Origin of the sequence: Novosphingobium album (ex Liu et al. 2023) (assembly GCF_029076845.1) — a bacterium.
In the GTDB taxonomy this organism is placed as follows: domain Bacteria; phylum Pseudomonadota; class Alphaproteobacteria; order Sphingomonadales; family Sphingomonadaceae; genus Novosphingobium.
On sequence record NZ_JARESE010000010.1, the window covers coordinates 166,060 to 222,492 of the forward strand.

General features: G+C 69.2%; 52 protein-coding genes, 2 tRNA genes and 1 pseudogene (2 of these 55 cut by a window edge). 31 read left to right on the top strand and 24 right to left on the bottom strand.

Features of this window, described 5'->3' with window-relative positions; all coding sequences use genetic code 11:
* From PYV00_RS03955 to PYV00_RS03965, 3 genes are all read left to right on the top strand, one after another.
* Positions 1-60 carry the 3' end of a TonB-dependent receptor gene (locus PYV00_RS03955; RefSeq protein ID WP_275226953.1) on the top strand. It extends 2,580 nt beyond the left edge of the window, so only the last 60 of its 2,640 coding nucleotides appear in the window; its start codon lies beyond the left edge, outside the window; it ends in the stop codon at positions 58-60.
* A 179-nt stretch (positions 61-239) separates the two neighbouring features.
* Positions 240-632 carry a DUF805 domain-containing protein gene (locus PYV00_RS03960; RefSeq protein ID WP_275226954.1) on the top strand — a complete coding sequence of 131 codons (393 nt, stop codon included), beginning with the start codon at positions 240-242 and terminating at the stop codon, positions 630-632.
* A gap of 125 nt (positions 633-757) precedes the next feature.
* Positions 758-1,228, top strand: a complete 471-nt coding sequence (locus tag PYV00_RS03965; RefSeq protein ID WP_275226955.1) for a DUF805 domain-containing protein — start codon at positions 758-760, stop codon at positions 1,226-1,228.
* Between the two features lie 49 nt (positions 1,229-1,277).
* On the opposite strand, the gene PYV00_RS03970 is transcribed toward PYV00_RS03965, so the two are convergent.
* Complete coding sequence (locus PYV00_RS03970) at positions 1,278-3,824, bottom strand: ABC transporter permease (protein WP_275226956.1); 2,547 nt, start codon at positions 3,822-3,824, stop codon at positions 1,278-1,280.
* Complete coding sequence (locus PYV00_RS03975) at positions 3,793-4,515, bottom strand: ABC transporter ATP-binding protein (protein ID WP_428981607.1); 723 nt, start codon at positions 4,513-4,515, stop codon at positions 3,793-3,795. The genes PYV00_RS03970 and PYV00_RS03975 overlap by 32 nt, the downstream gene beginning before the upstream one ends.
* A gap of 37 nt (positions 4,516-4,552) precedes the next feature.
* Between PYV00_RS03975 and PYV00_RS03980 the strand changes: the two genes are divergently transcribed.
* Positions 4,553-5,281 carry an arylesterase gene (locus tag PYV00_RS03980; RefSeq protein ID WP_275226958.1) on the top strand — a complete coding sequence of 243 codons (729 nt, stop codon included), beginning with the start codon at positions 4,553-4,555 and terminating at the stop codon, positions 5,279-5,281.
* A gap of 6 nt (positions 5,282-5,287) precedes the next feature.
* On the opposite strand, the gene recF is transcribed toward PYV00_RS03980, so the two are convergent.
* Entirely contained in the window at positions 5,288-6,391 is a 1,104-nt protein-coding gene (gene recF, locus PYV00_RS03985) for a DNA replication/repair protein RecF (protein WP_275226959.1), read from the bottom strand.
* A gap of 31 nt (positions 6,392-6,422) precedes the next feature.
* Positions 6,423-7,217 carry a queuosine precursor transporter gene (locus PYV00_RS03990; RefSeq protein ID WP_275226960.1) on the bottom strand — a complete coding sequence of 265 codons (795 nt, stop codon included), beginning with the start codon at positions 7,215-7,217 and terminating at the stop codon, positions 6,423-6,425.
* A 132-nt stretch (positions 7,218-7,349) separates the two neighbouring features.
* Here PYV00_RS03990 and PYV00_RS03995 point away from each other — a divergent pair.
* Positions 7,350-7,426: transfer RNA gene (locus tag PYV00_RS03995), tRNA-Arg, on the top strand.
* A gap of 289 nt (positions 7,427-7,715) precedes the next feature.
* Positions 7,716-7,802, top strand: a pseudogene (locus PYV00_RS04000) (hypothetical protein); the annotation flags it as partial.
* Between the two features lie 113 nt (positions 7,803-7,915).
* Here PYV00_RS04000 and PYV00_RS04005 read toward each other — a convergent pair.
* Complete coding sequence (locus tag PYV00_RS04005) at positions 7,916-8,659, bottom strand: SDR family oxidoreductase (RefSeq protein WP_275226961.1); 744 nt, start codon at positions 8,657-8,659, stop codon at positions 7,916-7,918.
* A gap of 9 nt (positions 8,660-8,668) precedes the next feature.
* The gene (locus PYV00_RS04010; protein ID WP_275226962.1) at positions 8,669-10,060 is read right to left on the bottom strand and encodes a hypothetical protein; all 1,392 of its coding nucleotides are present in this window, start codon (positions 10,058-10,060) and stop codon (positions 8,669-8,671) included.
* A gap of 301 nt (positions 10,061-10,361) precedes the next feature.
* Between PYV00_RS04010 and PYV00_RS04015 the strand changes: the two genes are divergently transcribed.
* From PYV00_RS04015 to PYV00_RS04035, 5 genes are all read left to right on the top strand, one after another.
* Entirely contained in the window at positions 10,362-11,192 is an 831-nt protein-coding gene (locus PYV00_RS04015) for a TetR/AcrR family transcriptional regulator (RefSeq protein ID WP_275226963.1), read from the top strand.
* 282 nt (positions 11,193-11,474) lie between these two features.
* On the top strand, positions 11,475-13,802 hold the full coding sequence (locus tag PYV00_RS04020) for a TonB-dependent receptor (protein WP_275226964.1): 2,328 nt from the start codon (positions 11,475-11,477) through the stop codon (positions 13,800-13,802).
* 348 nt (positions 13,803-14,150) lie between these two features.
* Complete coding sequence (locus PYV00_RS04025; RefSeq protein WP_275226965.1) at positions 14,151-14,957, top strand: SDR family NAD(P)-dependent oxidoreductase; 807 nt, start codon at positions 14,151-14,153, stop codon at positions 14,955-14,957.
* A gap of 89 nt (positions 14,958-15,046) precedes the next feature.
* Positions 15,047-16,108, top strand: a complete 1,062-nt coding sequence (locus PYV00_RS04030) for an NAD(P)H-dependent amine dehydrogenase family protein (protein WP_275226966.1) — start codon at positions 15,047-15,049, stop codon at positions 16,106-16,108.
* 111 nt (positions 16,109-16,219) lie between these two features.
* On the top strand, positions 16,220-16,672 hold the full coding sequence (locus tag PYV00_RS04035) for a tRNA (cytidine(34)-2'-O)-methyltransferase (RefSeq protein WP_275226967.1): 453 nt from the start codon (positions 16,220-16,222) through the stop codon (positions 16,670-16,672).
* Positions 16,673-16,694: 22 nt separating this feature from the next.
* On the opposite strand, the gene PYV00_RS04040 is transcribed toward PYV00_RS04035, so the two are convergent.
* Positions 16,695-16,770 (bottom strand) — tRNA-Val (locus tag PYV00_RS04040).
* Positions 16,771-16,916: 146 nt separating this feature from the next.
* On the opposite strand from PYV00_RS04040, the gene PYV00_RS04045 reads away from it, so the two are divergent.
* The 7 genes from PYV00_RS04045 to PYV00_RS04075 all read left to right on the top strand — a co-directional run bounded on the left by PYV00_RS04045 (position 16,917) and on the right by PYV00_RS04075 (position 25,186).
* Entirely contained in the window at positions 16,917-18,590 is a 1,674-nt protein-coding gene (locus tag PYV00_RS04045; protein WP_275226968.1) for an MFS transporter, read from the top strand.
* Positions 18,587-19,759, top strand: coding sequence for an HlyD family secretion protein (locus tag PYV00_RS04050; protein WP_275226969.1), 1,173 nt, complete (start codon positions 18,587-18,589; stop codon positions 19,757-19,759). Before PYV00_RS04045 ends, PYV00_RS04050 begins: the two co-directional genes overlap by 4 nt.
* Complete coding sequence (locus PYV00_RS04055; RefSeq protein ID WP_275226971.1) at positions 19,756-21,156, top strand: efflux transporter outer membrane subunit; 1,401 nt, start codon at positions 19,756-19,758, stop codon at positions 21,154-21,156. The genes PYV00_RS04050 and PYV00_RS04055 overlap by 4 nt, the downstream gene beginning before the upstream one ends.
* Positions 21,157-21,351: 195 nt before the next feature.
* A complete protein-coding gene (locus PYV00_RS04060) occupies positions 21,352-22,557 on the top strand; it encodes a glycosyltransferase (protein WP_275226972.1) in 1,206 nt (401 codons plus the stop codon).
* 30 nt (positions 22,558-22,587) lie between these two features.
* Positions 22,588-23,514 (top strand): hypothetical protein, encoded by a 927-nt coding sequence (locus PYV00_RS04065; RefSeq protein ID WP_275226973.1) that lies wholly within the window; start codon positions 22,588-22,590, stop codon positions 23,512-23,514.
* Positions 23,511-24,041 (top strand): DUF2141 domain-containing protein, encoded by a 531-nt coding sequence (locus tag PYV00_RS04070; protein ID WP_275226974.1) that lies wholly within the window; start codon positions 23,511-23,513, stop codon positions 24,039-24,041. The genes PYV00_RS04065 and PYV00_RS04070 overlap by 4 nt, the downstream gene beginning before the upstream one ends.
* Positions 24,038-25,186 (top strand): glycosyltransferase, encoded by a 1,149-nt coding sequence (locus PYV00_RS04075; RefSeq protein ID WP_275226975.1) that lies wholly within the window; start codon positions 24,038-24,040, stop codon positions 25,184-25,186. The genes PYV00_RS04070 and PYV00_RS04075 overlap by 4 nt, the downstream gene beginning before the upstream one ends.
* Before the next feature lie 80 nt (positions 25,187-25,266).
* Here PYV00_RS04075 and PYV00_RS04080 read toward each other — a convergent pair whose 3' ends face one another.
* Positions 25,267-26,508: a lipopolysaccharide biosynthesis protein gene (locus tag PYV00_RS04080; RefSeq protein ID WP_275226976.1), complete on the bottom strand. Its 1,242-nt coding sequence runs from the start codon at positions 26,506-26,508 to the stop codon at positions 25,267-25,269.
* A 21-nt stretch (positions 26,509-26,529) separates the two neighbouring features.
* Entirely contained in the window at positions 26,530-27,957 is a 1,428-nt protein-coding gene (locus PYV00_RS04085) for a hypothetical protein (RefSeq protein ID WP_275226977.1), read from the bottom strand.
* Between the two features lie 108 nt (positions 27,958-28,065).
* Here PYV00_RS04085 and PYV00_RS04090 point away from each other — a divergent pair, with 108 nt between their 5' ends.
* Positions 28,066-29,109, top strand: a complete 1,044-nt coding sequence (locus tag PYV00_RS04090) for a phosphoribosylglycinamide synthetase (protein WP_275226978.1) — start codon at positions 28,066-28,068, stop codon at positions 29,107-29,109.
* A 7-nt stretch (positions 29,110-29,116) separates the two neighbouring features.
* Positions 29,117-29,971, top strand: a complete 855-nt coding sequence (locus tag PYV00_RS04095) for an NTP transferase domain-containing protein (RefSeq protein ID WP_275226979.1) — start codon at positions 29,117-29,119, stop codon at positions 29,969-29,971.
* A gap of 78 nt (positions 29,972-30,049) precedes the next feature.
* Here PYV00_RS04095 and PYV00_RS04100 read toward each other — a convergent pair whose 3' ends face one another.
* The 6 genes from PYV00_RS04100 to PYV00_RS04125 form a co-directional block, all read right to left on the bottom strand.
* Entirely contained in the window at positions 30,050-31,081 is a 1,032-nt protein-coding gene (locus PYV00_RS04100) for an endonuclease/exonuclease/phosphatase family protein (protein ID WP_275226980.1), read from the bottom strand.
* A gap of 6 nt (positions 31,082-31,087) precedes the next feature.
* Positions 31,088-31,951, bottom strand: a complete 864-nt coding sequence (locus tag PYV00_RS04105; protein ID WP_275226981.1) for a hypothetical protein — start codon at positions 31,949-31,951, stop codon at positions 31,088-31,090.
* Between the two features lie 114 nt (positions 31,952-32,065).
* Positions 32,066-33,076, bottom strand: coding sequence for a MarR family transcriptional regulator (locus PYV00_RS04110; RefSeq protein ID WP_275226982.1), 1,011 nt, complete (start codon positions 33,074-33,076; stop codon positions 32,066-32,068).
* 70 nt (positions 33,077-33,146) lie between these two features.
* Positions 33,147-34,163: a ferrochelatase gene (hemH, locus tag PYV00_RS04115; RefSeq protein WP_275226983.1), complete on the bottom strand. Its 1,017-nt coding sequence runs from the start codon at positions 34,161-34,163 to the stop codon at positions 33,147-33,149.
* Positions 34,160-36,415 (bottom strand): molybdopterin cofactor-binding domain-containing protein, encoded by a 2,256-nt coding sequence (locus tag PYV00_RS04120; protein WP_275226984.1) that lies wholly within the window; start codon positions 36,413-36,415, stop codon positions 34,160-34,162. The genes hemH and PYV00_RS04120 overlap by 4 nt, the downstream gene beginning before the upstream one ends.
* Positions 36,415-37,398 carry an Mrp/NBP35 family ATP-binding protein gene (locus PYV00_RS04125; protein WP_275226985.1) on the bottom strand — a complete coding sequence of 328 codons (984 nt, stop codon included), beginning with the start codon at positions 37,396-37,398 and terminating at the stop codon, positions 36,415-36,417. The genes PYV00_RS04120 and PYV00_RS04125 overlap by 1 nt, the downstream gene beginning before the upstream one ends.
* 102 nt (positions 37,399-37,500) lie before the next feature.
* Here PYV00_RS04125 and hflK point away from each other — a divergent pair, with 102 nt between their 5' ends.
* The 3 genes from hflK (at position 37,501) to PYV00_RS04140 (ending at position 41,186) form a co-directional block, all read left to right on the top strand.
* Positions 37,501-38,643, top strand: coding sequence for a protease modulator HflK (hflK, locus tag PYV00_RS04130; RefSeq protein WP_275226986.1), 1,143 nt, complete (start codon positions 37,501-37,503; stop codon positions 38,641-38,643).
* Positions 38,643-39,494 carry a protease modulator HflC gene (hflC, locus tag PYV00_RS04135; protein ID WP_275226987.1) on the top strand — a complete coding sequence of 284 codons (852 nt, stop codon included), beginning with the start codon at positions 38,643-38,645 and terminating at the stop codon, positions 39,492-39,494. Before hflK ends, hflC begins: the two co-directional genes overlap by 1 nt.
* A gap of 144 nt (positions 39,495-39,638) precedes the next feature.
* On the top strand, positions 39,639-41,186 hold the full coding sequence (locus PYV00_RS04140; protein ID WP_275226988.1) for a Do family serine endopeptidase: 1,548 nt from the start codon (positions 39,639-39,641) through the stop codon (positions 41,184-41,186).
* 95 nt (positions 41,187-41,281) lie between these two features.
* On the opposite strand, the gene PYV00_RS04145 is transcribed toward PYV00_RS04140, so the two are convergent.
* The 3 genes from PYV00_RS04145 to glpK all read right to left on the bottom strand — a co-directional run bounded on the left by PYV00_RS04145 (position 41,282) and on the right by glpK (position 44,812).
* Positions 41,282-42,355: an LLM class flavin-dependent oxidoreductase gene (locus PYV00_RS04145; RefSeq protein WP_275226989.1), complete on the bottom strand. Its 1,074-nt coding sequence runs from the start codon at positions 42,353-42,355 to the stop codon at positions 41,282-41,284.
* 59 nt (positions 42,356-42,414) lie between these two features.
* Complete coding sequence (locus tag PYV00_RS04150) at positions 42,415-43,212, bottom strand: esterase/lipase family protein (protein ID WP_275226990.1); 798 nt, start codon at positions 43,210-43,212, stop codon at positions 42,415-42,417.
* Between the two features lie 106 nt (positions 43,213-43,318).
* Positions 43,319-44,812: a glycerol kinase GlpK gene (glpK, locus tag PYV00_RS04155; protein WP_275227024.1), complete on the bottom strand. Its 1,494-nt coding sequence runs from the start codon at positions 44,810-44,812 to the stop codon at positions 43,319-43,321.
* Between the two features lie 106 nt (positions 44,813-44,918).
* Between glpK and PYV00_RS04160 the strand changes: the two genes are divergently transcribed.
* The 4 genes from PYV00_RS04160 to nadA all read left to right on the top strand — a co-directional run bounded on the left by PYV00_RS04160 (position 44,919) and on the right by nadA (position 48,428).
* Complete coding sequence (locus tag PYV00_RS04160) at positions 44,919-45,794, top strand: MBL fold metallo-hydrolase (protein ID WP_275226991.1); 876 nt, start codon at positions 44,919-44,921, stop codon at positions 45,792-45,794.
* The gene (locus PYV00_RS04165) at positions 45,776-46,516 is read left to right on the top strand and encodes a DUF4230 domain-containing protein (protein ID WP_275226992.1); all 741 of its coding nucleotides are present in this window, start codon (positions 45,776-45,778) and stop codon (positions 46,514-46,516) included. The genes PYV00_RS04160 and PYV00_RS04165 overlap by 19 nt, the downstream gene beginning before the upstream one ends.
* A gap of 64 nt (positions 46,517-46,580) precedes the next feature.
* Positions 46,581-47,354 carry a hypothetical protein gene (locus PYV00_RS04170; protein WP_342803795.1) on the top strand — a complete coding sequence of 258 codons (774 nt, stop codon included), beginning with the start codon at positions 46,581-46,583 and terminating at the stop codon, positions 47,352-47,354.
* Between the two features lie 84 nt (positions 47,355-47,438).
* A complete protein-coding gene (nadA, locus tag PYV00_RS04175) occupies positions 47,439-48,428 on the top strand; it encodes a quinolinate synthase NadA (protein ID WP_275226993.1) in 990 nt (329 codons plus the stop codon).
* 27 nt (positions 48,429-48,455) lie between these two features.
* Here the strand turns inward: nadA and PYV00_RS04180 are convergent, their stop codons facing one another.
* On the bottom strand, positions 48,456-48,881 hold the full coding sequence (locus tag PYV00_RS04180) for a type II toxin-antitoxin system VapC family toxin (RefSeq protein WP_275226994.1): 426 nt from the start codon (positions 48,879-48,881) through the stop codon (positions 48,456-48,458).
* A complete protein-coding gene (locus tag PYV00_RS04185) occupies positions 48,878-49,129 on the bottom strand; it encodes a type II toxin-antitoxin system Phd/YefM family antitoxin (RefSeq protein ID WP_275226995.1) in 252 nt (83 codons plus the stop codon). Before PYV00_RS04185 ends, PYV00_RS04180 begins: the two co-directional genes overlap by 4 nt.
* Before the next feature lie 125 nt (positions 49,130-49,254).
* Here PYV00_RS04185 and PYV00_RS04190 point away from each other — a divergent pair, with 125 nt between their 5' ends.
* Entirely contained in the window at positions 49,255-51,381 is a 2,127-nt protein-coding gene (locus tag PYV00_RS04190) for a prolyl oligopeptidase family serine peptidase (protein ID WP_275226996.1), read from the top strand.
* A gap of 39 nt (positions 51,382-51,420) precedes the next feature.
* On the opposite strand, the gene PYV00_RS04195 is transcribed toward PYV00_RS04190, so the two are convergent.
* From PYV00_RS04195 to PYV00_RS04205, 3 genes are all read right to left on the bottom strand, one after another.
* Positions 51,421-52,314 carry a DMT family transporter gene (locus PYV00_RS04195; protein WP_275226997.1) on the bottom strand — a complete coding sequence of 298 codons (894 nt, stop codon included), beginning with the start codon at positions 52,312-52,314 and terminating at the stop codon, positions 51,421-51,423.
* Positions 52,315-52,369: 55 nt separating this feature from the next.
* Positions 52,370-53,353 carry a TerC family protein gene (locus PYV00_RS04200; protein WP_275227027.1) on the bottom strand — a complete coding sequence of 328 codons (984 nt, stop codon included), beginning with the start codon at positions 53,351-53,353 and terminating at the stop codon, positions 52,370-52,372.
* Between the two features lie 66 nt (positions 53,354-53,419).
* Complete coding sequence (locus tag PYV00_RS04205) at positions 53,420-53,605, bottom strand: DUF465 domain-containing protein (protein ID WP_275226998.1); 186 nt, start codon at positions 53,603-53,605, stop codon at positions 53,420-53,422.
* 424 nt (positions 53,606-54,029) lie between these two features.
* Between PYV00_RS04205 and PYV00_RS04210 the strand changes: the two genes are divergently transcribed.
* The 3 genes from PYV00_RS04210 to PYV00_RS04220 all read left to right on the top strand — a co-directional run bounded on the left by PYV00_RS04210 (position 54,030) and on the right by PYV00_RS04220 (position 55,789).
* Positions 54,030-54,986, top strand: coding sequence for a right-handed parallel beta-helix repeat-containing protein (locus tag PYV00_RS04210; protein ID WP_275226999.1), 957 nt, complete (start codon positions 54,030-54,032; stop codon positions 54,984-54,986).
* A gap of 85 nt (positions 54,987-55,071) precedes the next feature.
* Positions 55,072-55,428 carry a hypothetical protein gene (locus PYV00_RS04215; RefSeq protein WP_275227000.1) on the top strand — a complete coding sequence of 119 codons (357 nt, stop codon included), beginning with the start codon at positions 55,072-55,074 and terminating at the stop codon, positions 55,426-55,428.
* Between the two features lie 61 nt (positions 55,429-55,489).
* Positions 55,490-55,789, top strand: a complete 300-nt coding sequence (locus tag PYV00_RS04220) for a hypothetical protein (protein ID WP_275227001.1) — start codon at positions 55,490-55,492, stop codon at positions 55,787-55,789.
* Positions 55,790-55,832: 43 nt separating this feature from the next.
* Here PYV00_RS04220 and ribA read toward each other — a convergent pair whose 3' ends face one another.
* On the bottom strand, positions 55,833-56,433 hold the 3' portion of the coding sequence (gene ribA, locus PYV00_RS04225) for a GTP cyclohydrolase II (protein ID WP_275227028.1). 482 nt of this gene lie beyond the right edge of the window; 601 of the gene's 1,083 nt are visible here — the last part of the coding sequence; its start codon lies off the right edge, out of view; the stop codon is at positions 55,833-55,835.

Genomic DNA, 56,433 nt, shown 5'->3' on the forward strand with positions numbered 1-56,433 from the left:
ATCTCGGGCTATCCCAACCAGGCCCGCACGTACGGGGTTTCGGCGCGCTTCCGGTTTTGAGGGAGCGGGAGTCCGTTGGGAAATGCGCGGAAGGGCGCATTTCCTCGCGGCACCGGCCCGCTCCCATCAGACGCTCGCGTGACTGTGGCATAAATCACAGCATTTCCGTTTCCCATAAAATCGGTGCCGCGATATTCTCGCCGCGTTCTTATCGAGGACGGAAAAAAAGGGGGAAGCAGATGATCGAATGGATGCTGTTGCCGCTCAAGCGGTATGCGGATTTCAATGGCCGCTCGCGGCGCAAGGAATACTGGTTCTTTTTGCTGGGCGCCTTCATCGCCGCGATCCTGCTGGGCATCGTCGAAGGCATCCTGGGCCTCAACGGCATGGTTTTCGGCGTCTATGGCCCGCTGACCCTGCTGCTGATCGTTGCCATCATCGTACCGAGCATCGCCGTGCAGGTCCGTCGGTTCCACGATCAGGACAAGTCGGGCTGGTTCGTCCTGCTCAGCTTCATTCCTTTCGTCGGCGGGCTGATCGTGCTGGTGTTCATGTGCCTGGAAGGCACGCGCGGGCCGAATCGCTTCGGGCCTGACCCGAAGGATGCCACCAGCACGAGCGTATTCGCGTAGACCAGGGAAGCGCGCGGCCTGAAATTTCACGCGGATTTGGCCGGAGGCCCGGGGCTGAACGCCAACGGGCCTTCGGCTTTTCGGCGTCCCGGCCCCGGATGGAGGTGCCGGAAGGAGGTGAACGAATGATCGAATGGATGCTGATGCCGCTCAGGCGCTATGCCGATTTTGACGGCCGCTCGCGCCGGCTGGAATACTGGAGCTTCACGCTGCTGAACTTCGTTATCGCCATCCTGCTGCTGGTGGCGATGTTCGCCATGGGCACCTCGCTCGGCGTGTTCGCGGATATCGAGGCGGGCAATATGTCAGCGCTGTTCGGCTGGTTCCTCGGCGGGTTCGGGCTGGTCTTCGTGATCTGGTGGCTGGCCTTCCTGATCCCCAACATCGCCGTCTCGGTACGCCGGCTGCATGACCGGAACATGAGCGGGTGGTGGTATCTCGGCTTCATCGCGATCAACCTGATCCCCATCGTCAATCTGCTCTCGCCGATCGCCGGGATCGCATTCCTGGTGCTGATGCTGCTGCCCGGAACGCCCGGTCCCAACCAGTATGGCCCCGATCCCAAAGACCCAACGGGCGCCGACGTTTTCCTGTAAGGGTTTGTTTGGCCATGTGCCCGGCGGCGCGGCGCGGGCCCCGCTCCCCCTACAACTCCCGCAGCGCCTGTGCCGGTTTCGCCCGCAGCAGCGGCAGCGAGCCGGCCAGCGCGAAGGCGATGATCAGCACGAGCCCGGCGCCCAGCACCGCGATCACGCGCGGCCAGTCGGGCAGCCAGTCGAACTCGAAGAGCTGGACGATCACCGCCCAGCCGATCACGCTGCCGATCGCCAGCGAGACGAGCGCCAGGATCGCGGCGATCAGGCCGTATTCGGCCAGTTGCAACGCAAGCAGCTGACCCCGGCTGGCGCCCAGCACGCGCAGGATCACATTGTCGTAAGTCCGGCTGGCGCGCGCGGCGGCGATCGCGCCGAACAGCACCGCCAGCCCGGCCAGCACCGCGACCGAGGCGGCGGCCAGGATCGCGGTGGACATCTGGCCGAGCAGGTCGCGCGCATCGCGCAGCAGGCCGCCGGTCTCGATCACCGAGCTTGAGGGGAAGGCGCGCACCAGCTTCTGCAGCAGGCCGGCATTGGCCGTGCCCGGCGGCAAGTCGATGGTGGCGGCCAGGTTATGCGGCGCATCGGCCAGCGCGTTGGGCGAGAACACCAGCACGAAGTTGAACCCCATGCTGTCCCAGTCGATTCGCCGCAGCGAGGCGATCCGGGCGGCGCGTTCCACCCCCAGCAGGCCGATGGTCAGCTCGTCGCCGACCTTGAGATGGATGGCACGGGCGAATTCCTCGTCCACCGAGACGAGCGGCGGGCCCTTGTAGTCGCGCGGCCACCAGGCACCGTCGGTCAGCACGTTGCCTTCGGGCAAGGCCGCGGCATAGGTCAGGCCGCGCTCGCCGCGCAGCGGCCAGGCGTCGTCGGGGATTTCCGCCAGGTCGGACACGCGCGTCATGTGTGCCGCCGGGCCATAGGCCAGGATGCGGCCGCGCAAGTTGGGCACCATGCGCACGTCGGCGCGCGGCACCGTCGCGGTCACGGCCCGGCGGAATTCGTCTGCCCGTTCACGCGGCACGTCGAGCACGAAATAGTCGGGCGCGCGCTGCGGCACGCGGGCGCGGATATTGGCATCAAGGCTGGTCTGCACCGCCGCGATCAGCACGAAGGCCGAAAGCCCGAAGCCCAGCGCGGTGACGAGCGCCCCGGTCTGCGCGCCCGGCCGGTAGAGATTGGCCAGCCCCGCGCGCAGCATCGGGCCTTTGGGGCGGGGCAGCCGCGCCACGCCCGCGCGGATCGCCCAGCCGACGCCGGCCAGCACCAGCAGCATCGCCGCCGCGCCGCCCAGGAACATCAGCGTCACTCTGGGCTGGGCGGCGTTGGCCAGCGCCAGCGCGACGATCGCCACGAGCCCCAGCCCCACCGGCAGCAGCCAGGCCCCGCGTCCCAGCCGCAGCGGCGAGACGCGCGCGCGCATCAGCGCCATCGCGGGAAAGGCGCGCGCGCGGGCCAGCGGCGGGGCGGCGAAGATCAGTGCGACCAGCAGGCCATAGCCGGCGGCGGTGAACAGCGCGACGGGCGAGACGGTGAACCCCGCGCTCACCGGCAGCAGCGTGCCGAGCGCGCGGGCCAGCAGCGGCGTCACCAGCACGCCCGCCGCCAGCCCGGCAAGGCTGCCGGCCAGCGCGGCGGCGGCGATCTGCAGCAGATAGATCCGCGCGATGTCGCCACTCGTCGCGCCCAGCACCTTGAGCGTCGCGATGCTGGCGCGCCGCGCTTCGAGGTAGGAGGAAACACCGCCGCCGATGCCGATCCCGGCGATCACCAGCGCGGCGAGGCCGACGAGGACGAGGAACTCGCCCATGCGGCTGACGAAGCGTTCGGTATTGGGCGCGGCCTTGTCGCGCGTGCGAAATTCGAAGCCGGCGTCGGGGAACTGGCGCTCGATGCTTTCGGCCAGCGCTTGCGGATCGCGCGAGGCGGGCAGCGCGACGCGCACCTTGGTGCGATACATCGCGCCCGGCGCGGTGAGCCCGGCGCGCGCGGGCATGTCCGCCGTGACGATGGCGACATCGCCGAGCGAGAAGCCTTCGCCCAGCAGTTCCGGCTCGGTCTGGATGATCCCGCCGACGGTAAGCGGCTGGCCGCTGACGCTGACGCGGCTGCCGGGCGCGACTTGCAGCCGCGCGGCGGTGCCTTCGGACAGCCAGATCGTGCCTTCGGGCGGGGCGCGCACCTTGCGTCCGTCCTTGAGCAGCAAGGTGCCGTAAAGCGGCCATTTCGCATCGACCGCCTTCAGCGCGACGGGCGCGGTGAGATCGCCGTTCTGGGCGATGGCCTGCATCCTCAGCCCCATGGAGACAGTGCCCAGCCTTTCCAGCGCGCCCATCTCGGCCGGGCTGAGCCCGCGCTGCCAGACGCGCACTTCCAGATCGCCGCCCAGGATCTGGCGCCCGCGCGTCGCCAGTTCGCGCTCGATCGACCCGGTCAGCGTGCCGATCGCCGCGATCGCGCCGACGCCCAGGAACAGGCAGACGAGCAGCAGGCGCAAGCCGCGGAAACGCGCCGACAGGTCGCGCCGCGCGATCATCCACGCGGTGCGCCAGGAAAGCGCGCTATCCACGCGTGTCGTTCGCGATGTGGCCATCGGCCAGCGTCACCACGCGCTGGCACTTTTCGGCAAGGCTGGCATCGTGGGTGATGATCAGCAGCGTCGCCCCGGTTTCGGCGCGGCGGGCGAACAGCAGCTCGACGATGGCCTCGCCGGTCGCGGCGTCAAGATTGCCGGTCGGCTCGTCGGCGAAGATCAGCACGGGGCGCGGCGCAGTGGCGCGGGCAATGGCGACGCGCTGCTGCTCGCCACCCGAAAGCTGCGCCGGGTAATGCGTCAGGCGATGGCCCAGCCCCACGGCGGCCAGCTCCGCCTCGGCCCGATCGCGCGCGCCGTCCATCCCGGCCAGCTCCAGCGGCGTCGCCACGTTTTCCAGCGCGGTCATCGTCGGCAGCAGGTGGAAGGCCTGCAGGACGATACCGATGCGGCCGCGCCGGGCGCGGGCCAGCGCATCCTCGTCCAGCGCCGCAAAGTCCTGCCCGGCAACCTCCAGCGTGCCCGAACTGGCGCGCTCCAGGCCCGAGAGCACCGCCATCAGCGAGCTTTTGCCCGATCCCGAAGGGCCGAGCAGCGCCAGCGTCTGGCCTTGCGGCACGGTCAGGTCGATCCCGCGCAGGATCTCGACCGCGCTGGCGCCGCTGCCAAGCGTCAGGCGCAAGTCCCGAGCGACGATGGAACTGGGGGGGGTATCGGCCGGGCCGGTGGAAAGGCTTGTCACGTGCCCCATATTGGTTAGCTAGAGCCGGGCCTACAAGGAGCTTGCTGTGCAATCTGTCCGATTTGCCGCGCTGGCCGCGCTGGCGCTCCTCTCCGCCTGCGATCGCGCCGCGCCGCCCGCGCCCGCCGAAACGCAAAGCGCGGTCGATGCCCCGCCGGCGATCCCGGTGATGGGGCCGGAACGCCCGATCCTGGCCTTCGGGGATTCGCTGCTCGCCGGCTATGGCCTGAAGGATGGCGAAAGCTATCCGGCGCGGCTGGAAGCGGCGCTGCGCGCGCGCGGGATCAACGCCCGGATCGCCAATGCCGGCGTCTCGGGCGATACCACGGCGGCCGGATTGCAGCGGCTGGATTTCACGCTGAACAGCCAGACGGCAAGGCCCGAGCTGGTCATCATCAGCCTTGGCGGCAACGATATGCTGCGCGGGCTGCCGCCGGCCGAAACGCGCGCCAATCTGGAACAGATCCTGGCCAGGCTGCGGGAGGAGAAGATCCCCGCCATGCTGCTGGGCATGTTGGCCGCGCCCAATCTGGGCAAGGACTATGCGGCGAAATTCAACCCGATCTATCCCACGCTGGCGACGAAATACGGCGCGGTGCTGGTGCCTTTCTTCCTCCAGCCGGTGATCGACAAGCCCGACCTGATCCAGCCCGATCATGTCCACCCCACCGCGCTCGGCATCGACGAGATCGTCGCGGCGACGGTGGATGACGTGGCCGATGCCTTGCCCAAGGTGCCCAAGGCGCCGAATACGCCAAACCCGCCGAAGCCATAGCCCGCCTCAGCTTGCGCGGGTGACGGTCCCGCCGCGCACTTCCCACACCGCCGCCTCGCCCAGAATCGCCGCGAAAGGCGCGGCTTCGGTGCCGGTCAGCCAGACTTGCGCCGATCCGCCGCGCAGCCGGTCGAACAGCGCCTCGCGCCGCAGCGGGTCGAGATGGGCGGCTACCTCGTCCAGCAGCAGCAGGCGCGGGCGCCGTTCGCCATCGGTTTCCGCCAGCCCTTCCAGCAAGTGCGAATGGGCCAGCGTGATCGCGATCAGCATGGCCTTCTGCTCGCCGGTCGAGCATTCGGCCGCCGGTTGCCCCTTGCCGGCCATGACCACGACGATCTCGTCGCGATGCGGGCCGGTCAGCGTGCGCTGCGCCGCCCGGTCGCGCGCGCGGCCTTCGCGCAAGGCATGGGCCAGCGCCTCGGGCGTGAGTGGGCCGCCCGGCTGGTAGGCCAGCGCGGGGCGGGCGAAAGGCGCATCGGGCAGCCGCGCCAGCATCGCGTCGAGCCGCGCCACCATGTCGCCGCGCGCCTGCGCCACGGCCGCGCCGGCCTCGGCCACTTGCGCCTCGATCGCGTCCAGCCAGCGCGGATCGGGCGGCGCGGGATCGGACAGCAGGCGATTGCGCTCGCGCAGCGCGTTTTCCAGCCGCGTCGCGTGGCCGGCGTGACCGGGGCGCACCGCCAGCACCAGGCGGTCCACAAAGCGCCGCCGCGCGCCCGCGCTCTCGACGAACAGGCGATCCATCGCCGGTGTCAGCCAGCCGATCGAGAGCCATTCGGCCAGCCGCACCGCCGGCGCCTCGGCCCCGTTCACCTGTACCACGCGCCGGCCCGGCCGCTCGGGCGAGATCCCGGTGCCCAGCCGCACCGGCTCGCCGCCCGTCATCAGCATCGCGCTTACCGCGAAGCCGCCCGTGCCGCCTTGCGCGGGCATGTCGGCCAGCGCCGCGCGCCGCAGCCCCCGGCCCGGCGCGAACAGCGAGATCGCTTCGAGCACGTTGGTCTTGCCCGCGCCGTTCTCACCGATCAGCAGGTTGAACCGCGCGGTCCCGGCGACAAGCGTTTCGCGGTGATTGCGAAAGCCGGACAGGAGAATACGGTCCAGGGTCAAGGCGTGCAGCTCCCGCCATGGCGCGAAGCGGTCAAACCGCGCCGGTCTTGGCGAAAGGCGAAAAGTCGATACCCTCGTCGTAGACGTCCACGCCCTCGCGCCGCTTGAGGAAGCCGACGACCAGGTAGGTCACGGGCGTCAGCACCACTTCCCACAGCGTCTTGATGATCCATTGGGTGATCGCCAGCGTCACCACCAGCTGCGGCGTGAAGCCCGCCACGCCCAGGAACGCCAGCGGATAGAACAGCGCGCTGTCCACCCCTTCGCCGAAGATCGTCGAGCCGATCGTACGGGTCCACAAGTGCTTGCCCTCGGTCCACACTTTCATCCGCGCCAGCACGAAGGAATTGACGAACTCGCCCGCCCAGAACGCCACCAGCGAGGCGAAGACGATGCGCGGCGTCTGGCCGAAGATCGCATAGTAAGCCGCCTGGTTGGGCGCCGTCACCTGCTTGCCCTCGATCGTGTAGGTGGCAGAGGCGAGCGCCCATTCGGGGCTGGCCGGGATGTTCACCACCACGACAGACATCAGCACCATGAACAGCAGCGCGAAGAACCCCGCCCAGATGCAGCGCCGCGCGTTGGCATAGCCGTAAACCTCGGTCAGCACGTCGCCGATGATGTAGGACACCGGAAAGAACAGCACGCCCGCGCCGAACGTGATCGTGCCCAGCACCGGCAGCGTGACCTGCGCCTGCTTGGCCGCGCCGATCAGGTTCGACAGCAGCAGGATCATCACGAAGGCGACCATCACATAGTCGAAATAGCGGAAATGGCGCCGGGCGCCGGTGGTGCCGTCGATACGGGAAAGGGGCGTGTCGCTCATCACGCCAGCCTAGCCTGCCTGCGCCCTGTCGAAAAGCGGGCTTGCAACGGTGCCCCGCAAGGCCGTGCCGCGCAGGCCGACGGCCTAACCGCGTTTGCGCCCGCCGCGAAGCACGCTATGGAAACCGGCAACGCGCCCGTAGCTCAGCTGGATAGAGCACGAGACTTCTAATCTTGGGGTCACAGGTTCGAATCCTGTCGGGCGCGCCATTTCATCTTCGATGGAACCGGCACGCCCTGAGTCTGGCATTGGGTTCGAACTGTGTTCGAACGGGCGCGCCAAAAATCTCATAAAATCATTTTTTATGCGCCATGCATTGAGGTGAGCGCTTCGGCACCGTCTCTGTATCTCACATTCTGCCTAACTGCGGGCACTCCCCGGATCTGGGTGCAACTCGTCTTGGATCGGGCGCAGTCCTTTGCAGGCGCGATAGGACTCGTAACCGAGCGGCGTTAGACCGATGCCGCGCACCCATACCGAGCTGCCCCAAACCGAGAAGCTGGCAAGCAATGGCTTGACGTGACCGACCCCGAACCCCTGCCGGCGGGCCACCGGCTCTATACCCATCCCAGCGTCCGGTTGACGCCGCACGTCTCGTCCAACTGGCAGGCCGTCGCGCGCGACGATCCGCCCAGAAACCTCGCCATCCGCTCGCGCAGGTACCGATCCGCGCGAGGTCGCGAGTTTCCGGGAAGCCCTCAGGTGTTGCCCGCGCCGTTGGCCAGGATGTGCGTGCCCGAAACCCAGCTCGCCTCGGGCGAGACGAGGAAGGCGACGACCGCGACGATCTCTTCCGCCCGGCCGATCCGCTTGAACGGAGAGGCATTGGCGAAATAGCCGTGATATTCGGGCGTGCGATCGGCCATGCCGGGGCTGGTCGCACCGGGGACCACGGTGTTGACCGTGATGCCGCGCGCGCCCAGTTCGCGCGCCCAGCTTTCGGTGAAGCTTTCCACCGCCTTCTTCGCCGCCGAATAGAGCCCCGCGCCGGCCAGCGGATGCGTGGCGACGGTCGAGCTGAAATTGACCACCCGGCCATTGTCCGCCAGCCGCGAGGCCGCCTCGCTCGCTACATAGAGCGGGCCGAACACGTTGATGCCGAAGATGGCGGCGATATCCTCGTCGGTCACGTCGGCCAGCGCGCCGCCGGCGCTGACGCCGGCATTGTTGACCACGATGTCAAGCCGGCCGGGATGCGCGTCGATCCGGGCGAACAGCGCCTTCACCTCTTCGCGCCGGGCGATATCGGCCTGATAGGCCACCGCCGTTCCGCCCATCGCGGCGATTTCGGCGACCACCTCCTCGGCACCCGCGCGGCTTTGCGCGTAATGCACGATCACCGTGGCGCCGTCGCGCGCCAGCCGCAGCGCGATCTCGCGCCCGATGCCGCGCCCCGCGCCCGTGACCAGCGCGACCTTGCCCTCCAGCACCTTGCCGCCCATGCTATCCCCTCAATCCCCCGCGCCCATGACGAAATCCATGAACTCGTTATACGCCGCCTGCGATCCGGCGCAGGTGATCTTGTCATCCCCGCCCTGTTCCACGCTCATGCGCTGGATGGTCTTTTCCACCCGCGGGCCCTTCCAGCCGCATGGGCAATCCTCGTCCCAGTGGATGGTGACGATATCGCCCGAGGCGAAGCCGCCCCAGCAGCTTTCGGCCAGCAGGTCAATCAGCACCATGCGCCCGATCTGCACGCCTTCGCGCGGCAGCGCCTGCATGTCGGGCGTGGTGACGATCGGGATCGCATAAGGCATGAAGTGGAAGAAGCCGGCATCGCACAGCGGCGCGTTGCCGATGCATTCGGAGAAGCCATAGAGGTTGCCCAGCTTGGCGATGCCGAAGAACCGCTTGATCTGGTCCTCCCAGTCGGCGGGCGCATCCTTGTAGCCTTTCATGCCGCCGCCGCCGACCATCACCGAGCCGGGCGCGAATTCGCATTTCATGCCCTTTTCCAGCCCTGCCCTGGCGACGCGGAACATATCGGCGAACATGCCGCCCATGCGCACTTGCCGGCCCCTGAAATCGCGGATCACCGCGCCGAACCAGGCCTCCATGTCCTCCTCGCGGCGGCGGCCCTGCTCGATCATCTCGCGCCGCAGCTCCAGCAGCGCCGGATCGAGGCCCAGGCTGGCGACATCGCCCTTGTCCTCGGCGGCCTGCAGCTTGCCGGCCAGCGCCAGCAGATCGGCCGACATGCGCCCCGGATAGAGCGTGTGGTAATGGTCCCAGCCGCCGGCCGCCTCCACCTGGAACAGCCCCATCATCTTGATCGCGGTCTGGTGCCCGGTGCGATAGGTCGGATTGAACATCGGCAGCCTGGTGGTGTAGCTGTCGATGCCGCAGGCGGCGCGGTTGACCTCGAAGTAATTGGCCCGCCAGGCGCCGAATTCGTCACGCGATCGCGGCACGAAGCTGAGCTTGCCGGTGGTGCCGCTGGAATAGGTGACGAGCATCCCGAAGCGGTCGAGCCGGTCGAGCCAGTCGTCGATGGTCTCGAGCCCGGCCAGGTCGACGCGCGAGAGATCGTGCATCGTCAGCTTGTCGAGCCACCGGGTCAGGCGGGGAAAATCGCGATTTTCCAGCACCGACAGCGGGTAGTTCTTCAGCACGCGGTGATCGAAGCAGACCGGCAGGACATCGTGCAGCGTGGCGATATGATCGACGCCTTGCCGGTCGGCCAGCTTCTGCAAGGCCGGCACCCGATCGCGCATCCGGGCAAAGCGCAGTTGCAGCGCCTTGAGCTGCAAGGCCTCGCGCTCCTCGCGCGGGATCGCGAAGAGATCCTCGAAGCGATGCTGCGGCCAGCCCGCCGGGTTCTCCGGCAACAGCGAAAGTTCCATCCTGCCTCTCCCGTGGCGGTGCCCCGGCAAGCGCGTTCGCGCGGCGGCTGACCGGGGCGGAGATCTCCCCGCCGTGGCCCGAAGCCGTCGAATCGCCTATTTGGCACCTTTGATGTGACTTTATCGCTGCACAATTGAGAATGATAGGTATAAAATAAGCCTTCAAGCCGTATCGGCGAGGCTCAGGCCCACCTTGCCCATGGTGCCCCATTGACAGGCGGGCGGCGGGAGCGCTGGATTCGTCACCCGCGCGTGCAAGCCGGCGCGTGCGGGCCCGCCCGTCCTTCGCCTGGAGAGCCCGATGAAGACCCACCCGATCCGCGAAGCCGAGAGCGAGGGCCGGCCCGTGGCCGCCGCGCGCCGGCCGGGGCGCCCGAGCCTGAGCAACGTGGACCTGCTCGACAAGGCGTTCGAGCTGTTCCAGCAACATGGCTTCGAAGGCACCAGCATCGATGCGATCACCGCCGCCACCGGCATGGCCAAGCGGACGATCTATGCCCGCTATGGCGACAAGGATTCGCTGTTCAAGGCGGCCCTGCAACGCGCGATCGAGGAATGGCTGGTGCCGGTCGAACGGCTGCGTGCGGCCGAGACCGACGATCTGGAGGAAACCCTGCTCAGGATCGGGCGGATGCTGGTGGCCAACATCATGAACCCGGCGGGGCTGCGGCTGCTGCGCATCACCAACGCGGAATCGAGCCGGCGGCCGGAAATCGGCGTCTTTACCTACAACCAGGGCACCAAGCAGACGATCGCCTATCTTGCCGACTTGTTCCGCCGCCGCATCGGGCCGGCCACCGTCCCGATCGACGAATGGAAGGAAGCCGCGATCGCCTTCCTCAACTCGGTGGTCAGCGGGCCTTCCACCAAGACGGCCTGGGGGCTGACGTTCGATCAGGCAACGATCGACAAGCTGATCGTCTCCTATGTGCGGCTGTTCATGTACGGCCTCGTGCCCCGGCAGGGCGAGCCGGCGCACGACCCGCCCGCGCCACCACCGCCGGCCGGGCCGGATGACCCCGAGAGCGCCGAAAGCGCGAGCCTGATCGAAGAGAACCGGCGGCTGCGCAAGCTGCTGGTCGAAGCCATGCTGGCCAATGCCTCGCTGCGCGAGCGCGGCGAGAACCCGTAGCCTGCCCGGGGGCGGCGGGATTGCGCGGTTTCGTCCAGACATAATATGTCACCGCAAGGTTCTAATAAGGGTTGACTCCACATCGGTTTGTTCCATACGAGGAGCCAAAGAAAACAGGAGAGGAGGAGGTCGCGGTCCAAGGTCGTCCCCGAGCATCGCCGCGCGCATTTTCCCCTGACGATCGCGCACGCGCAATGGCTGGACCGACTTGCCGGGAAGCGACCGCGCCTCTGACGACACATAACCGATAAACGCCACGATACCTGGCGAGAGGAGAGGGATATGAGGGATCAGTCGCTTCGTGCAGCCGCGCTGGCTTGCACGGCAATCGCCGCGCTTTCGGTTTCCACCGTCGCCTACGGCGCCCCCGGCGAGACCGCGCAGGCCACCGACAACGGCCTGGAAGAAATCATCGTGACCGCGCAGCACCGCTCGGAAAACCTGCAGGAAGTGCCGATCGCGGTCAGCGCGGTGACGGCGAACGCGCTGCGGGAATCGGGCGTCGACACCTCGCGCGACTTGCCGCAGATCGTCCCCAGCGTGCAGTTCTCCCGCTCGGGCGCGAGCGGCTTCTTCTTCGTGCGCGGCGTCGGCACGACCAACGGCTCTTCGGGCGAAGAAAGCGCCAATGCCGTCTACGTCGATGGCGTCTACATGGCCGACCTTGGCCAGACGATCAACAATTTCAATAACATAGAACGCATCGAAGTGCTCAAGGGGCCGCAGGGCACGCTGTTCGGGCGCAATGCCACCGGCGGCCTGATCCACATCATCACGCGCGAGCCGGGCAACGATCTTGAACTGGACGGCCGTATCGGCTTTGCCAACTACGATACGATCAATGCGCAGGTCTATGCCACCGGGCCGATCACCAACACGCTCAGCATGGATGTCGCGCTGACCAAGCTCTACCAGGGCAAGGGCTGGGGCCGCAATCTCACGCTCGATCGCAAGAACAAGATCCAGGATTACCAGGGCGCGCGGTCCAAGCTGATGCTGCGGCCCAGCGACGCCGTGAAGCTGACGCTGGCCGGCGACTACTATGAGGGCGAGGACAATCTCGCGCTGGGCTACCGCATCTCGCCCGGAACGGTGAACGCGGGCGGGGCGACCTCGCCTTCGGGCTGGAACACCACGCTCAACGACTATCCGTTGACCAAACAGCGCATCTGGGGCCTCAGCCTGACGGGCGAGGCCGATCTGGGCTTTGCCACGCTGACCAGCATCTCCGCCTTCCGCAAGAGCCGCAACGCCAGCGACTTCGACGTCGATGGCGGCCCGGCGCCCCTGCTGCGGATCACCTTCGTTTCGGGCACGAAATCGTTCCAGCAGGAAGTCCGCCTCGCCTCGGACGATACCCGGCCGCTCGCCTGGCAGCTTGGCGTGTTCTACCTCTATTCCGATGCGGACAACGATTCGCACTTCACCGGCGCGGCCTTCCCCGCCACGCTTCGCGAACAGCACATCCTGGGCAGGCTGAAGAGCGATTCCTACGCGGCCTTCGGCGAGCTGACTTACGCGATCACGCCGACCACCAAGCTGACCGGCGGCATCCGCTACACCAAGGACAAGCGCCATTTCGTCGCCAGCCAGGGCAACGTGCTGGCAGCGACCGGGGAGGAAATCCGTTCGGGCACGGTAACGATCCCCAGCGGTCAGCCGCTGTTCGCGCCCGGCGTACAGGATTCGCGCCTCAGCTATGGCAAGGTGACATGGCGCGTGGCGCTGCGGCAGGACATCACCGACGACGTGAGCGTCTATGCCTCGGCCAACCGGGGCTTCAAGTCAGGCTCCTACAGCCTGCAGAACCCGCTCAACGACCCCTACCTGCCGCAGTACATCACGGCTTACGAGATCGGCCTCAAGTCCGAGCTGTTCGACCGCAAGCTGCGGTTCAACATCTCGGGCTTCCATTACGACATCAGCGACTACCAGGTCCGCTCGGCGGCGACATCGAACCCCGGTTCCTCGCTGGTGCTCAACGCCGCGACCGTGAAGGTCGATGGCGTGGAGATGGAGTTCGAGGCCGCGCCCACCGATGGCCTGCGCCTGTTCGGCGGCGCGACCTGGCTCAATTCGCGCTTCGACAAGTTCGGCGGGCCGGGCGCGGAATTCCAGGCGCCGATCACTTATGCCAACGCCAACTCGTCAGCCGATCCGCTGCAGCGCACGCGCTGCCTGGTGCCCGCGTCGGACGGTTCGGCCAATCCGGGCCAGATCGGCACCGGCCCGCTGACCGGCGGCTTCACCACCTGCTTCGGCGACGTTTCCGGCAACAAGACGCCCAATGCGCCCAAGCTCGCCGCCAGCCTTGGCGCCAGCTACACGGTGCCGGTGGGCGAAACCGGCGAACTGCGCTTCACCGGGCTCTACAGCTATAACGACGGCTATTACTTCGAATCCGACAATGTGCAGAAGCAGGGTTCCTACAGCCTGGTGAACGCCTCGGTGGAATATCGCCCGTCGGAGAATCTGGGCGTCGAGATCTGGGGCCGCAACCTGGGCAACAAGCAATACGCGGTCCAGAAGATCTCCAGCAGCGGCCTGTCGGTGGTGGAAGGCCTGGGCGCCCCGCGCACTTATGGGGTGAACCTCAACTTCAACTTCTGAGAACTGGTTGGGAAATGCGCCTCTCGGCGCATGGTGGCACCGGCCCGTTCCCCCACCCGGCCTCCCATCGGAATGGTACTCTGTGGGAGGCCGGGTGGGGGAGCGGGCCGGCGCCGCCTGGAAATGCGCTCTTCCGCGCATTTCCCAACAGACTCCGACATAAACGCCGCCCGATCGGACTCTCCCGTCCTGAAACGCGCGATATCCCCATATGGGGATTCTCTTCCGGCCGGTCCTGTGATGACTAGCGGCCTGTCCCGCCCCCTCCCGCGACGCGTCGGCCAACGGCGAGCATCGCCGTGGGGGCGGCGGGCAGGCGCGAACAGAACATCGAGGGACAGGAAACACATGGATCTGCAACTCAAGGGCCGCCGCGCCCTCGTCACCGGCAGCAGCAGCGGGATCGGCGAAGCCGTCGCCCGGATGCTGGCCGACGAAGGCGCCGCCGTGGTGGTCCACGGCCGCAACCGTGAACGCGCGGAGAAGGTCGCGGCCGATATCAACGCCGCCGGCGTGGCGATCGGCGAGCTGTCGACCGACGCGCTCGCCGCCAGCGTCCATGCGGAGGCTTGCGCCGCGCTGGGCGGCAATATCGAGATCCTGATCAACAACGCCGGCGGCAGCTCCACCGGCAACACCGCCAGGCCGCCGATCGAGATCAGCACCGACGACTATATCTCCAACTATCACGCCAACGCGCTGGCGGCCGTGCGGCTGTGCCAGCTTTGCGTGCCGGACATGACGGCGGCGAAATTCGGGCGGATCATCAACGTGTCGAGCGCGGTCGCCGTTCAGCCCAACAACCTGGGGGCGGATTATTCCGGCGCGAAATCGGCGCTGAACAACTTCACCGTCAGCCTGGCCGGCTCGCTCAAGGGCCTGGGCATCACGGCCAACACGCTTTCGCCCGGCATCATCATGGTCGATGGCCTGCTGCGCTTCGGGCGCCAGAAGTTCGGCGACCCGGACATGTCGTTCGAGGAAGTGAGCGAGCGCTTCGCGGCCGAGAAGGTGTTCGACATGCCGCCAGTGGGCCGGCTGGGCATCCCGCGCGATCTCGCGGTCGTCGCCTGTATGCTGGCCAGCCCGCTGTCGGGCTTCATCACCGGCGCGAACTATCGCGTCGATGGCGGCCAGGTGCGCAGCCTGAACTGAGCAACGCCGGGCCCAGCGCCATCACGACAAGGCCGGCGCCGGGCGAAAGACCCCGCGCGCCGCGACAATCGAGGGAAGGAAGCCTTAGCATGTCAGAGTCCGAGAAAACCTATCGCGTCATCCAGTGGGCCACCGGCACGGTCGGCAAGGCGGCGCTGAAATACTTCATCGAGAACCCGGTGACAGAGCTGGTCGGCGTCTACGTCACCAATCCAGAGAAGGTGGGCAAGGACGCGGGCGACCTCGTCGGCCTGCCCCGAACCGGCGTGACGGCGACGAACGACGCCGATGCGATCATCGCGATGGAGGCCGATTGCGTGCTGTTCGCGCCGCTCAACATGGCGGCCACCACGCTCGATCTGATCTGCCGCCTGCTGGCATCAGGCAAGAACGTGATCTCGCCCGCCGGCCCGTTCCTGCCCAACAAGTGGTTTCCCGATGAGACCGCGCGGATCGAGGCGGCCTGCCGCGCGGGCGGCAGCTCCTATCACGGCTGCGGCATCCATCCCGGCTTTTCCGGCGATATCCTGCCGCTCACGCTGACGCGGCTGATGAGCCGGGTCGATTGCGTCGAAGTCACCGAGATCATCGACAAGCTGCGCAACCCGATGATCTATACCGAGGTCATGGGCTTCGGCGCCGACCCCGAAGAGCTGCTGGCCAATCCCCGTCGGTCGCCCGAAACCTACAAGTATTTCTATTCGTCGATGGCGATGATCGCCGAAAGCCTGGGCCAGACGATCGAGAACGTGACGGTGAAGTTCGAGGTTTCCCGGGCCCTGAAGGACATCGTCCATCCCCACGGCGTGGTCAAGGCCGGCATGGTCGGCGGGCAGCACTATGAATGGACCGCCTGGGTCGAAGGGGCGCCGCTGGTGGTCTATCACTTCTACTGGCAGCTTGGCGAAGACCTCGATCCGCTGTGGGAAGAAGGCGAGGCGCGCTACCGCATCGTGATCAAGGGCGATCCGCCGCTGGAATGCCACCTGATGGGCGGCAAGGACGCCGATGGCCGCCACCCCTTCCTCGGCCTGCCGTGGACCGGGCTGGTGGGCTGCACCGTCGTCCCGCAGATCTGCGATGCCGCCCCGGGCGTGGTGACGCACCTTGACCTGGGCGTCGTGCAGCCGCGCGGGCTGGTGCGCCGCTGAGCCAGCGCGATGCCCGCGGCCGCATCGCCATGCGGCCGCGGGCAGGGCCCCAAGACGCGCGGATCGCACCGCGCGCTTGCATGGCGGCCTTGCCGGCGCCAATCAGCCGGGATGCGCATTGCCCTGTTCGAACCGGAAATCGCCGGCAACGTCGGTGCCGTCCTGCGCCTGGGCGCCTGCCTGGGCGCGGCCGTGGACCTGATCGAGCCCATGGGGTTCGCGTGGGATGACCGCAGGGTCCGCCGCGCGGCGATGGACTATATCGACCATGTCACCATCGCCCGCCATGCCGGCTTCGATGCGTTCAGGGCCGCAATCGGTTCGCGAAGGCTGGTGCTGTTCACCACGAAGAGCGATCAATCGATCTATGATTTCGGCTTCATGCCCGACGATGTCCTGCTCTTCGGCAAGGAAAGCGCGGGCGTGCCCGCCGCGATAGCCGGCGCCTGCCACGCCCGGGTGCGCATCCCCATGCGGCCGCAAGTACGCTCGATGAACCTTGCCTCGTCAGCCGCCATCGCGCTTGGCGAAGCCTTGCGCCAGACGGCGACCTTGCCGGATTGACGCAAGTGAAAGAGGCAATCGCTGGTGGGCGGTGACGGGCTCGAACCGCCGACCCTCTCGGTGTAAACGAGATGCTCTACCAACTGAGCTAACCGCCCGGCACAGCCGAGGGCCGGGATTTAGCGGGTTTGCGCTTCGGGTCAATGGCCGCGCGCATGGCGTGGCGCGGCCAGGGCGAGGCATGGCTTGCGAAAGTGGCTGGCGGCGGTAAACGATTGGCCCAGGTCGTTGCCGCGAAGGTCATGTGGACGAAAGCCCGCCCTACCAGTTCAAGCCGCATGAACGGCCGACCCTGCCAGGGTCGCCGGCCAACCCGGATCATCCGACGCGCCGGCGCCTGTTCTACCTGCTGATCGGCGCGCTGATCGGCGTCACCGGCGGGCTGGGCAACGCGCTGGTCGCGGTCAACCTCTCTTTCGCGCAAGGCACGCTGGGGCTCGATTCGGACGAGAGCGTGCTGCTGACCGCCGCCTATCTGATGACCAACACCACGGCCAACCTGCTGATGGTGAAATACCGCCAGCAATTCGGCCTGCAATCCTTCGTCCGCTACATGCTGGCGATCTATGCGGCGGCGACGGTGCTGCACCTGTTCGTGCACGATTTCTCCTCCTCGGTCATGGTCCGCGCGGCGAGCGGGTTTTCCGCCAGCGCGCTGTCCACGCTGACCATCCTCTATCTGATGCAGGGCCTGCCCGCCGCCAGGCGGCTGGCCGGGGTGATGATCGGCATCTCGATCCCGCAGCTTGCCACGCCGCTGGCGCGCGCGCTTTCGCCGCACCTGCTGGTTTCGGGCGACTGGCACATGGTCTACTGGTTCGAGCTTGGCCTGGTGCTGGCCACGCTGGCGGCGGTGATGGCGCTGCCGCTGCCGCCCAGCGAGCGCAGCGAGGTGTTCGAGCGCGGCGATTTCCTGACTTTCGCGCTGCTCGCGCCGGGGCTCTGGCTGCTGATCGCAGTGCTTTCGGAAGGGCGCATCCAGTGGTGGACCGAGCGGGCGTGGATGGGCTGGGCCTCGGCCGCCAGCCTGGTGCTCGTCACCACGGCGCTGATGTTCGAGCATCGCCGCGCCAATCCCCTGATCAACACGCGCTGGCTGGGCACGCGCGAGATGGCGCGGCTGATGCTGGTGGCGGCGGCCGTGCGCGTGCTCCTGTCCGAACAGGCGTTCGGCTCGGTCGGCCTGCTGACCGTGCTGGGGATGCTGAACGACCAGATGGTCACGCTCAATCTCATCATCGTCGCCGCGTCGGTCGCCGGGATGCTGGTGGCGGTGATCACGTTCAACCCCGCCGACGTGACCCGGCCGATCGCGATCGCGGTGCTGATCATCGCGATCGGCGCCTTCCTCGATGCCGACGCGACCAACCTGACGCGGCCCAGCAGCTTCTATCTCAGCCAGGCGCTGATCGGCTTCGCCTCGCTGCTGTTCATGGCGCAGGCCATGGTGATCGGCATTTCGCGCACGCTGCTGGCCGGGCCCCGGCACCTCGTCAGCTTCGTGGTGCTGTTCGGCCTCAGCCAGAGCATCGGCGGGCTGATCGGATCGGCACTGCTGGGCACGTTCCAGACCGTGCGCGAGAAGTTCCATTCGCACGAGCTGGTCCAGTCGATCGTCATGACCGATCCGATCGTCGCCGCGCGCGTGCGGGCGGGATCGGGCGCGGTGGGCGGCGTGATCGGCGATCCGGCCTTGCGCGGAGCCGAAGGAGCGGCGCTGCTGGCCCAGCAAGTGGCGCGCGAGGCCAATATCCTGGCCTATAACGATGTGTTCCTGCTGGTCGGCATCCTCTCGCTGCTGGTGCTGCTGTGGGGTCTGCTGATCCGCCGCGGCATCCGCCTGCGCGGAGAGGACTCGCCGATCATCCTGCTCCAGCGTAGGTTGCAGGCCGCGTCCGGGGGAGCAGCCAAGACATGAGCGAAGACCAGCAAGCCGGCGAGCCGCGCGGCGACACCCCGCCCGCCACCGAGGCCGCGCGCGCGCCCGCTCCGGCGGAAGCTCCTGCCGCACCGGAAGCCCCGCCGGCGGCCGATCCCGAGGATGGCTGGAAGCCGCCGGCCAAAAGCCGCCTTGCCGTGGTGGCGATCGCGCTGATCGCGCTGGCAGGCGTGCTGGCCATTCTCTACGCGTGGCAGTTGCCGCCGTTCGCCGGCTGGTCCGAGGATACCGACAACGCCTATGTGCGCGGCCGGGTGACGATCATCAGCCCGCAAGTCAGCGGCTATGTCACTTCGGTGCCGGTCCGCGATTTCGCCACCGTGAAGCAGGGCCAGATCCTGGCGACGATCGACCGCCGGATCTATGCCGCCCGGGTCGAGCAGGCGAAGGCGAACCTCGCCGCGCAGATGGCCGCGCTGGCCAATTCGCAACAGGCCCAGCGCGCGCGCGAAGCGGCGCTGGGCGGGCAGAACGCCGCGATCGACAGCGCCCGCGCGCAACTGGTCAAGGCGCAGGCCGACATGCGCCGCGCCGATGCGCTGGTGGCGGACGGATCGATCTCCTCGCGCGAACGCGACCAGACGCGCGCCGCCCTGCTCGCGGCCGAGGCGGCAGTGCGCCAGGCGCAGGCGGCGCAGAACGTGGGCACGCAGGACGTGCGCTCGGTGATCGTCGGGCGCGGCGGGCTCGAAGCCGCAGTGGAAGCCGCCAGGGCGCAGCTTCACCTGGCCCAGATCGATCTCGACAATACGCTGATCCGCGCGCCGAGCGATGGCCAGTTGTCCGAAGTCGGCGTGCGCAACGGCGCCTATGTCACGGCGGGCACCCAGCTCATGTTCCTGGTGCCGCGCGATTTCTGGGTGATCGCCGCCTTCAAGGAAGCGCAGACGCACAACATGCGCGTGGGCCAGCCGGTGACGTTCCGGGTCGATGCGCTGGGCGGCGCGCGCCTTGCCGGCCATGTCGAAAGCCTCTCTCCGGCGGCGGGATCGGAATTCGCCGTGCTCAAGTCCGACAATGCCACCGGCAACTTCGTCAAGGTGGCGCAGCGCATCTCGGTGCGCATCCGCATCGATCCGGGGCAGAGCCTGATGCAGCGGCTGCGCCCGGGCATGTCGGTGGAAGTCCGCGTGGCGACCGACCAATGATCCGGCCACCGGCCGCGTTGATCGCCATCACGCTGATCGGCGCGGCGCTGCTCACGGGGTGCGCGGGCCCGGCGGTGGAGACGGCGCGGGTCGATCCGGTGGCCCCGCCGGCCGGCTGGCGCATGACCGCGGGCGCGCCCGAGGCTCCGCTGGAACACGGCTGGTGGGCCGCTTTCGGCGATCCGCGCCTGGCCGAACTGGTGGACGCCGCGCTGGACCGCAATCTGGACATAGCCCAGGCCACTGCCCGCGTGCGCGAGGCCAAAGCGCAGGAGATGACGGCGCGCGCGGCACTGCTGCCCAGCCTGGAAGCGGCGGGCGCGGCAGCGCGATCGCGCAGCGTCAGCCCTTTCGGCCTGCCGACCGAGCAGACGGCGGCGCAGCCGGCGGTGCAGGCGGCCTGGGAAGCGGACCTGTTCGGCCGCCTTGCCGACCAGCGCGAGGCGGCGCGCGCGGCCTGGCTGGCCAGCGGCGCGGGGCGCGAGGCGGTGCGCCTGTCGGTCGCCGCGGCGACGGCGAGCGGCTATGTCACGCTGCTGGCGCTCGACGCGCGGCTCACCGTCGCGCGCGAGACGCTGGCGGCGCGGTCCGAAGCGCTGCGGCTGGCCCGGCGGCGCGCCGACACCGGCTATTCGCCCAGGCTGGAACTGGCGCAGGCCGAAGCCGAATACCAGGCGGCGGCGCAGATCATCCCGCCGATCGAGCAGGCCGTGGCCCGGCAGGAGAATGCCCTGAAGCTGCTGACCGGCGAATTGCCGGGGCCGGTCGCGCGCGGCGCGGCGCTACGGGCGCTGGCCACGCCGCCGGTCCCCGCTGGCCTGCCGTCCGAACTGCTGCGCCGCCGGCCCGACGTGGCGCAGGCCGAATACCAGCTCGCGGCGGCGGACAGTTCGCTGGCGGCGGCGCGCAAGCGCTTCCTGCCGCAAGTGCGGCTGACCAGATCGGCGGGCGCGGCGTTCTCCACGCTGCTGGCCGATCCGATCACCATCTGGTCGGTGGGCGGCAGCGTGCTGGCGCCGCTGTTCGAAGGCGGCCGCCTGCGGGCGGGCGCGGAAGCGGCCGGCGCCCAGCGCGACCAGGCGGCCTATGGCTATCGCCGCGCGGCCCTGAACGCCTTTCGCGAGGTCAACGACGCCCTGGCCGCCGTCGCCAGCGCCGACGCGCAACTGGGCATCGTCACGCGCCAGCGCGACGCGCTGGTCGAAACGCTGCGCATGGCGACCAACCGCTACCGCGCGGGCTATTCGCCCTACCTCGAACAGCTTGACGCGCAGCGCGGCCTGCTGGCGTCCGAACTCGCGCTGGTGCAGGCGCGCGCCGATGCGCTGACCAGCCGCATCGCGCTGTATCAGGCCATGGGCGGCGGCTGGAGCGCCGGCACGGACGCGGCGCCCTGAAAATCGCTGCACTGCGTCATCGTTCCGAAACGCAGGCGGACTAGAGCGGCGCCAGGGGCGGGTGGAAACACCAAGAGAATCGGAAAAATCGAAAAAATTGAAGGTTGTATGGCGTCTGGGGCCGGCATTCGGCGCCAACGCTTCGGCAGGGTGCGCGCGTAAAAAAATTCCTGCCGGCGACTGCGGAGTGTTACGATGCATGGCGTCACTGACAGTATGCAGCGGCCTTTGCGCATTGTCGTGCCGATCCACAGTTTCGAGCCGGGCGGGGTCGAGCGCGTCGCGCTGGGCCTTGCCCGCGAATGGTCGGCGGCGAACCATCACGTCACCGTGGTGCTGGGCCGACCCGAAGGCGCCGAGCGCGATCAGGCGCCGCCGCTGGACTATTGGCGCATCCCCACCTGCCGCTCGACCGCCGGGTTCGAAACGCCCTGGATGATCCACAGCCTCTACAGCCGGCTGGTGCGCGATCAGGCCGATATCGTGTTCTGCCCCGGCAACACATACGCGGTGGTCGGCGCGGCGATGCGCGTGCTGCTGGGCGACCAGTGCCCGCCGCTGGTGCTGAAGATCAGCAACGACCTGATCCGCGCCGACATGCCGCCGCTGCTGCGGCGCGGCTATCGCGTCTGGCTGCGGATGCAGGGATCGCTGTTCGATCGGCTGGTCGCCATGGCGCCGCCGATGCAGCGCGAGATCCGCGAAAGCACGCGCGCCCACGCCAACCAGATCGCCATCATCACCAATCCGGTGCTGCCGCGCCGGCGGCTGGAACGGCTGGCCGCGATCCGCCGCAAGCCCGCCTCGCCCTGGGGGATGCATTATGCCGCCGCCGGGCGGCTCGCCCCGCAGAAGAACCTCGACCTGCTGCTGCACGCCTTCGCCCGCGCCGCGCGCCCGGCCGACCGGCTGACGATCGCCGGCGAAGGGCCGGAGCGCGGCAGGCTGGAAGCCCTCGCCCGGCATCTGGGCATCGCCGCGCAAGTCAGCCTGCCGGGCCACTTGCCCAGCATCGAAGCCTTGCTGGCAAGCGCCGACGCCTTCGTGCTCAGCTCCGCTTACGAAGGGCTGCCCGGCGCCGTCGTCGAAGCGCTGGCCGCCGGCCTGCCGGTGGTGGCCACCGATTGCAGCGCCAGCATGGCCGACCTGCTCGATGGCGGGCGGCAGGGCCTGCTCGTGCCCGTGGGCGATGAGCACGCGCTGGCCGCGGCGCTGGCGGACGTGCGCGGCTTCGCGTTCGATCCGGCACGATCGCGCGCCATCGCCGCCCGCTTCGAGCTGGAGACCGCCTCCGCCCGCTACCTCGACATGATGCTTGAGCTGCGGCGGCAGGCGGCGCGCCAGCGGGAACAGACGCTTGCCTGGTCATCCTGCCGTCCGCCCGCGAGCGGCCTTTTCTGATCTTCCGGCCTCAATCCGAACGGAGCCCCCTTGCCAGACACCACCGCGATGCTTGCGCCCGAAGCCCCGCCGATCACGCTGACGCCGCAGGACCGTCCGCGCCGGCGCGGATGGAACACGGCGCTTTCGATCACGCTTTCGCTCGCGGTGCTGGCCGTGGTGCTGCACGAGCTGCGCGGCTTCGATGCCAGCGCGCTGCTGCGGCTGTTCCCGCTCGATCCGCTGTTCTGGATCACGTTCGCCGCGTTTTATTTCGTCACCCCGGCCAGCGAATGGCTGATCTTCCGCCGGCTCTGGACGATCCCGCCGGGCGGCTTCGTCGCGCTGCTGCGCAAGCGGGTCTACAACGAGCTGCTGCTGGGCTATCTGGGCGAGGCCTATTTCTACACCTGGGCGCGGCGCCGGATCGCCTTGTCCGGCGCGCCGTTCGGGGCGGTGAAGGACGTGGCGATCCTTTCGGCCATGGCCGGCAACGGGGTGACGCTGCTGCTGCTGGCGATCATGCTGCCGCTGACCGGGCTGGGCCAGCTCGGCATCGACAGCCGCGTGCTGACGCTGTCACTGGGCGTGCTGCTGCTGATCTCGATCGGCGCGATGGCGCTGCGGCGGCAGGTCTTCTCGCTGCCGCGCGCCCAGATCCTGATGATCCTGCGCACGCATCTGGCACGCATCGCCGCGACCACCGCGCTGTCCGCGCTGCTGTGGCACCTTGTCCTGCCGGACGTGCCGGTCAGCTGGTGGCTGTTCCTGGCAACGCTGCGGATGCTGATCTCGCGCCTGCCCTTCGTGCCCAACAAGGACCTGCTGTTCGCCGGCGCCGCCGTTTTCATGCTGGGCCACGAAAACGCCATTTCCGCGCTGATGGCGCTGATGGCCGGGCTGATCCTGGCCTGCCACCTGGCCATCGGCAGCGCGCTGGCACTCGTCGATCTGATCCATCGGGAGGAGCACCCATGAATCCCTTGTCCACCACCGCGCTGCTGCCGCTGCTGGCGGCCACGGCGCTGCCGTCCACCCCGGATCTGGGCAAGGCCGAAGGCCGCTGCCGGCCGGACGAGAACGGCCCGGCCTTCCTCGTCACGCCGGACGGGCTGAAGGACCGGCAAGGCACGCTGAAGCTGGAAGTCTACCCGGCCAACGACCGCGATTTCCTGGCCGACGACAATGTCCTGATCCAGCAGGGCAAGCCGTTCAGCCGGGTGGAGACGCCGGTGCCGCCCGCGGGCCGGCCGCTGTGCATCCGCGTGCCGCGCCCCGGCGCCTATGCGGTGGTGCTGCTGCATGACCGCGACCAGAACCGCAAGTTCGGCTGGCGGATCGACGGCATCGGCTTCTCGCGCAATCCCCGGCTCGGCTTCAGCAAGCCGGGCGTGAACAAGGTGCGCGTCATGGCGGGCGGCGGGCCCACGCCGCTCGATATCGTGCTCAACTATCGCAGCGGACTGGGTGTCGCGCCGCTCAGGCAGAAGGAATCGGCCCGGTGAAGATCGTCGATGTCTGCGCGCTCTATTCGCCGCAAGGCGGCGGCATCCGCACTTACGTGGAGCAGAAGCTGGCGATCGGCCCCCGGCTGGGGCACGAGATCGTCATCATCGCCCCCGGCGACCGTGACGAAGTGATCGAGCACGGGCCGGGCGCGCGCATCGTCACCCTGCGCGCGCCGCACTTCCCGCTCGACCGCAAGTACTGGTACTTCGAGGACGAGCAGGCGCTGCACGCCGCGCTCGATGCCGAAGCGCCGGACTTCGTGGAAGTGACCTCGCCCTGGCGCAGCGCCACCATGGTGGCCGAATGGCGCGGCGCCGCGCCGCGCAGCCTGGTGATGCACGCCGATCCGCTGTCGGCCTATCCCTATCGCTGGCTGGGCGACATCTTCTCACGCCCGACGATCGACTGGCAGTTCAGCCTGTTCTGGTCGCACTTGCGGCGGCTGGGCCAGAGCGTCGATCTGGTGGTCTGCGCCAACCGCGACCTGACGCGGCGCCTGGCCGAAGGCGGCATCGCCAATTCCGCGACGATCCCGATGGGCGTGGAGGCCGGCCGCTTCGCGCCCGAACGGCGCGACGCGCGGCTGCGCGCGCAGTTGCTGGCCGAATGCAGCTTGCCCGAAAGCGCGACGCTGCTGATCGGCGTCGGCCGGCTCGCGCCCGAAAAGCGCTGGCCGGTGGTGATCGACGCGGTGACGATCGCCTCGCGCGAGCAGCCGATCGGCCTCGTCATGCTGGGCGAGGGACGCGAGAAGCGCGCCATGCTCAAGCGCATCGCCGGCAATCCGCACATCCGCCTGTTCGCGCCCAAGCGCAGCCGCGACGAATTCGCCCGCATCCTCGCCAGTTGCGACGCGCTGGTCCACGGCTGCGAGGCCGAAACCTTCTGCATGGCCGCCGCCGAGGCGCGCGCCTGCGGCCTGCGGGTGATCGTGCCCGACGCGGGCGGCGCGGCCGATCATGCCGCATCGGGCGGCTGGACTTATGCCGCCGGCGATCCGGTTGCGGCCGCCGCCTGCATCCGCGAGGCGATCGAGCGGCCCTGGCGCCCGGCCGCGCGCGTGCGCACGATGGACGAGCATTTCGCCGAACTGTTCGCCCGTTACGAAGCGCTGGCCCGGCCGTTCCGCCGGGTGGCCTGAGGGTTGGTGGGGTTGGTGGGGGAGCGGGCCGGTGCCGCCTTGCGCCGTATAGGCGCATTTCGAAACAGACTCTCTCTCCCTCAGGCCGGCTCGGGCAAGTCGTGTGTCGCCTGCACGGCCAGCCCAAGGCCGATGACGGTCAGCAGGCTGCCGACCAGCACGCAGGCCGCGACGCCGGCAAGGCCATGGCCCGCGATCGCCAGCGGCATCGCGAAGAGCGTGGCGATCTGCGGCACCGCCCGGATGGCGAAGGCGGTTTCCGCCCGCGCCCGCGCGACCAGCAGCGCATCCCAGCTTGCCCCCAGCAGTTCCAGCGCGCCGCCGCAGGCCAGGATCACCAGCGCGCCATGGGCAAAGCCGTATTCCGGCCCCGCCAGCAGCAGGATCGCCCATTTCCCGCCGATCCACGCCAGCACCAGCGCCAGCACGCTGGTTCCCGCCGCCAGCCGGACCATGTTGGCCGACAGCGCGCGCGCGGCTTTGCCCGCGCGGACGAATTCGGGATAGATCGCCCGCGACACCGCCTCGCCCAGCTGGACCAGCGCTTGCCCCAGTTGCGAGGCGACGCGATAGCCGCCCGCCAGCCCGGCGCCGCCCAGCGCCCCCACCAGCAGCAGGATCGCCTGCTTGGCCGAGATCGCCAGGCTGCGCGAAAGGTTGGTGGCCCACACGAAGCGCCAGACGCCCGCGTGCCGCCGGGGCAGCGCGGTAAGGCTGACATCGGCCAGCCGCACCGGCGTGAGCCCGCGCGCCAGCCACCAGTACGTCGCCGCGCAGGCAAGCTCGGCAATGCCCCAGGCCGCGACGAAGCCGGCCACGCGCGGCCACAGCACGGTCGCCAGCACCGCGCCGGCCGCGCGCGTCGCCGGCAAGGTGCTTTCGGCCAGCGTGGCCAGGTCATAACGATCATGCAGGCGCAGGATGCCGGTGGGGGTGGAGCGGATCGCGACCAGCGCGGCAAGGCATTGCGCGAAAGCGACAAGGCGCAGTTCCGGCGGCAAGGGCAGCCAGAACGGCGCGCTCCAGCACACCAGCGCCGCGACAAGGCTGCCCGCCGCAATGCTCAGCAGATCGAGCGCGAGGGCAAAGCCGGCCGAGCGGGCCTGCTCGCCTTCGATCGAGCCCCAGCGCACCACCGCTTGCCAGGTCTGGAAGCTGGCCACGCCCGCAATCGCCTGCGCCAGCACGACGATCAGCGAGAAACGGCCGAAATCCTGCAAGCCCAGCATCCGCGTCGCCAGCGCGAGATAGACCAGGCTGAAGACGGCGTTGACGCCCCGGCCGCCGAGCAGCCAGCCGATATTGCGGAAGAGACGGGACATGGGCCGGGACCGGGCGCTTCCTCAGGCCACGCGCCGGCGCGCGGCTTCGATCACCGCCGCGATGCGGGCCATGTCGGCGGCAAAGCCGGCCGCCAGCGCATCAGGCGCCAGCCCCGCGCGCGCCACGATCATCGGCATGGACAGGCTGATCCGCAGCGTCCCCGCCCAATCGCCCGAAGCATCGCGCAGGCAGCGCACCGGCTGGCCCAGCCGCAACCCGCGCGCGGCCAGCACTTTCTGCCAGCGCTGCGCGGTGGCGAAGCTGGCCCCGCCGGGCATGGCCGAAAGGTCGATCGTCGCCAGCGTAGCGGTGTGCAGGCCGCCGGGGGCGAGCGCGGGCGCGACCAGCCCGGCGTCGATCCGGCGCGCCAGCGCGCGCACCGCCACGCCGAACGCGGCGATCACCGCGTCGCGGCGCCCGGCGCCGATGGCGGCGAAGCGCTCCAGTTCGAACAACGCGGCTTCAAGGCGCAGCAGCAGCCCGGGATTGGCCCCGGCGGGCAGGAGATCGGCCTCGCGCCACTCGGCCGGCCATTCCGCCCGACGGAACACCGTGGCCAGTCCCCGCGCCAGCATCGCGGCGGGGCGGCGGCCGGGGGGCACCAGCGCCATGCCCGAAAAGGGCGGGCCGCCGATGAATTTCGATCCCGTGAGGAACACCACGCAGCCGCGATCGAGATAACCGCGAATCTCCGCCGGCTCGATCCGCGCCTGGCAGGCATCGACCGCCAGCGTCAGGTCATCGCCATGCCGTGCCAGCAAGCCGTCGATCGCCGCGAGATCGGGCAGGATCAGCCCGGTCTTCGATCCGTGCACGGCGTGCGCCACTACCTTGCGGCCCTGCCGGCGCGCCGTGGCGATCGCGGTGTCGAGCGCGGCGGCTACGGCATCGCTGGCCAAGGCGGTCGAGCCGGCACCGCGCAACGGCAGCGCCGCCACCTCGACCGCTTCGAACCCGGCGATCCCGGCGCCCTTGCGGATCGCGCCGGCCAGCGCGGTCTCACCCGAAAAATAGCATCCCCCCGCCGCCAGCAGGCAGCCGCTGCCCACTTCGTCCGGCCCCAGCACGATGTTGGTAACGGGTGCGCCGGCGCCGTTTCCGGCCAGCGCCAGGCCGACATATTCCAGATCGGTACCCGAAGGCGCGAAGACGACGCCGGTATCCGCCGTCAGCCCCCACAGGCCGCGCAGGCGATGCCGCATCCGCTCCAGCGCGGCAGCATAAGCGGCCGGATCCTGCAACCCGTGCACCGGCCAGTCGGCCACCAGGCGTTCCAGATGGCGAAAGGCATCGAGCGAAATATCGTTCGCGGTGGAAGAAGCATAGCCGATCACCGCCCGCGGGAACGGCGAGGCGCCATAGACATTGGTATTGCCCCCGTTGGGCACGGTAATCCGCCGATCGCCGCCCGATGCCAGCATCGGGGAAAGAAATTGCGCGCAGCTCATGATCTGGGGCTCCAGGCGGGTATCCGGCCGGTATATGCGCCCGGCACGACGGTTTCGTTACAAATCCTTCACAGCCATGTCACAGTGCGCGCAGATAGGCCGTCAGTCATGCAAGTCCTGACGTTCGGCCCGCGCCAGATCGCCCGTATTCCCGCCGCCTCGCTTGAGCGGCTGACAGTGCTGTTCATTGCCAAACACGTGTTCTGGCAAGGGGGACTGCACCATGAAGACGGCAACCACGCCGTCTATCATCGCGAGATTCGCGATATGCTGACCGAGATCGGCGTGCGACTGCAACTGGCCGACAGCTATGAAGCGCTGTTCGCCGATCCGGGCTGCGATTTCATTTTCCCGCTGCTCAATCGCGGCGGCTTCCTCAATTCCGAGATGCTGCTGCCGCTGCTGTCCACGCGTCTGGGCATTCCCTTCCTGGGCGCCAGCCCGATCCTGCGCGGCCTGTCCGACGACAAGCACCTGACCAAGCTGGAAGCGCGCAGTCGCGGCGTGCCGACCGCGCCCTGGGCGATCTATCGCCGGGCCGCGCCGATCGACGCGGCCCGCTGCCCGCGCGCCGATCGGCTGGTGATCAAGCCCAACGCCTCCTCGGCAAGCTGGGGCGTGCGCGACGCGGGCGACTGGGCCGGCACCCAGCGCGCGATCGAGGAAATCCACGCCGAAGGGCATGACGCCATCGTCGAGCCCTTTATCGAAGGCAGCGATGTCGAAGTGCCGGTGATCACTTGCGGCGGCCTGCCTTCGATCATGCCGATGATGCTGTTCCGCCAGGCCGATCCGGCGCACTTGCGCACTTATTTCGAAAAGCGCGACCTGGTCGAGCGCGAGGCCAAGTACAGCCTCGATCCGTTCGACAACGAAGGGCCCGCCGCCGCCGAGATCGCGGATTACACCCGCGCGCTGGCGGGCGTGTTCTTCCCGTTCGACTACGGCCGCTTCGAATTCCGCTTTGACGAGCGGACCGGGCAGGTCACGTTCCTCGAAGTCAATCTCAACTGCAATCTCTGGTCCGAGAAGGTGTTCGGCCGGTCGGCCGCGCTGCTCGGCTGGCGCCATGCCGACCTGATCGAGACGATCCTGTGCGAAAGCCTGCTGCGCCACGGCCTGATCGAAACGCGCGAGCTGGCCGCCGCGTGATGGCGGGATGACGGCCATGGCGGCGCAGGACGTGCGGATCGTGGTGCTGGCGGCGCAGCGCAAGGGCGTGGCCAATCCGCTGGCCGAGCGTTTCCATGTCAGCCACAAGTGCCTGATCCCGCTGCACGGCATCCCGCTGATCCGCCACGTCATGGCCATGCTGGCCGCGCATGGCGCGGGCGCGGGCATCGTCATCTCGGTCGAGCCCGAAGCCTTCGCGGCGGTGCGCGAGGCGCTGGCCGGCCTGCCCGATGAAGCGGCGATCACGCTGTGCCCCGCCGCCGACAATCTGGCCGACAGCGTGCTGGCGGCGGCGGGCGATCATGACGGGCCGATCGTCATCACCACGGCCGATCACGCGCTGCTGCGGCCCGAATCGGTCGATGCGATGATCGCCGCGCTGGCCCACGCCGATGTCGCCATCGCCATGGCCCGGCGCGACGCGGTGCTGGGCGTCCATGCCGCCGGGCAGCGCCGGTTCTACGAATTCAGCGATCATGGCTATTCGAACTGCAATCTCTATGCGCTGGCCGGGCGCAAGGCGCTGGGGGCGGTCGAGGTGTTTCGCGGCGGCGGCCAGTTCGCCAAGAACGCGGCCCGCATCGTCCAGTCGTTCGGCGTGCTCAACCTGCTGGCGCTGCGGTTCCGGCTGGTCAGCCTGGCCGGCGCGATGCGGCGGATCTCGCGGCGGATCGGGCTGGAGATCGCCCCGGTGGTGATCGCGGACGGCAGCCAGGCGATCGATGTCGACAATGACCGGACTTACGCGGTCGTCTCCGAACTGCTGACCCAGCGCGAGCGGGCCGAGGCCGGCTCCGCGCTGGCCGATATCATGCCGGTGCGCGCCATCCGCGTCGCCTGACGCGCGCGCATCGCTGGCCCGATCGCCGGCCCCAATCGCTGGCCCTGATCGCCGGCCCTGATCGCCGGCAGGGCCGCGTCAGCTTGCGAGCGGGCGCAGGCGATAATGGACGGTGTAGCCCATGTGATCGGAAAGCATCGTGCCGTCAGGCTCGGTACCGAAGGGAATCTCGATGTCCGAGGGCACCAGCCGGGCGCGGGTGCCGGGCAGCGAGAACTGCAAGTCCCGCGCGCGCTGGCGGATCCACGCCGCGTCGGCCCCGCGTGTGACGTCTTGCCCCGCAATCGGCGCCTCCTGCGACAAGGCATCGCGCACCGGCACGCCGCCGTTGAGCTGGCGTAGCGCATCGCGCAAGCTGGCGATGCGGAACGGGCGCTGGCCCTGGTTGAAATCGCCCGCGACGATCACCGGCACGCCGCGATCGCGCGTGCGGCCCAGGTAATCGCGCAGGAACGCGGCCTGGCGCGCATAGGCCGCCTCGGTCCGCGCGCGCGGCGCGCCCGAGGCCTTGCGGCAATTGAGGTGCGTGGTGGCGACGGCGACCGGGCCGATCCCCGGCACGTCGAGCGTTACCAGCACCACGCCCTTGGCGGCCAGGCAATCGTATCCGGCGCAGGCGCCCGCCGGGAACGGCGCGCGCGCGACCGCGCGCACCGGATAGTCCGACAGCACGACCAGCCCGCTGTCGATCCACGCCGGGCCCGTCTCGCCCAGCGACCATTCGCGGCCGGGCATGTCCGCAGCGGCCGGCGCGGGCGCGGTGTAGGGCCCTTCGACATAATAGGGATAGCCGGCGATCGCGCCGATCTGCTTGGCCTCGTCCCGGAACGCTTCCTGCAGCACGACGACGCCCGGCTGGCGCCCCTCGCGCCGAAGCTGCGCCAGCCGGGCGGCGATCTTGCGCAAGGCCGGGCCGCGCTGGCGGGCGATCGGCCAGGGCAGGCCCTTGACGTTGTAGGTCAGCACCGCGAAATCGCCTTCGGGCGTGGGCCGGGCATCGACCGGGATCAGCGAGGCGGGCGTCGCGATCGGTTCGGCAAAGCTGGTACCGCCAGCCAGGACGACCAGGCCCAGCAGGCTGCGGAAGCGGTAGAGCCGGGGCAAGCGCATGACGGGCTAGTCCTTTGGCGCGGGGATCGGAGGGATGCGGCTGGCAACGACGGTGCGGCTCTGCCGGTCGATCGACCAGAGCAGCCCCGGCTGTGCGGGATCGAAATCGATCGCCTGGCCGAACGTGGCGGTGGCGATCGTCGCCACATGGCGCAGGACCGTGCCGTGCGCGGGGACTTCCAGCACATAGACCTCCGGCTTGTCGTGCCCGCTGGCATAGAGCCGCCCGTCCGCCCCCCAGCCCAGCCCGGATACGCTGCGCGGCGCGATCCGGGCGAGCACCGACGCGGGCAGCGTCCAGCGCCGCGTGACCGCGAAATTCCCGTCCAGCTCGGCGATCAGGGTATCGCGGTGGTCCTTGCCGGGAACGCCGCCCTTGCCATCGTATTGCGCGAAGCTGGCCCACCAGCGGCCATCGCGCCGGATCAGCGCGGTGAACGAGCCGGGGTTGGCCGGCAAGGCCACGCTGCGCAAATGGCGCAGGCTGGCGGCATCGAAGAATTCCACCGTGCCGGTCTGCGGCACGGCGGGATAGTTCGAGGCGGCGCAGACCAGTTCGGCGGCGGCCACGGTGCAACTGTTGATGTGCGGGAATGCGTGCGGATCGCCGCTGAATTCGGCGACGCGCGCGCCGCTGTCGAGCGCGTAGCGCGTGATGCGGCTGTTATCGATCGCATAGATATGCGCACCGTCCGAAGCGACGCCCTGCCGCGCTTCCTCGGCCGCCAGAGTGCGTTCGGGCAGCGCATAGAGCATGACTGCGTCGGGTGCCTTCGCCAGGGCGGGAATGCCGGCAGCGATCAGACCCGCGCCGGCCAGGCAAAGCCCCAGACGCCTTCCCGTCCGACCGCCTTGCACGTGCCTGTCCATCGAATACCCCCCCGGTGTTCGGGGCTGCGCCTAGCCCGGCAATGAGTCGGCCGGATGATGGATTCGTGGAGCTTTGATGACATTTGTGGATAACCGGCGCATCAAACGCACGGCTCAGACCAGCGCGGCCGCTCCCGCGCCGATCTCGGCGAAATAGCGGGCCATGGCATCGGCCGCCTTGTCGCTCAGCGCGATGAAGGCCCGGCGGCGATCGGTATCGTCCCCCAGCCGCCGGAACAGCCCGGCTTCCACCATCTGGCCGATCCAGCGCAGCGCCGTGGTGGGCGGCACGCCCGAGGCGATGCACAGCGACGTGACCGAGACGCGCGCGTGTTCCGCCCGCGCGGCGGTGAGATCGAGCAGCATGTCCCAGGCCGGATGGGCGAACAACGCGCCATCGAGGAAGCGGGCGCGCAACTGGCGCTGCCGCACGATCCGGCGCACCAGCCGGGGATCGGGCAGCGGCGGCCGGGCAGCGCGCAGCCCGGCCTTATCGCCCATGGCGCAGGCCGGCCCGTCAGCCGCCATGCCGCTGACCAGGCCGCTCGGCTCCGGGGAGGCTCCGGCAAAGGCAAAGGCATGGCCGTTCACACTGGCGCCGCCCGATGCCAGTCGCTCCATCTTCCCGGCGATCTGGCCGACCTGCTCCGTCAGCCGCAGGATCATCAGCCGGTCATCCTCGGACAGTTCGCGCAGCCGCCGCGCGGGGAACCGCGCCAGCACTTCGCCCAGCGCGATCACCCGCTCCGCCCGGTCAGGATCGACCAGGATCAACGGGTTCGACTGGTCCATCACGGCGAAAACCGCGTCGAGCCCATCCACCGTGGTGGAAACGACAAGCTGCGCGCCCGCGTTGGCCGCGCGCATGTCCAGCCGGGCCAGCGCGGCGATCGCCATCGCATCCGCCACCGGGCAATCGACCAGCACGACATCGCCCAGCGGCCGGGCCTCCCCCTCGATCAGCGCGGCCAGATCCGTCGTCACCGCCACGCGCAGCCCGGCGGCCTGCGCATCGTCGCGGATCGTGGCGCGCAGATGCGGCCTGTCGGCATAGATCGAAAGCGCCAGCGGCAGCCCGGCGGAATCTTCGGCGGTGGCGGCATAGGCGAAATTGGCTTGCGGCATGGCGGTCGCGGCTCCGTTCGCGAATCTTACGAACAGGAGTAGAACAAAACAGGATTAAGTCAAGAATGGATCAATCGATCCAGCCCGCCAGCTCGCGCCGCGTCAGCGCTTCCAGCATGGCCATGCCGGGCTCGCCGGTGTTGAGGCAGGTCAGCGCGGCGAAGGCGGTGCCACCCGCGCCGAGGAATTCATCGCGCCCGCGCAGGGCCAGTTCCTCCAGCGTCTCAAGGCAATCGGCGGCAAAGCCCGGCGCGGCCACGACCAGCCGGCGCGTGCCGGCCCTGGCTTCGGCCAGCAGTGTCGCATCGGTCGCCGGTTCGAGCCATTTGGCCCGGCCGAAGCGCGACTGGAACGTGGTGTCGATCCGCAGATCGGGAAAGCGCGGCGCCAGCGCCTCACCCAGCAGGCGCGCGGTCTTGCGGCACTGGCAGTGATAGGGATCGCCCAGATCCAGCGTCCGCCGGGGCATCCCGTGGAACGAGAGCAGCAGCACTTCGGGCGCGAAATCCAGCGCTTCGATCTGCCCCGTCAGGTCGGCCGCAAGCGCGGCGATATAAAGCGGATCGTCATAGTAGGGCGGCAGCGTGCGCAGCGCGGGATGCCAGCGCGATCGCGCCAGCGCCGCGCCCACCGCGTCCATCACCGTGGCCGTCGTCGCGGCCGAATATTGCGGGTAGAGCGGGGCGACGAGGATGCGATCGCAGCCCGCCGCCTGCAGCGCCGCCAGCCGATCGGCGATGGCGGGCCGGCCATAGCGCATCGCCCAGTCCACCCGCGCGGCCGGGCCCAGCCGGGCTTGCAGCGCCTGGGCCTGGGCGGCGGTGATCGCGGCCAGCGGCGATCCCGCCTCGGTCCAGACCTGGGCATAGGCATGGGCGGATTTCGCCGGGCGGACGCGCAGGATCACGCCGTGGAGGATCGGCTTCCAGGCGATCGCCGGGATCTCCACCACGCGCCGGTCCGACAGGAACTCGGCCAGATAGCGCCGCACCGCCGCCGGGGTGGGCGCATCGGGCGTGCCCAGGTTGACCAGCAGCACACCGATCCCGCCAATGCGCGCTTCGGGATGATCGGCCGGCGGGTTCATACATCCTCCGAAAGCAGCGGCAGGCGGCGAAACCGCAGGCCGGTGGCGGAAAACAGCGCATTGGCCACCGCCGGGGCGACCGGGGCCACGCCGATCTCGCCCGGATCGCAGGGATCATGCTTGCTCATGATGAAATCGACCTCGATCCGGGGGCAATCGGCCAGCAGCGGCAAGTCGAGCCCCGCCAGCCGGCCGACCAGCGGCAGCCCGTCCTCATAGCCGGTACTCGATCCCAGCGCGAGGCCCAGGCCGAAGACGATGCCGCCTTCCACTTGCTGGCGCGCGATATCGAGGTTGACGATGCGGCCAAGGTCAACCACCGCGCTGATCCGGTCCACCCGCACGCCCGTCTCGTCGCGCCGCGCGCTGGCCACCATGGCGATGCGGGCATCGCCGATCCGGTGGCAGGCGATGCCCTGCCCGCTGTTGTCCACCCCGCCGCCCCATTCGGCCAGCGCGGCGACGCGTTGCAGGCAATCGGCCATGCGCGGTTCCTGGCCCAGCATCGCCATGCGGTAGGACAGGGGCTCACGCCCGGCGAGATGCGCCAGTTCATCGACGAAGGATTCGTTGAAGAAGGCGGTATAGCCATGGGCATTGCCGCGCATCCGCGCGGTGGGCAGCGGCACGGCGGCGGGCAGATGGTCGATCGCGACATGGGCGATGTCATAGAAAGGCACCGCGCCCGCGATCGCCAGCCGGTCCGCCTCGCCCGCGCTGGCGGCGCGCGCCTGCGCGGCGGATTGCGCGCCGAACAGGCGGCGGCCGAACTCGCGCGCGCTGGCCGGCAGCGCCAGCCGCGCGCGCCAGCCGGCGATGCCGCCTTCGGTATCGGGCAGCGCGCCCATCAGCGCCACGGCCGGCGTGCGCGGCCAGCCCGCGACATGTTCCTGCCAGCGCGACCAGACGAGCTGCACCGGGCGCCCGGCCCGTTGCGCGATCACCGCGACCTGGGCGGCATGATCATGCTCCAGCCGCCGGTCGAAGCTGCCGCCGGCGGGCATCGGATAGAGCACGACATCGGCGGCATCGAGGCCGATCGCGGCGGCGGCCGCCTTGCGCGCAAGCTCGGGCGCCTGGGTGGCGATCCACAGCTCCAGCCGGCCGCCGGAAAGCCGCGCGGTGGCGCTGGCGGTCTCGATCGTGGCGTGGAGCGCCGGGGCAACCTCGTAGCGCAACTGATGCGCCAGCTTGCCCGCCAGCAGGCCGGTATCGCCCGCGGCGTGCAGTCGGGTGGCATCACCATCGCGCAGCGCCTGCTCCAGCCCCGCCTCGATCGCCGTGGTATCGGCGCGGCCGGTGGCGCGGAAGACCGGCGACAGCGCCTTCAGCGCCTGCTCGGCCGCCCACCAGGTGGTGGCGGTGGCGGCGAGCCAGTGCTTGTGCCGTACCAGCGAGAGCAGTCCGGGCACGCCGCGCGCATCGGCCTCTTCATAGTCGAGCAGTTCCGCCTCGCCGATCGGCCCATGCCGGATCGCGGCATAGACCATGCCCGGCAGCCGCACGTCGCCGGCGAACAGGAAGCTGCCGTCCACCTTGGCGGGAAGATCGAGCCGGGGATAGCGCAAGGGCGCGCCGGGCGGGAACTCACCGGGCTTTTCGGCCGCCGCCTCGGCCCGCAGCATCGGCGGATCGGGCGGATCGTAGCGAGCGGCCTCGGCGACCAGCGCGCCGAAAGGCAAGCGCCGCTTGCCGTGGATGACGAAGCCGTCCTGCGCGTCGCACTCTGCCCAGGCGACGCCCCAGCGCGCGGCGGCAGCGCGCATCAACATGGCCCGCGCGGCGGCGGCAGCGGCCCGCGCGGGCGCTTCGTAAGCGGCCAGCGACGTGCCGTCGGCCGTGGCGTTGAACCGGGTATCCTCGGCCCAGCGCCGCACGATCGCGCTGTCCGGGTCGTCCGCCAGGCCGGGCGCCAGCGGCATCCACAGCTCGGCCCAGCGCGCCGCCAGCACGAAATTGGCATAGCGCGCGCTGACCGGCGCGGGCTCCACCGCTATCTGCCGCCAGTCCGCGCCCAGCTCGCAGGCGACCACTTGCGGGATCAGCGTGGTGATGGCCTGGCCCATCTCGATCTGCGGCACCGCCACGGTGACGACGCCGTCGGCGGCGATCTTGATCCAGGCATCGAAGGCATATTCGTTCCGCCCCGGCGAAAGCGGCAGCGGATAGTGGCGCGGCCGCAGCATGTATCCCACCGCGAGCCCGCCGCCGACGAGCCCGCCGATGAGGATGCCCCGGCGCGAAACCGCCATCAGGTAATGGCCCCGTCCTGCCTGTCGAGCCAGTTGGCCACGGCTTCGGCCAGCGCCAGGAAGGGCTTGCCCTCGGCCCCGTCGCTGGCCGCGGGCGGGCGGCCGGCGTCGCTGTCCTGGCGGATCGCCAGTTCGAGCGGGATGCGGCCGAGGAACGGCAGCCCGGCCGATTTCGCGGCGGCCTGCGCGCCACCCGAACCGAACGGGTCGCTGATCTCGCCGCAGTGGGGGCAGACATAGCCGGCCATGTTCTCGACCACGCCGATCACCGGCACCTTGCCCTTGGCGAACAGCTCGATCGCGCGCATCGCGTCCATCAGCGCGAGATCCTGCGGGGTGGAGACGATCACCGCGCCCGCCGGCTTGAAGCGTTGCAGCATGGTCAGCTGGATATCGCCGGTGCCGGGCGGCAGATCGACGATCAGCACCTCGACATCGCCCCAGTCGGCCTCGACCAGCTGGGCCAGCGCATTGCCCGCCATCGGCCCGCGCCAGGCGATCGCCTGCCCCGGATCGGCCAGTTGCGCCATCGACAGCATCGGCAAGCCCCAGGGGCTGGCCACCGGGTTCAGCTTGTTCTCGCGCGCGGTCGGGCGGATGCCCTCGGTCCCCAGCAGCCGCGCCTGCGAGGGGCCGTAGATATCGGCATCGACCAGGCCGACCTTGCGCCCCATGCGCGCCAGCGCCACCGCGATATTGGCCGCGACGGTGGACTTGCCGACGCCGCCCTTGCCCGATCCCACCGCCACGATCCGCCGCCGCACCTTGTCCGCCATCATCGCCACGCGCGTTTCGGCAATGCCGGGCGCGCCGCGCAGCGCGTCCTTCGCGGCGACCTCCAGCTTGTCGCGATCGAGCGCGGAAAGCCCGGTGGCATCCACCACCAGCGTGGCGCGGCCATCGGCCAGCCGCAGCGATTGCAGCCGCGTCGCGACCGCCTCGGGCAACTTCGCCTTCAGCGCGTCGACTTCCTTGCTGCTCATTGTCCACTCCGCGCCGGCCGGTTCCTGATCGGCTCCCCCTAGCAAGGAAAAAGCACCGTGAGACCCTGTTTTTGTGCGAAAGAGGTTCCTATAGTGACAGCCATGAGATTGATCGGAGGTGCATTGGCGCGCGGCGCGTTCGCCATGGCGGGAGGGCGCAGTCCCTGGGGCGGCGGCAAGCGCGGCGACGAAGCCGGGGAAGAGGCTGGCCAGGACGGCGAGGCGCCCGCGGGCGGCGCGCCGGAAAAGGTGCGTGGCGGCAACCCCTGGCTGCCGCCGGCCGACAAGCCGCGCCGATCGGCCAAGATCGAGGATATCTTTGGCGGGCCGACCCGGCGGGGCGGCGGCCGTGGCGGGCCGGGCGGCGGCATTCCGCGCCTGCCCCGGCGGCCTGACGGCAAGAGCTGGTTCCCGCTGATCGTCGGCGGCATCGCGCTGATCTGGCTGGGCATCACCACGGTGCACATGGTGGGGCCCAAGGAACAGGGCATCGTCACCACTTTCGGCAAGTATTCGCGCACGATCACGCCGGGCGTCTCGCTGACGCTGCCCTGGCCGATGCAGGCCGTGGAAGTGACCGACGTCACCTCGATCAAGCGCTATACCATCCCCGATAACGAGAGCGAGAAGCTGATGCTCACCAGCGACCAGAACCTGGTCGACCTGAGCTATCTGGTGCGCTGGAACATCAAGGACCTGAAGGACTACCGCTTCCGCCTGTCCGATCCCGACGATACCGTGCGCGAAGTGGCCGAGGCGGCTATGCGCTCCTCGATCGCGGAAATCTCGCTCGACGGCGCGCTGTCCGGTTCGGGCCGCGCGCAAGTCGAGCAGGCGGTGCGCGAACGGATGCAGCAAATTCTTGACGGCTATCACGCGGGCGTGACCATCCAGGGCGTCGAGATCAAGAAAGCCGATCCGCCGACCAAGGTGATCTCCGCCTTCCAGCAAGTCACCGCCGCGCAGCAGGATGCCGAGCGTGACCGTTCGAACGCGCGCGCCTGGGCGCAGCAGCTCCTGGCCCGTGCGCAAGGCGACGCGGCGGCCTTCGACAAGGTCTACGAGCAGTACAGGCTCGCCCCCGAAGTGACCAAGCGGCGCATGTATTACGAAACGATGGAGCGGGTGCTGAGCAACAACGACAAGGTGATCGTCGAATCGGGCGGCGTCACGCCTTATCTGCCACTGCCCCAGCTGCAGCGGCGCACGCCCCCCGCTGCCGCTCCGGCGCAGGGAGGCCAGTGATGCCGGCCTTGCGGGATTACAACTGGCGTGACTTGCGCGCGCCGCTCATCACGCTGGCCGTGCTGGTGGTCGCGCTGCTGTCCAGCGTGATCGTCGTGCCCGAGACCGAGCAGGCCGTGGTCGTGCGCTTCGGCGAGCCGGTGCGCGTGATCAACCGCTATCGCCCCGATGCGCCTTATGGCGAGACGGGGGCCGGCATTTCGCTGCGCATCCCCTTCGCCGAGCAGGTGGATCGCATCGACAAGCGCCTGCTTTCGGTCGACATGCAGCCGCAGCAGGTGCTTTCGACCGACCAGCTTCGCCTGATCGTCGATGCCTATGCGCGCTTCCGCATCATCGACCCGGTGCGCATGGTCAAAACCGCCGGCACGCCCGAACGGGTGATGGAACAGCTCGAACCGATCCTGACATCGGTGCTGCGCCAGGAACTGGGCAAGCGCACGTTCCATTCGCTGCTGACCGCCGATCGCGGCATCGCCATGGACAACATCCGCATCGGGCTGGACCGCGAGGCGCGCGAATATGGCGCGCAAGTGGTCGACGTGCGGATCAAGCGCGCCGACTTGCCCGACGGCGCGCTGGAAAGCGCCTTTTCCCGGATGCAGGCCGTGCGCGAGCAGGAAGCGACGACGATTCGCGCCCAGGGCCAGAAGCAGGCGCAACTGATCCGCGCCGATGCCGAAGCGCAGGCCGCCAAGACTTATGCCGAAAGCTTCGGCAAGGACCCCCAGTTCTACGATTTCTACCGGGCGATGCAGAGCTATGACTTTGCCTTCTCGGACGATCAGGGGGCAACCACCATCCTGCTTTCGCCCGACAATTCCTATCTCAAGGAATTCAGGGGACCGTGACGCCACGGCATGGCAGGCCAAGCCTGCGGGCCAGCCCGCGCCATTCAATCCCGGTTAAGCCGTGAAGGCCTCAAAAACGCGGCCGGTTCGGGTGAGATTGCGGAGCAGACCCGCGCAACGGAGGATCAAAAGGACGTGAAGCCCGTGCGATACGCTTATGGATTGACTACGGCGCTCCTGCTGGGAGGCGCCACTCTCACACTCGTCACTGGCCTTCCCGCCGGTGCCCAGGTCGCGCAGAACGAATCCAGCCAGATGAGCCGCGTGGTCCCCCGCGCCGGCGCGCCGGCCAGCTTCGCCGACCTGACCGAGCAGCTTGCCCCGGCGGTGGTGAACATCTCCACGCGCCAGCGCGTGCAAGTCCCGGCAGCGCAGAACCCCTTCGCCGGCACGCCTTTCGCCGACCTGTTCGGCGGCGGCGGCGATCAGGGCGGCCCGCAGACGCGCGAGGCGCAGTCGCTGGGATCGGGCTTCATCGTCTCGGCCGATGGCTATATCGTCACCAACAACCACGTGATCTCGTCCAACGGGCCGCAAGGCCAGGTCGAATCGATCACCGTGACCATGCCGGACGGCACCGAGTACCCCGCCAAGCTGGTCGGCAAGGACCCGCAATCAGACCTGGCGGTGCTGAAGATCAGCGCGACCAAGCCGCTGCCCTTCGTCAAGTTCGGCAATTCGGGCAGCGCGCGCGTGGGCGACTGGGTGATCGCCATCGGCAATCCGTTCGGCCTGGGCGGCACGGTCACGTCGGGCATCATCTCGGCGGTCTATCGCAACACCGGCAGCAACAGCGCCTATGACCGCTACCTGCAGACCGACGCCTCGATCAACCGGGGCAATTCGGGCGGCCCGATGTTCGACATGAACGGGCAGGTCATCGGCATCAACAACGCGATCTTCTCGCCCACCGGCGGCAGCGTCGGCATCGGCTTCGCCATTCCGGCCGATACCGCCGCGCCGATCGTGCAGAAGCTGATCCGGGGCGAGACCATCCAGCGCGGCTACCTGGGCGTGCGTGTCCAGCCGATCGACGAGGATCTGGCCGATTCGCTGGGCATCCCGCACAACAAGGGCGAGTTCGTGCCGATGGTGGAACCGGGCGGTGCCGCCGCCAAGGCGGGGCTCCAGGCCGGCGACGTCGTGCTCAAGGTCGATGGCAAGGAAGTGACGCGCGACCAGACGCTTTCGTTCCTGGTCGCCAACACCCAGCCGGGCACCCGCATCCCGATCGAGATCATGCGCAACGGCAAGCGCCTGACGCTGACCGCCACGGTCGCCCAGCGCCCCAGCGAAGAAGAGCTGGCGCAGCAGACCTTCGATCCCGACGCCGACCAGGGCGACGATTCGTTCAACCGCCCGCAGCAGCCGCAGCCGCAGGGCGAAGGCGTGACCGAGCAGTCGCTGGGCGTCTCGGTCATCCCGCTGACCCCGCAGATCGCCCGGCAGCTCGGCGCGCCGGAAAGCACGCGCGGCGTGGTGGTGACGGCGGTCGATCCCTCGTCCGACGCGGGCCAGAAGGGGCTGCGGCGCGGCGACATCATCCTCCAGGCCAATTACCGCGACATCACCGATGTCGCCGGGCTGGAAGAGACGATCAAGACCGCGCGCGGCGCCAGCCGCGATGCCGTGCTGCTGCGCGTCCAGCGGCGCGGCCAGCCTGCCGCCTACGTGCCGATCCGCCTGCGCTGATCGCGGCGGCGCCCGTAACCTGAAAACCAGACGCCCGCCGGCCCATCCGGCGGGCGTCTGGCGTTTGGAAGAGCAGCGTTGCGCAAAAGCGCGGATCAGCCGGCCTTGAGCGCCGGGATCACTTCGCGCGCGAAAAGGCCGGCCACCTCGCCCCAGTCGGCCGGATAGAAGCCGGGGCCGACCACGACCACGCGTTCGAGGCCCAGCGCCCGCAATTCCCGCAACCGCTCGATGCAATGTTCGGGCGATCCCACGATCGCGAACCGGCGGACGAATTCGGGCGAGAGCACGCCGCCGACAATGCGCTCCCGCGAGCCGATATTGCCGTGCTCGGTCATGTCATAGCCCTGGCGGACCTTGCCCAGGTTCTCGGCCGCGACGGCATCGGCCGGGCCGACCTGCCCCTGCATCGTCTGAAAACGCGCGAGCGGCGGCGCCATGTGCATGGCGACCTCCATCGCCTGCTCGGCATCGGGATGGCAGACGACGACAAGCTGCGCGCCATAGGAGATCCCGGCATCGTCCAGCCCGGCGGCGGCGCGCGCCTGCCGGGCAAGGCCCAGCGCCCATTGCATCCGCTCCGGCTCTGCGCCGACGCTGAACGTCACGCGTTCGGCCACGGGCGCGGCCATGGCGATCACTTTCGGGCCGGTCGCGGCGATATCGAGCGGCACTTTCGGCAGCCCCTCGGGCAGCCATTTCAGCCGCACGCCCTCGGGCCGCCCGCCCAGCGAAAGCGCATGGACCGACGGCGCATCGCCCGATGGGCCGAATTCCCCGAAAGCGATCTCGCCGCCGGAAAGCAGCACTTGCAACTGGCCGATCGCCTGTTCGAAACGGGCCAGGCCAACCGGCGCGTGACCAAGATAGGCCAGCGCCGAATCGCCCCGGCCGATGCCCAGCACCGCCCGCCCGTCCGAAAGCGCGTGGATCGTCGCCGCCGCGCCCGCCGTCACCGCCAGATTGCGCGTCAGCGGATTGGTCACGCCGGTCGAAAGCCTGATCCGCCCGGTCGCCGCCGCCCAGCCCCCCATCAAGGCATAGGGATCGGCGCTGAGGCACTGCGAATCCATGAACATCTGGCCGTCCCAGCCTTCGGCCTCGACGGCGCGCGCCAATGCGGGGCTCGCCCCGGTGTTCGAGCCGCCGGCCCGCCAGATCTCACGCATCCTGTCATCTCCCCGCCGCGATCGCGGCATGGATCAGTCTGCGGCGCGGGGCGGGAAAATCAATCCTCGATATCGAGCTGGCGCAGCACTTCGGCGATCACCGTGGCGTGGCTGGCAAAGCCCAGGTGCGAACAGCGCAGGGCCACCGCCCGGTCGCGCTCGCCCGGCCAGCCGCAGGCGGCGCGGGGATGGATCACGCCATCGCGCGGGCTCCACAAGGCGATCGTCGGCACGGGCGGCTTGGCCGCGAAATCGCAATCGATCGGCGGCGCGTCCACGGCATGGCCGGTGATCACCTGATAGGCGCGCCAGGCGTTGTTGGCGTGCGGATCGCCTGAAAACGGCGTGCCCATGGTGATGACCCTGGCGACGCTATCGGGCTGGCGATGCGCGATCTCACGCGCGAAAAGCCCGCCCAGGCTCCAGCCGACCAGCGCCACCGGCCGGCCGCTGGCGCGCGCGATGGCCCCCACGCGGCGCATCAGGAAGGCAAAGTTCGCCTCTGTCGGCCCAAGGTTGAAGCCAAGGCCCCATTCGTGCACGTCATGCCCCGCCGCCGCCAGCGCCTGGGCCATCGGCCGCATCCGCCGGGGGTGCGAGCCGAAGCCGGGCAGGATCATCACCGGCTGGGGATTGGCGCAGCGCGCCACCGCCGGCACCCGGGTGGACCGGCGCAGCGAGGGCAGTTCCGCCAGCAAGAGCCGCAGCGACGGCGTTTCCACGCCCGCGGGCTGGGCCTGGCGCGCCAGCACGGCGCGGCGGATCACTTCGCCGCGCAGCCGCAGGCCCTGGCGGCCCGCCTGCTTCAATACGCCGTTGCCCGCGGCCAACGCGGCATGGTGAAAATCGCCGAACATGTCTTGTCTGCTTGCCTCGCCGGAACAATGCATCCGGCCGCCTTGCGGTTCCCTTAATCGGCTGTCTTCAAAATGTCATCTGATGCGGACGGCCTTCAAACGCCGGTCACAATCCGCCCGTGGCCTCGGCCCGCACCGCCGCGAGCGCGCGCTGCCACAGCGCCAGCCGCGCCTGCCTGGCCGGCGCGGCCATCGCCGGTTCGAAGCTTTCGCGCCGCCCGCCCATCGCGGCGGCGGCCGCGTCCAGCGAGGTGAACAGGCCGGCGCCCAGCGCCGCCAGCATCCCCGCCCCCAGCGCGGTGGTTTCGATGAAAGCCGGGCGTTCGACCGGGATCGCCAGGATATCGGCCAGATCCTGCGCCATCCAGTCGTTCGCGCTCATCCCGCCGTCGATCCTCAGGCGCGTCCATGTCGCGCCGTCGCCCGCGAAAGCCTCGGCCAGATCGCGCGTCTGCATCGCCATGGCTTCCAGCGCGGCGCGCGCGACCTGGGCGCGGCCGGTGGCGAACGTCAGCCCTGAAATGCTGGCGCGCGCATCGGGCCGCCAGTGCGGCGCGCCCAGGCCCGAAAGCGCGGGCACGATCACCACGCCGCCGCTGTCCGGCACCGACCGTGCGAGCGCCTCGCTATCGGGCGCGGCGTCGATCACGCCCAGGCTGTCGCGCAGCCATTGCAGCAGGCTGCCCGCGACGAAGACCGAGCCTTCCAGCGCGTAAGTCCGCGCGCCGCCAAGCTGGCACAGCACGGTCGCCAGCAGGCGGTGGCGCGATCGCGGCGCCGTGCCGCCCATGTTGGCCAGCACGAAAGCGCCCGTGCCATAAGTCGCCTTGGTCTCGCCAGGGGCGAGGCAGCCCTGCCCGATCGTCGCCGCCTGCTGATCGCCGGCCAGCCCGGTGATCGGCACGGGCGCGCCCAGCCATTCCGGCCGCGTCTCGCCCAGCCGGCCGGCGCTGTCGCCGACTTCGGGCAGCGCGGCCAGGGGCACGCCGAACAGGTCGCACAGCCCCGCGTCCCAGCTTGCGCCGCCCAGCGGCAGCAGGCTGGTGCGGCTGGCGTTGGCCGCGTCCGACAGGTGCGCGCCGCCGGTCAGCTTCCACACCAGCCAGCTTTCCACCGTGCCCAGCGCCAGCCGCCCGGCCGCGGCGGCGGCGCGCGTTGCGGGCGCGTGATCGAGCAGCCAGCGCATCTTGGTGGCGGAGAAATAGGGATCGATCACCAGCCCGGTCATGGCCTGCACACGCGGTTCATGCCCCGCCGCGCGCAGCGCCTCGCAGGCATCGGCGGTGCGCCGGTCCTGCCAGACCAGCGCGCGCGACAGGGGCTCGCCGCTGAGCTTGTCCCACGCCACCACGGTCTCGCGCTGGTTGGTGATGCCGATGCCGGCGATCCGGTCGGCCCCGCCGGCCTGTGTCACCACTTGCCGCGCGCAGGCCAGCGCATCGGTCCAGATCTCGTCCGCATCGTGCTCGACCCAACCGGGCCGGGGATAGTGCTGGGCCAGCAGGCGCTGGGCCGTGGCACGCAAGGCGCCGGCGCGATCGAACACCATGGCGCGTGTCGATGTGGTGCCCGCGTCGATCACCAGGATCAGTTCGCCCATGGCATTCATCCGGCCCTCCCCTTTTTCCAGCCTCACCGCCGGCGCGGCCTCGCCCTGCTCAAGCAAACGCTCGACAGCCGCGCAAGCCGTTCCCATATCGCCTGCCATGGACGCCGCCACGCAAGATCGCCCCTATACCCTGGCCGAAATGGTCGATCCGCTGGTGCGCCGCGTGCTGGCGCGCAATCCGTCGCCGTTCACCTATACCGGCACGCAGACTTATATCGTCGGCACCGGCCATGACGTGGCGGTGATTGATCCCGGCCCGGACGAGCCGGAGCATATCGCAGCGCTGGTCGATGCCATCAGCGATGCCCGCGTGGTGGCGATCTGCTGCACCCACACGCACCGCGACCATTCGCCCGCCGCCGCGCCGCTGGCCGCGCATACCGGCGCGCCGGTGATCGGCTGCGCGCCGCTGACGCTGGAGGACGATGGCCCGCGCGCCGATGCCGCGTTCGATTCCGGCTATCGCCCCGATCGCGTGCTGGCCGAGGGTGAGCGGATTGGCGGCAAGGGCTGGACGCTGACCGCGCTGGCAACGCCGGGGCACACCTCGAACCACCTGTGCTTCGCGCTGCCCGAAAGCGGCGCGCTGTTCACCGGCGATCACGTCATGGGCTGGTCCACCAGCGTCATCTCGCCGCCCGACGGTGACATGACCGCTTATCTGGACAGCCTCGCCAAGCTCTATGCGCGCGAGCAGGACCGCGTCTATTTCCCGGCGCACGGCCCGGCGGTGGAAAGGCCGCGCCAGCTCGTGCGCGGAATGATCGGCCACCGCCGCAGCCGCGAAAAGCAGATCCTGCGCCAGATCGAAGCCGGCATCGGCGTGATCGCCGAGATGGTGCCGCTGATGTACAAGGGCGTGGACGAGCGGCTCTGGCCCACCGCCGGCCGATCGGTGCTCGCGCATCTGATCGATCTGGAACGGCGCGGCGCGGTCATGCGTTCAGGAGAGCAATGGACCACGATCGCTTGACCGAAGAGACGCCGCCGGCTCCCACGCCAGCGCCTGTCCCCGCGCCTGAACATCCCGGGGCGCTGGCCCGCACGCAAGGCGTGCCCTGGCTGCTCTTCGTCGCCATGCTGGCGATCGCCGGCTGGCTGGCCTGGCGCGCGTTCTGGCCGGGCGTGCCGGGCGATCCACTGGGCACCAGCCTGGTCGCCTTCGAAAAGCAGAACCGGCTCACGGTGTTCAGCGCCCAGCTCGCCCCCGTCGTTTCGGCCGAGGACAGCCGGCTGATGGGCCTGGTCCAGTCGCGGCAAGTGGCGGTGATCCCGGCGCGGGTGGATTACACGCTCGACCTCTCGCGGATGGACCGCAACCACCTGACGTGGGACCAGAACACCCGCACGCTCGACGTGCTGCTGCCGCCGCTGACGGTGGGCAAGCCCAATCTGGACGAGGCGCGCGCGCAATACTTGCGCGAAGGCATCTGGATCACGCGCGAGGCGCAGGACAGCCTCAGCCGCGCCAATACCCGCACGGCCGAACGGGAAGCGCTGCAGCAGGCATCGAACCCGGTGCTGATCGGCCTGGCCCGCGCCGCCGCGAAAGACGCGATCCGCCAGAACCTGGCCATTCCCCTCGAAGTCGCGGGCTTTGGCGACGTGACGGTCAACGCCCGTTTCGAAGGCGAGGCGCCCTCACCGGCACCCGCGCCCCGACCCCCGGCCACGGCGGCACCCGCCCAGCCCTGATCCCGCTTCCCGTTCGGAGCGAAATCGCATAGAATTGCGCATCGGCAGGGGTGGGGCGATTCTGGTGGCGACGATTCCCGAAAGTCCGGTTCCCGGAAACACGGCCACGGCGCGCGGCGAAGAGCGCTTTTTCTTCCGCATGGCCTGCCTGATGGCGGCAGTGATCGTCGCGGGCTTCTCGCTCAATCTGGTGATGGGCCGGTCGACTTTCGCGGTCCCGCCAATCTACCATGTTCATGCCTTCGTCTTTTTCGGCTGGATCGTGCTCTATCTGGCGCAGACGGGGCTGATCGCGGCGAACAATGTCGCGCTGCACCGCCGGCTCGGCGTGCTGGCCCTGCTGTGGGTTCCGGTGATGGTAGTGCTGGGCACCGCCATGACCGTGGTCGCCCTGCGGCGGACGGGCGGGCCGTTCTTTTTCGACCAGAACGAATTCCTCGTCAGCAATCCGCTGCACCTGCTGTGCTTCGCCGGGCTGGTCGGCGCCGCGCTGGTGCTGCGGCGCCGGACCGACTGGCACCGGCGGCTGATGTTCGTCGCCATGGCGGGGTTGACCGGGCCGGGCCTGGGCCGGCTGCTGCCGATGCCGCTGCTGATGCCCTGGTCATGGCGCATCACGATCGCGGCGACCACGCTGTTCCCGCTGTTCGGAATGCTGGCCGACAAAAGGCGCACGGGCCGGGTGCACCCCGCATGGTATTATGGCATCGCCGCCATCGCCGTGACGCAGATCCTGGCCGATCTCATCGCCTATAACGACGGGGGCATCGGCCTGACCCGCTCCGTCCTGGCCGGCAGCGCGGGCAGCGCCCGGCCGATGGCGGCCTATTGGCCCTGACCCGCGCCGCGCGCACGCATTTTCCCCTTGGGGCTTGTCGGCACGGTCCCTAGATAGGCCGCCAGCCAAAGGGATACGCAAGCCATGACCGTGATGACCGCCGACCTTACCGGGATGGATGTCCGCGCCGAGATCGAGCGGCTGCGCAAGGAGCGCAACGCCGTGATCCTGGCGCATTACTACCAGAAGCCCGAATTGCAGGATCTGGCCGATTTCGTCGGCGATTCGCTGGAGCTTTCGCGCAAGGCGGCCGAGACCGACGCCAATGTCATCGCCTTTTGCGGCGTGAAGTTCATGGCCGATACCGCCAAGATCCTCAGCCCCGACAAGATCGTCGTGCTGCCCGACATGGACGCGGGCTGCAGCCTTGAGGATTCGTGCCCGCCCGAAAAGTTCAAGGCTTTCCGCGAGGCGCACCCCGATCACATCGCGCTGACCTACATCAACTGCTCGACCGAGGTGAAAGCGCTGTCCGACGTGATCGTCACCAGTTCGAGCGCGGAAACCATCCTCCAGCAGATCCCGAAGGACCAGAAGATCATCTTCGGGCCCGACCGGCACCTGGGCGGCTATCTCAACCGCAAGTTCGGCCGCGACATGCTGCTGTGGCCGGGCGTGTGCATCGTGCACGAGGCGTTCAGCGAGACCGAGCTGCTCAAGCTCAGGGCGCAGCACCCCGGCGCGCCGATCGCCGCGCACCCCGAATGCCCGCCGCACATCGTCGATCACGCGGACTATGTCGGATCGACCAGCGGCATCCTGCAATATGCCAAGACGATGCCCGGCGACACGCTGATCGTCGCCACCGAGCCGCACATCATCCACCAGATGGAACTGGCACTGCCCGAAAAGACCTTCATCGGCGCGCCCGGCGCGGACGGCAACTGCAACTGCAACATCTGCCCTTACATGGCGCTCAACACGCTGGAAAAGCTCTACCTCGCCCTGCGCGACCTGAAGCCGCGCATCGAGATCGACGAACCCCTGCGCCTCGCCGCGAAGAAAAGCCTCGACCGGATGCTGCAACTGGCCAGCGGAACCGTGGGCAAGGGCGATCTGGGGGCGCGCACCTGAGCCTTGCGAGAGGCCGGTCCGCGCCGATCAATCGGGAACGACGACGGCGATCCCGAGTGCCGCTGCCTTTTCCGCCATGCGCTGGTCGAGCGTCACCAGCGTCATGCTGCGCGCTTGCGCCGCCGCGAGATGGATCGCATCCGGCATACGCAAGGCCAACGCGAAACGGGCGACCAGCAGGGCGGCAAGGCGAATGTCGGCAGCTTCGGTGGCAAGCGGGCGTGCGGCGGTGGCGCACCATTCCTCGAAAGCCGTCAAGCGCTCGCCAGCATCGGCCGCATCCAGCCCGCCCATCCGCACCAGCCGCGAGATCGCCGAGGCCACTTCGCCCCGCGCGAAATCGCTGACGTAAAGCGGCTGGCGCGCTTCTCCCACGAAACGGGCGGCCTTCTCGCTGGCCAGCTCGTCAGTCAGCAGCGCGACAAGCACGCTGGCGTCGAGATAGTGGCTCAACCGGCCTCATCCTCGTAAAGCCAGTCGCCGAAGCGGTGCACGGGAATGGATGCCGCGCCATGCCCGGCGATGCGTGCCCGCAGCCGGCCCGTGGCGGCGACGACATCGGGCGAGCCATCCACATCGACCGGCACCAGACGCGCCGTGGGCTTGCCCCGATTGGTGATGACGATGTCCTCGCCCGCGCGGGCCCGGTCAATCAGCGCGGATAGCCGGTCCTTGGTGGTCGCGATGCTGTAACTGGCCATCCGGCGCTCCATTCATATGGCCATATCTTGTCACTCATGGCCATTTTGTCAATCGCCCACCGGACTGGCCATGCGCAACGGGCCGGCCTAGAACGCCGCTTTCGATCGCAGACAAGGCCCACCCCATGTCCCTTTCCCACAAGCTCCTTGTCACCGCCGCGCTGGCGGCCGCGCCGCTGCTGATGGCCGCGACCGGCGCGCCGGATGATCCCTATGTCTGGCTGGAGGACATCCACGGCGAGAAGGCGATCGCGCAAGTCGAGGCGTGGAACGCCGCAACGATGAAGGCGCTTGCCGCGATGCCCGGCTACGAGGCGGATCGCGCCCGCGCGCGGGCCATCCTCGATGACGAGAGCCAGATCGCCGAGCCGGGCGAAGTGATGGGCGATGCGGTGACCAACCTGTGGCGCGACGCGGCCCATCCGCGCGGGCTCTGGCGCGCGGCCAGCCTGGCCTCGTTCCTGGCCGGCAAGCCGGAATGGCAGACGCTGATCGATGTCGATGCGCTGGGCAAGGCCGAAGGCAAGAGCTGGGTGTGGCACGGCGCCGAATGCCTGGCGCCGGAGTATCGCCGCTGCCTCGTCTCGCTGAGCCCCGGCGGCACCGATGCCGAAGTGGTGCGCGAATGGGACCGGGCCACCGGCCGCTTCGTTCCGGGCGGCTTCACGCTGCCCGAGGCCAAGAGCGTCGTGACCTGGGAAGATGTGGATACGCTGCTTGTCGCCACCGATTTCGGGCCCGGCACGATGACCGCCAGCGGCTATCCGCGCATGGTCAGGCGCTGGCGGCGCGGCACGCCGCTGGCCGCCGCCAGCGTGATCAAGGAAGGCCTGGCCGAAGACATCACGCTCAGCCCCTTCGCGCTGATGGACGGCAAGACGCGGCGCCTGTTCGTCCAGCGCGGCAAGACCTTCTATACCAGCGAGCTGTGGCTGGCGGGGCCGGATGGCCGCCTGCTGCCCACGCCGCTGCCCGAGACGGCCGATCCGCGCGGCATTCTGGCCGGCCGGCTGATCGCCTTCCTCAACAAGCCGCTGGGGACGGTTCCCGCCGGCTCGCTGGTGGCCTGGCCGATCGCCGATATCCTCGCGGGGGCGGCCGGCGCGCCGCAAGCGGTCTTCACGCCGGGCGCCGGGCAGGCGATCGAGGATGTCGGCACCACCGACAGCGTGTTGTGGATCAAGCTGCTGGACGACGTATCGGGCCGGCTGATCGCATTGCGGCCCGGCGCGGATGGCGCATGGTCGCGAACGGTTGCCGCGCTGCCCGACAAGGCGACGATCCATCTGGTCTCGGGCGCGGATGCGAAGGACATGGCATTCGCCACGGTCGAATCCTTCCTGGTGCCGCCCACGCTCTTCGCGGTGGCGGCCACGGGGCAGGCCCAGGCCCTGCAATCGCTGCCGGCGAAGTTCGATGCCGCCCGGTTCGATGTCGCGCAGCATTTCGCGGTGTCGAAGGACGGGACGAAAGTTCCCTACTTCCTCGCCATCCGCAAGGGCGTGAAAGGGCCGGTGCCCGCGCTGATCCACGCCTATGGCGGCTTCCGCGTCGCGCAGACGCCAACTTACCTCACCACCGAGCCCTATCGCGCCGGCCCGCTCGCGCTGGACTGGGTGGACGACGGCAATGCCTATGTGCTGGCGAACATTCGCGGCGGCGGCGAATATGGCCCGGCCTGGCACGAAGCGGCGCTGCGCGAGAAGCGGCAGAACGCTTATGACGATCTCTACGCGGTGGCCGAGGATATGGTGGCGCGCGGCCTTTCGGCCAGGGGCAGGATCGCGGTTTCCGGCCGCTCGAACGGCGGGCTGATGGCCGGGGTGGCCATCACGCAACGGCCGGACCTGTTCGGCGGCGGCATCGTCGGCTCGCCGCTGCTCGACATGAAGCGCTATTCGCACTTGCTCGCGGGCGCATCGTGGATGGCCGAATACGGCGATCCCGACCTGCCCGCCGACTGGGCCTTCATCGGGGCCTATTCGCCCTATCAGGCACTGCGCAAGGGCGTGAAATACCCGCCGGTGTTCTTCTATTCCTCCACCGAGGATGACCGCGTGCACCCCGGCCACGCCCGCAAGATGGCGGCGCGGCTGGCGGAATACGGCAATGCGTTCTACTTCCACGAATATCGCGAAGGCGGGCACTCGGTGGGCGCCGACCATGCCGAGGACGCGGTACGCGCCGCGTTGCTCCACGCCTATCTGAAGACCGTGCTGACGGGCGAAGGCGCCGGGGCGAAGCGGCCCTGAGCCGATCCGACCGGGCTGAATCGGCCTTGGCGAACGGCCCTAGCCCTTGTCGCCGGCGCGGGCCATGACCAGCGCGGCGGCGAGCAGCGCCATGCCGACGAAATCGGCGGGACTGAGCGTCTCGCCAAACGCGAGCCAGCCCGTGGCGGCCGAGATCGCCGGCTGGGTCATCAGCGCCAGGCCGATCACCAGCGGCGGAAAGTGGCGCAGCGAATAGATCAACAGCCCCTGCCCGATCACCTGGCTGCTCATCGCCAGCACCAGCAGCGGGGTCCAGTCCGTGGGCATGATCACTTCGCCGCGCAGCAGCGCAATGCCCATCAGGAACGGCACGCTTGCCAGCGTGGACCACAGCAGGATCGAGAACTGGCCCAGCCGCACCCGCGCCGGCCGCAGCATCAGGATATAGAAGGCATAGAACAGCCCGGCGAGCAGGCAGAACAGATCGCCGACGAAACTGGCGTGCGAGATTTCCAGCGATCCGCCCATCAGCAGCGCCGCGCCGCCAAGCGCCGAGGCGATCGCGGCGATTTCCAGCACGCGCGGCGCGCGCCGCGCGGCGATCAGGCCCCAGCCCATCAGGATCACGCTGCCGGCATTGCCGAACAGCGAGGCATTGCCGAGCTTGGCGGTCTCGATCCCGACATGCCAGCTCGCCAGGTCGAGCGCGAAGAACACGCCCGCCGCCACCACCATCGCCAGGATGCCACCGCCCGGCCGCCGCTGCGCCACCGGCTCGCGCAGCGAAAGCAGCGCCAGCACCGGCACGGCGAGCGCCAGCCGCCAGAACCCGGCCGCGACCGGGCCGGTATCGGCCAGGCGCACCAGCCACGGCCCCAGCGCCAGCGCGACATTGGCGACAAGCAACGCGGCAAGGTGAGTGGCGGTCCAATCGTGGCCGGGACGGTGAAGCGAGGGGGCATCGGCGGTCATGCCGATGCCCCTAGACGTTCAGGCGCCTGTCACGCACGTATTTTTCCGCGGGCGATCAGCCGGGCGCGGCTTCCTCGCCGCGTGTCCTCCACAGCGACCACAGCACGCCGCCCGCGATCAGCGCGATCGTCACGCCCAGGCTCGCCAGCGGGGGGAACTTGGCGCCGCCCAGCACGAAATCGGCGATCAGGATCTTGCCGCCGATGAACACCAGCACCGCGGCCAGCGCATACTTGAGGTAGTGGAAGCGGTGCACCATCGCGGCCAGCGCGAAGTACAGCGCGCGCAGCCCCAGGATCGCCATGATGTTCGAGGTGTAGACCACGAAGGTATCGGTGGTGATGGCGAAGATCGCCGGCACCGAATCGACCGCGAAGATCAGGTCGGCGATGTTGATGACGACGAGCGCGAGCAGCAGCGGCGTTGCCGCCCAGGCCAGCTTGCCGGTCTTGGGATCGGGCACTTTCACCAGGAAGTGCTCGCCATGGTGCTCCCGGGTCACGCGCATGTGGCGCGAGATCCAGCGCACGGCGGGATTGCGGCCGATGTCCGGCGCGTGATCGTCGGTGAAGAACATCTTCACGCCGGTGAAGATCAGGAAGGCGGCGAAGATATACAGCACCCAGTGCGCTTCGGAGACCAGCGCCGCGCCGCCCGCGATCATGCCGCCGCGCAGCACGATCACCGCCAGGATACCCCAAAGCAGCGCGCGATACTGGTATCTGGGCGCGATCGCGAAGAAGCCGAAGATCATCGAGATGACGAAGACGTTGTCGATCGACAGCGCCTTCTCGATGAAATAGCCGGTGTAGTATTCCATGCCCGAGACCGGCCCCTTGGCGAGCCAGACCCAGACGCCGAAAGCCATGGCGATGGCGATGTAGAACAGCGAGAGCCTGAGCGATTCGCGAATGCCCAGCTCGCGGTCCTCCTTGTGGAGCACGCCCAGATCGAAAGCGGTCAGCAGCAGGACGATGGCGGCGAAGGCCAGCCAGAACCAGGCCGGTGTCCCCAGCCAGTCCAATGTCAGGAATTCCATCGGAAACCTCATGAAAAAGGGATCGGGTGCGCCGGTCCGCCGATAGCGAACGGGCCGGCGCGGCGATCATCGGCCCAGCGGGCGCATACGGGCGGGGCGGACCAGATCGGTCAGCCGCTGCCCGATCCAGCGCTTCCTTTTCCTGAGGGTCGAGATTTCGAACGGATCGGCAAACCGCTTCGATTGGGCGAGGCGCAGCAGCGTATCGAGCTTCTGGTAACGCTCAAGCAGGCGGAAAACACGGTCAGTCATGGGGGTAGCTCCCTGTCGAACGAAAAATGGTGGTTCGATCGGATGAGCCGAATTGCGGTTCCGGTTGCCGGGAATAGGGGGATTTCGTCACCCGGACCCAGCGCATCGGTCTCATCCGATGCGGTCCGACATCACATGGCGCATCGCCGATTGGCCAATGCGCCGCGCCAGAGGGGCCCGGCCCGCAGGTTCTTTTTAGGACCGATCCGTTTCGGTTTCAAGCGATTCGCGTTTTCGCGAAGAACCGCGCGCAAGGGCGCGTTGGGTTGCGGCACCGGCCCGCTCCCCCGCCCGACCTGCCGGCGCCGGCATTCTGTGGGAGGTCGGGTGGGGGAGCGGGCCGGTGCCGCGATGCATCGACAGATGCCCGAGGACTCACATTCCCATACCCCCTTTTAACCGATTGCGGCGTATGGCGGATGGCATGAGACATCCGCTTCGCAACGCCCTTGCCCCCGCCGCGCTGGCCCTTGGCCTTGCCTTCGCCACGCCGATGCTGGCGCAATCGGGGCCCGCCGCGCCTTACACCGTGGTCGAATCGGGTCGCGGCTTCGCGCGCCTGCAGGACGCGGTCGACGCGATCGGCAGCGGCAGCGGCACGATCCGCTTCGCCCCGATGCGCTTTGCCGATTGCGCGGTGCAGACGGCGGGCGAGGTGTCCTATGTCGCCTCGGTCCCCGGCCAATCGGTGCTCGATGGCGTCGCTTGCGAAGGCAAGGCGGCGCTGGTGCTGCGCGGCCGTGCCGCGCGCGTCGAGGGCCTCGTCTTCGCCGATATCCGCGTGCCCGACAAGAACGGCGCCGGCATCCGGCTGGAAGGCGGCAACCTGGCGGTCTCGCAAGCCTGGTTCCGCGACAGCGAGCAGGGCATCCTGACCGGCGACAATCCCGAAGGCACCGTCGCCATCGACAAGTCCACGTTCACCCGGCTCGGCACTTGCGAAGGCAGCGGCTGCGCGCATTCGGTCTATATCGGCAACTACGGCGCGCTCACCGTGACGCGCAGCCGGTTCGAGGCGGGGCGCGGCGGCCACTACGTCAAGTCACGCGCGGCCCGGATCGCGGTGCTCAATTCCAGCTTCGACGATTCGGCGGGGCGCGGCACCAACTACATGATCGACTTGTCCGACGGCGCAACCGGCCAGATCACAGGCAACTGGTTCGTCCAGGGGGAGGACAAGGAAAACTATTCCGCCTTCATCGCGGTCGCGGCCGAACACCGCGACCATTCGAGCGAGGGGCTGGTGGTGGAAGGCAACAACGCCCGCTTCGCCCCCGGCATCTCGCGCCAGAGCGCCTTCGTCGCCAACTGGTCGAACGACCGGCTGGCGATCGGCAGCAACACGATCGGCAATGGCCTGATCCGCTACGAGAAGCGCTAGGAGTTTGGCTGGAGTTGCGCCTCGCGGCGCATAGCGGCACCGGCCCGCCTTGCCCCCGGCCGGCCCGGCGGGTAATCCGGGCCGCATGACGGCACGCGGCACGCCTTCCGTATTGTTCCGCCTCTGGCTGGCCGTCCTGCTCGCCGCGATCGGCCTGCAGGCGGCGGAGCCGATGCGCGCGCCGCTGGAACGGTTTCGCGGGTCCGCCTTCAGCGCCGCCACGTCGGATGTCGCGCTCGCCTCGCCGCGGCCGGCCGAGGCCGCCAAGGCGCAGGCCCCGCACATGCCGGCCTCCGCCATCCGGCCCGCGCCGCTCCGCGCCGTCCCGCTGACCGCCTTCGTCCTGCCCGGCCAGCCGCGCCCGCGCCCCGAGGCACGGGGCCCGCCGCCCCGCCATCGCGCCGATCGCCTTCCCGCCCCGCGAGGCCCGCCCCTCTCCTGAATGACCGCAAGGCCCGGCGCTTCATGCGCCGGACGAATCCAGCCATTCAGGAAAAAGTATCATGCCATCACCAGACATCGGCGCGATCCGCGCCGAAGAACGCGCGAGGATCATCGCGCTGCTTGCCCGCTATCCCGGGCTGGACCCGGCCGAGCTGGACGAGCTCAAGACCTGGTTCTCGCGCGCGGCATCCGCGCTCGACGTGGGGCTTGTCGCCAGCGAGCCGCAAGTGGCGGAGCAATACCGCCGCTTCCGGGCCGAGCATATCGATCGCTTCTCGCGCCGCGACTTGCGCACCGCCTGTGCCATGGTGGCCGCGATCGGCCTCATGGTCATCGCCGTCGCATCGCAGATGCCCTGACGATCCGGGCGGGGCCTTGCGCCTCGCCCGGCACCGCCGCGCGCTACAGCAAGTGCCCGGTCCGGTCGCGCTTGGTATCGAGGTAGCGCGCGTTGTGCGGATTGGGCGGCAGACTGTGCGGCACCCGCTCGATCACGGTCACGCCTTCGGCCGCTAGCGCGGCGACCTTGGCGGGGTTGTTTGTCATCAGCCGGATGGCGTGGACGCCCAGCAGATCGAGCATCCGCGCGGCGACGGGAAAGTCGCGCGCCTCGGTGGGCAGGCCCAGCCGGTTGTTGGCGTCGACCGTGTCGAAGCCCTGATCCTGCAGGCGATAGGCGCGCAGCTTGTTGATCAGGCCGATCCCGCGCCCTTCCTGCCGCATGTAGAGCAGCACGCCCCAGCCGCCCGCCTGCGCCTCATGCGCCATGGCGTGGAGCGCGGCGTCAAGCTGCGGGCCGCAATCGCATTTCAGGCTGCCCAGGATATCGCCGGTGAGGCACTCGGAATGGAGCCGCACCAGCGGCGCCCGGTCCCCGTCCTGCCGGCCGATGATCAGCGCGACATGCTCGCGCAAGTCATCGGCCGAACGGAAGGCGACGATTTCCGCGTCCTCGCTCGCCGCCACCGGCAGCCGCGCGCGCGCGGCGATGCGCAGCCGGGCC

Coding starts and splice junctions, on each gene's coding strand:
- PYV00_RS03960 (WP_275226954.1), top strand. CDS start 240: ATGATCGAATGGATGCTGTTGCCGCTCAAGCGGTATGCGGATTTCAAT.
- PYV00_RS03965 (WP_275226955.1), top strand. CDS start 758: ATGATCGAATGGATGCTGATGCCGCTCAGGCGCTATGCCGATTTTGAC.
- PYV00_RS03970 (WP_275226956.1), bottom strand. CDS start 3,824: ATGGCCACATCGCGAACGACACGCGTGGATAGCGCGCTTTCCTGGCGC.
- PYV00_RS03975 (WP_428981607.1), bottom strand. CDS start 4,515: ATGGGGCACGTGACAAGCCTTTCCACCGGCCCGGCCGATACCCCCCCC.
- PYV00_RS03990 (WP_275226960.1), bottom strand. CDS start 7,217: ATGAGCGACACGCCCCTTTCCCGTATCGACGGCACCACCGGCGCCCGG.
- PYV00_RS04005 (WP_275226961.1), bottom strand. CDS start 8,659: ATGGGCGGCAAGGTGCTGGAGGGCAAGGTCGCGCTGGTCACGGGCGCG.
- PYV00_RS04010 (WP_275226962.1), bottom strand. CDS start 10,060: ATGGAACTTTCGCTGTTGCCGGAGAACCCGGCGGGCTGGCCGCAGCAT.
- PYV00_RS04015 (WP_275226963.1), top strand. CDS start 10,362: ATGAAGACCCACCCGATCCGCGAAGCCGAGAGCGAGGGCCGGCCCGTG.
- PYV00_RS04020 (WP_275226964.1), top strand. CDS start 11,475: ATGAGGGATCAGTCGCTTCGTGCAGCCGCGCTGGCTTGCACGGCAATC.
- PYV00_RS04025 (WP_275226965.1), top strand. CDS start 14,151: ATGGATCTGCAACTCAAGGGCCGCCGCGCCCTCGTCACCGGCAGCAGC.
- PYV00_RS04030 (WP_275226966.1), top strand. CDS start 15,047: ATGTCAGAGTCCGAGAAAACCTATCGCGTCATCCAGTGGGCCACCGGC.
- PYV00_RS04035 (WP_275226967.1), top strand. CDS start 16,220: ATGCGCATTGCCCTGTTCGAACCGGAAATCGCCGGCAACGTCGGTGCC.
- PYV00_RS04050 (WP_275226969.1), top strand. CDS start 18,587: ATGAGCGAAGACCAGCAAGCCGGCGAGCCGCGCGGCGACACCCCGCCC.
- PYV00_RS04055 (WP_275226971.1), top strand. CDS start 19,756: ATGATCCGGCCACCGGCCGCGTTGATCGCCATCACGCTGATCGGCGCG.
- PYV00_RS04060 (WP_275226972.1), top strand. CDS start 21,352: ATGCATGGCGTCACTGACAGTATGCAGCGGCCTTTGCGCATTGTCGTG.
- PYV00_RS04070 (WP_275226974.1), top strand. CDS start 23,511: ATGAATCCCTTGTCCACCACCGCGCTGCTGCCGCTGCTGGCGGCCACG.
- PYV00_RS04080 (WP_275226976.1), bottom strand. CDS start 26,508: ATGTCCCGTCTCTTCCGCAATATCGGCTGGCTGCTCGGCGGCCGGGGC.
- PYV00_RS04085 (WP_275226977.1), bottom strand. CDS start 27,957: ATGAGCTGCGCGCAATTTCTTTCCCCGATGCTGGCATCGGGCGGCGAT.
- PYV00_RS04090 (WP_275226978.1), top strand. CDS start 28,066: ATGCAAGTCCTGACGTTCGGCCCGCGCCAGATCGCCCGTATTCCCGCC.
- PYV00_RS04095 (WP_275226979.1), top strand. CDS start 29,117: ATGACGGCCATGGCGGCGCAGGACGTGCGGATCGTGGTGCTGGCGGCG.
- PYV00_RS04100 (WP_275226980.1), bottom strand. CDS start 31,081: ATGCGCTTGCCCCGGCTCTACCGCTTCCGCAGCCTGCTGGGCCTGGTC.
- PYV00_RS04105 (WP_275226981.1), bottom strand. CDS start 31,951: ATGGACAGGCACGTGCAAGGCGGTCGGACGGGAAGGCGTCTGGGGCTT.
- PYV00_RS04110 (WP_275226982.1), bottom strand. CDS start 33,076: ATGCCGCAAGCCAATTTCGCCTATGCCGCCACCGCCGAAGATTCCGCC.
- hemH (WP_275226983.1), bottom strand. CDS start 34,163: ATGAACCCGCCGGCCGATCATCCCGAAGCGCGCATTGGCGGGATCGGT.
- PYV00_RS04120 (WP_275226984.1), bottom strand. CDS start 36,415: ATGGCGGTTTCGCGCCGGGGCATCCTCATCGGCGGGCTCGTCGGCGGC.
- PYV00_RS04125 (WP_275226985.1), bottom strand. CDS start 37,398: ATGAGCAGCAAGGAAGTCGACGCGCTGAAGGCGAAGTTGCCCGAGGCG.
- hflK (WP_275226986.1), top strand. CDS start 37,501: ATGAGATTGATCGGAGGTGCATTGGCGCGCGGCGCGTTCGCCATGGCG.
- hflC (WP_275226987.1), top strand. CDS start 38,643: ATGCCGGCCTTGCGGGATTACAACTGGCGTGACTTGCGCGCGCCGCTC.
- PYV00_RS04145 (WP_275226989.1), bottom strand. CDS start 42,355: ATGCGTGAGATCTGGCGGGCCGGCGGCTCGAACACCGGGGCGAGCCCC.
- PYV00_RS04150 (WP_275226990.1), bottom strand. CDS start 43,212: ATGTTCGGCGATTTTCACCATGCCGCGTTGGCCGCGGGCAACGGCGTA.
- glpK (WP_275227024.1), bottom strand. CDS start 44,812: ATGGGCGAACTGATCCTGGTGATCGACGCGGGCACCACATCGACACGC.
- PYV00_RS04160 (WP_275226991.1), top strand. CDS start 44,919: ATGGACGCCGCCACGCAAGATCGCCCCTATACCCTGGCCGAAATGGTC.
- PYV00_RS04165 (WP_275226992.1), top strand. CDS start 45,776: ATGGACCACGATCGCTTGACCGAAGAGACGCCGCCGGCTCCCACGCCA.
- nadA (WP_275226993.1), top strand. CDS start 47,439: ATGACCGTGATGACCGCCGACCTTACCGGGATGGATGTCCGCGCCGAG.
- PYV00_RS04185 (WP_275226995.1), bottom strand. CDS start 49,129: ATGGCCAGTTACAGCATCGCGACCACCAAGGACCGGCTATCCGCGCTG.
- PYV00_RS04190 (WP_275226996.1), top strand. CDS start 49,255: ATGTCCCTTTCCCACAAGCTCCTTGTCACCGCCGCGCTGGCGGCCGCG.
- PYV00_RS04195 (WP_275226997.1), bottom strand. CDS start 52,314: ATGACCGCCGATGCCCCCTCGCTTCACCGTCCCGGCCACGATTGGACC.
- PYV00_RS04200 (WP_275227027.1), bottom strand. CDS start 53,353: ATGGAATTCCTGACATTGGACTGGCTGGGGACACCGGCCTGGTTCTGG.
- PYV00_RS04205 (WP_275226998.1), bottom strand. CDS start 53,605: ATGACTGACCGTGTTTTCCGCCTGCTTGAGCGTTACCAGAAGCTCGAT.
- PYV00_RS04210 (WP_275226999.1), top strand. CDS start 54,030: ATGAGACATCCGCTTCGCAACGCCCTTGCCCCCGCCGCGCTGGCCCTT.
- PYV00_RS04215 (WP_275227000.1), top strand. CDS start 55,072: ATGACGGCACGCGGCACGCCTTCCGTATTGTTCCGCCTCTGGCTGGCC.
- PYV00_RS04220 (WP_275227001.1), top strand. CDS start 55,490: ATGCCATCACCAGACATCGGCGCGATCCGCGCCGAAGAACGCGCGAGG.